The following is a 57671-nucleotide window of genomic DNA, read 5'->3' as shown; positions in this document are numbered from 1 at the left end:
TGGCGTCTTGCTTTTTCAAACATGTAGTAGCTTGAAGCTATGATAATGACATAACCCAAGATTGCATAGAAATCTGGTGATTCTCCGAATAATATAAAACCGAAGAATGCAGTAAATATAATCGATGCATAAGTGAATATCGAAATGTCTTTAGCTGGAGCGTAACTATAGGCTAGTGTAATACCAATTTGACCAGCAGCTGCTGCGAGCCCAGCTCCAATTAAATAAATGACCTGCATCATACTCATTGGTTCGAATGTGAAAATCGTAAATGGAATCAATACTACAATAGAAAAGAATGAAAAATAAAATACAATTGTATAGGGTGCTTCGCGAGTGCTCAATGCACGTACACACGTATATGCACTTGCAGCAAAAATACCAGAGAATAAACCGCCAATAGCAGGAATCATAGAGGATGAGAATTCTGGTTTAACCACGAATAACATACCGAATATTGCAATGACCATCGCTATAATTTGATAGTTACGAACTTTTTCATTTAGAAATATCAAACTCAGCAAAATAGTCCAAAAAGGATTGAGTTTCATTAGCGTATCAGCGTCACTTAATATCATATGGTCTATGGCATAGATATTTAATAAAACACCGATTAGACCTAAAGTCGAACGTGAAATTAAAAGTGGCTGACTGCTAAGTTTACCAAACAGGGGTTGCTTATATTTATAAATGAAATATAAAGGGATAAACATAGCTACTAAATTTCGAGCGAGTGACTTTTGAAACACCGGCAAATCACCAGCTAATCTGAAGAAAACAGACATAAAGCTAAAGCCAATTGCTGAAACTAGGATAGCAATGATCCCTTTAACTTTAGGATTCATATGTATCGCCTCGATTATTTTAATTTTTAACGTATTCATATTAGCATAATTATATAGATTATGTATATATGCTTGAAAGTAAAAGGGAAATGAGGTAACATGAAAACACGAACAAACGTTCTGTATTGATTCAATGAAATTCAAGACATATTTCAAAGTATTTTATTGCTTAGATAATTTCAATTGTGAGCAATTTAGTATTAGATGATAAGCTGAGTGACGCTATATCAATAGTTACAAGGTTTTAGAAAAAAGCAACTAAAATAGCTTTAAATTCCGAAAAAAATTTTTTATAAATAGAAAAGTACGAGTTAACGTTGAATTGGTGCCATTTCTGTTTCGAATTCAAACTTTTGTCAAAAACAAAGCCCTTTAAATAACTTTCTGAGTTATGTATAATGAAACACATAATATAGTATTTGTGACCAAGAAAAAACACAATATATTGTGTTTTGGGACGTAGTCAATTTATTTATAATAAATCAAATTTTAAGTAAAATCACACTATTTTGGACGTTTAATCATGACAAATCAAGCATTAATGCTTAATTATTGAGTTTTTACATAATCACATATAGTTAAAAGAAATCACTATATATTGTGGTTACCCAATATGTGCGCTACGGTTACTTATAATACATTTAAAATATAAATACGATGAAAGTACTATTTAATAACGTCAAAGTGAACTTAATAACATACTAGTATTAGAAAGAAGGTGATCCAATGAAGGTTGTTTATTTTTCATTCTCTGGTAATGTACGTAGATTTATTAAAAAAGCAGAAATTACTAACACTATGGAAATTACTCAAAATAATTGTACTGAGAAGATTGAAGAACCATTCATCTTGGTCACTGGAACGATAGGTTTTGGAGAAGTACCACAACCAGTTCAGTCATTTTTAGATATAAATCATGATTTACTAAGAGGCGTTGCAGCTAGTGGAAACCGCAATTGGGGACAAAACTTTGCGAAAGCTGGACGATCTATCTCGGAAAAATATCAAGTTCCTTTACTAATGAAATTTGAAGTTCAAGGTACACAAAATGATATTAGCGAATTTAAAGATAAGGTGGGACAGTTCAATGAAGATTATGGACGAGAAGAAATACAATCATATTGAGTTAAATAACGAAGTAACAAAACGTAAAGATAATGGCTTTTTTAATTTAGAAAAAGATCAAGAGGCGCTTGAAGTTTATTTAGAAGAAATTCAGGATAAAACAATTTATTTCGACACTGAAATTGAGCGTTTGCGCTATCTCGTTGATAATGACTTTTATTTTGATTTGTTTGCAAAATATTCAGAAGCTGATCTACAAGAAATTACAGATTATGCTAAAAGTATTCCGTTTGAATTTGCAAGTTACATGTCAGCAAGTAAATTCTTTAAAGATTACGCACTTAAAACAAACGATAAAAGTCAATATCTAGAAGATTATAAGCAACACGTAGCGATTGTTGCACTTTATTTAGCTAATGGCCATAAAGCGACTGCCAAACAATTTATTTCAGCAATGGTGGAACAACGATATCAACCAGCGACACCAACATTCTTAAATGCTGGCCGTGCACGTCGTGGAGAATTAGTATCTTGTTTCTTGCTAGAAGCGGATGATAGTTTAAACTCTATTAATTTTATTGATTCGACTGCAAAGCAATTAAGTAAAATTGGCGGCGGTGTAGCCATTAATCTTTCTAAACTACGTGCGCGTGGAGAAGCAATCAAAGGAATTAAAGGTGTAGCGAAAGGCGTGCTACCTGTTGCAAAATCTCTTGAAGGTGGCTTTAGTTATGCAGATCAATTAGGTCAAAGACCTGGTGCAGGTGCTGTTTATTTAAATATTTTCCATTATGATGTAGAAGAGTTTTTAGATACGAAAAAAGTGAACGCCGATGAAGATTTACGTTTATCAACGATTTCAACTGGTTTAATTGTGCCATCTAAATTCTTTGATTTAGCAAAAGAAGGAAAAGATTTCCATATGTTTGCACCGCATACCATTTATAAAGAATACGGTTTAACGTTAGATGACATTAATTTAGATGAATACTATGATGAACTTGTTGCAAATCCTAATATTGATAAAAAGAAAAAAGATGCACGTGAAATGTTAAATACGATTGCACAAACACAATTGCAATCTGGTTATCCTTATTTAATGTTCAAAGATAATGCAAATAAGGTACATGCTAACTCAGACATTGGCCAAATTAAAATGAGTAATTTATGTACTGAAATTTTCCAATTACAAGAAACGTCTATCATTAACGATTACGGTACAGAAGATGAAATTAAACGTGACATTTCATGTAATCTAGGTTCTTTAAACATCGTTAATGTTATGGAATCAGGTAAGTTTAAAGATTCAGTTCATACAGGTATGGATGCATTGACAGTAGTGAGTGATGAAGCAGATATTCAAAATGCGCCAGGCGTTAGGAAAGCCAATAGAGAGTTACATTCTGTAGGTTTAGGTGTAATGAATTTACACGGTTATCTAGCTAAAAATAAAATTGGTTATGAATCAGAAGAAGCTAAAGACTTTGCCAATATCTTCTTTATGATGTTGAATTATTATTCTATAGAACGTTCTATGGAAATCGCTAAAGAAAGACAAGAAGTATACAAAGATTTTGAACAATCAGACTATGCTAATGGTAAGTATTTTGAATTTTACACTTCACAAACATTTGAACCTAAATATGAAAAAGTACGCAAATTATTTGATGGTTTAGAAATTCCGACACCAGAAGATTGGAAAGTACTGCAAGAGCAAGTGGAAACAAACGGTCTTTTCCATGCATATCGCTTAGCGATTGCACCGACACAAAGTATTTCATATGTCCAAAATGCTACGAGTTCTGTAATGCCAATCGTTGATCAAATCGAACGTCGTACGTATGGTAATGCGGAAACATTCTATCCAATGCCATTCCTATCACCAGAAACAATGTGGTATTACAAGTCAGCATTTAATACGGATCAAATGAAATTAATTGATTTAATCTCAACGATTCAAACACATATTGACCAGGGCATCTCTACAATTCTTTATGTTAATTCTGAAATTTCTACGCGTGAATTATCAAGATTATATGTATATGCGCATCATAAAGGTCTAAAATCTTTATACTATACACGTAATAAATTATTAAGTGTAGAAGAGTGTACAAGTTGTTCAATTTAATAAATGAAATGTAAACGTGCAAAGTGAACAGCGGTGTTATGAGGCAGCCTTAACCAATGGTTAGATTAGGCTGCATATCACTGCTTAATTAAAAATATTTACTGGATAGGGGACAATAACTAAATGAAAGCAGTCAATTGGAATACGCAAGAAGACATGACGAATATGTTTTGGCGACAAAATATTTCACAGATGTGGGTAGAAACTGAATTTAAAGTATCTAAAGATATTGCAAGCTGGAAAACATTAACAGATCCTGAAAAAGAGGCTTTTAAAAAAGCATTAGCTGGTTTAACAGGATTAGATACACATCAAGCTGACGATGGCATGCCATTGATTATGTTACATACTACGGATTTAAGAAAAAAAGCCGTTTATTCATTTATGGCAATGATGGAACAAATCCATGCTAAAAGTTATTCACATATCTTTACAACGTTACTACCTTCCAGTGAAACAAACTATTTATTAGATAAATGGGTTATTGAAGAACCACATTTAAAATACAAATCAGATAAAATTATCAATAATTATCATAAATTATGGGGTAAAGAGGCTTCAATTTATGATCAATATATCGCACGAGTATCAAGTGTGTTCTTAGAAACATTTTTATTCTATTCAGGTTTCTATTATCCGCTTTATCTTGCTGGGCAAGGTAAAATGACGACTTCTGGAGAAATCATTCGTAAAATCTTATTAGATGAATCTATTCATGGTGTATTTACTGGTATGGATGCTCAAAGTTTACGTAATGAACTTTCAGAAAGTGAAAAGCTGCAAGCAGATCAAGAAATGTATAAATTATTAGATGATTTATATAAAAATGAGGTAGCTTATACGCATTCACTTTATGATGATATTGGTTTAGCTGAAGATGTATTAAACTATGTGAGATACAATGGTAACAAAGCATTATCTAATTTAGGATTTGATCCGTACTTTGAAGAACGTGAATTCAATCCAATTATTGAAAATGCTTTAGATACAACGACTAAAAACCATGACTTCTTTTCAGTTAAAGGTGATGGTTATACATTAGCGTTAAATGTAGAAGCATTAAAAGATGAAGACTTCGTTTTTGACGAGTAGAAGCACTATTAATTATAAAAATGTCATGATGAAAGTACAATTTTAAGCAAGTATTAGTCAACCGTATATAATAAGTAAAAAGCCGAGACATTATGTCTCGGCTTTTTTACTTATGGATAAAATAAACAGGCATGATATTTAAATAGAGATATACATTATATAAAGTCCATTAGAATAAAATTACATAAAAATGAACAATTAAAATAAGAAAGTGTGTTTTTCAAGGTGTGATATTAAATATAACGCTATACATATATAGATTGTATTTAAATACTTTTGTTTAAATTGCTCAAGGCTATTGAATTTACCATTAAAAATGGTAAAATTTTATTATAGGTATTGATAATGATTATCATAACCAATGTAGTTTGAGCATCGCATTTTATAGTGGAAGGGTTAGAGGTAGGTCATTTATGAAATTTTTATTAAATGGTATTGTCTTAGCTATTATATTACTGGTACTTACAATCCTTTCTTTATTTATAGGCGTAAGCAAGGTATCAATTACAGACATTTTCCATCTTACAGAATCACAGATGAATATTATTGTTTCAAGTAGAATTCCGAGAACGGTTAGTATCATCATATCGGGTAGTACATTAGCGCTAGCTGGTTTAATTATGCAACAAATGATGCAGAATAAATTTGTCAGTCCTACTACTGCTGGAACGATGGAATGGGCGAAACTAGGTATTTTATTATCAATGATTTTCTTTCCACAGGAGAATATCATTATAAAGTTAATTTTTGCAGTAGTTTTAAGTATTGCAGGTACTTTCCTTTTCGTTAAATTAGTACAATATATTCGTTTTACAGACGTCATTTTCATACCACTATTAGGCATCATGTTAGGTGGTATCGTATCAAGTTTTGCAACATTTATCGCGTTGAGAACCAATACAGTACAAAGTATAGGAAACTGGTTAAATGGTAACTTCGCCATTATTACAAGCGGTAGATATGAGATTTTATACTTAAGCATTCCTTTATTAATACTTACATATATATTCGCCAATCATTTTACTATTGCTGGTATGGGGAAAGATTTTAGTAATAACTTAGGAGTCAATTATGAAAAAATAATTAATATAGGATTGTTTATCACGGCTACGATTACAGCACTGGTTGTTGTAACTGTAGGCACGTTACCATTCTTAGGGCTTATTGTTCCTAATATTGTCTCAATTTTTAGGGGAGACCATCTGAAAAATGCATTGCCGCATACAGCGATGCTAGGTTCTATATTTGTAATGTTTTCTGATATTTTTGGCAGAATCATTGTATATCCATATGAAATTAATATCGGTTTAACGATTGGGGTCTTTGGCACTGTTATTTTCATAATCTTGTTAATGAAAGGACGACATAATTATGCAAATTAGTGCTAAGTCTAAATTATTTACGTTAATAGCAATTACTGTGGTTATCGCGGGATTGTATCTCATTATAGGTATTGATTTCGAAATATTCCAATATCAATTTACAAGTCGTTTGCGTAAATTGATCCTCATGATTTTAGTAGGTGGTGCCATTGCTGCGTCTGTCGTTATTTTCCAAGCGATTACCACGAACAGACTTTTAACACCATCTATTATGGGGTTGGACGCTGTATATATGTTTGTAAAAGTATTGATTGTTTTTGTATTCGGAGTACAATCCGTATTTGTTACAAATCTATACATTAGCTTCCTTATATCACTCATAGTTATGATTGGTTTTTCATTATTATTATTTCAAGGCATTTTTAGAATCGGAAATGTTTCAGTCTATTTAATATTACTTGTTGGTATTATTTTAGGCACATTCTTTAGAAGTATCACAGGCTTTTTAGAATTAATTATCAATCCAGAAGATTTTTTAGCTGTACAAAGTGCAATGTTTGCTAATTTTGATGCGTCAAATACGAAATTGGTCACTTTATGTGGTGTGATACTTATCATTTTAATTATGATTACTGTATACGCAATACCTTATTTAGACGTGTTGCTACTAGGTCGAGATCAAGCTATCAATTTAGGGATTTCTTATCAGACATTAACACGTATTTTATTAATTCTAGTTGCAATTTTGGTGTCTATTTCAACGGCATTAGTTGGACCAATTACATTTTTAGGGTTACTGACAGTAAACTTGGCTCATGAATTAATGAAAACGTATCAACACAAATATATTTTACCGGCAACCATTTGTATAAGTTGGATAAGTTTGTTTTTAGCGCAAGCAATTGTAGAGAATTTCTTTGAAGCAACAACGCAAGTTAGTATCATCATTGATTTAGTAGGTGGCAGTTACTTCATTTATTTATTAATTAAAAGGAGACATGCGAATTGATACGAGTACAAGGGCTTAATAAAACGATACAAGATAAAGTGATTTTGCAAGATATTGATGTAGAGATACGCAAGGGACGACTTACATCGATGATAGGGCCTAACGGTGCAGGTAAAAGTACGCTATTGTCTGCTATTACACGATTAATTGACTTTGAAGAAGGTACCATCGATATAGAAGGCAAAGCGATTACAGATTATAAAAGTAATGACTTGGCTAAAAAACTATCAATTTTAAAACAATCTAATCATACAGAATTGAATATAACGGTTGAAGAATTGGTGAAATTTGGACGTTTTCCTCATTCCAAAGGGCGTTTGAAGCAAGAAGATAGAGATCAAGTTGAGTATGCACTCGAGTTATTACATCTTACTGAAATTAGAGGTCGTTATTTAAAAACACTTTCTGGTGGACAGCGTCAACGTGCTTATGTAGCAATGACTATTGCTCAAGATACGGATTATATTTTACTTGATGAACCGTTAAATAATTTGGACATGAAACATTCAGTTCAAATTATGCAAACTTTGAGAAGATTAGCCAAAGAGTTGGATAAGACGATTGTAGTCGTTATTCATGATATTAATTTTGCCTCTTGCTATTCAGACGATATTATTGCTTTGAAAGATGGTCAACTTGTTAAGGCAAGTACGAAAAATGAAGTCATCCAAACAGATATTTTAAAAGAATTATATGATATGGATGTCAAAATTGAAGAGATTCGTGGACAACGTATTTGTATTTATTACGATGAAGTGACCGAAGTGCCGAAATTATCATTTGCACAGTCGATGTAAGATGATGCGTGGACTTTGAAGGGAGTGATGCAACCGTAACGTTGTTAAACTTTTAGGGACATAGAAGGTAGTACATATTAAAAATTCAGGAGGAGTTAAGCACATGAAAAAGTTAGGGTTATTATTAGTAGTTGGGTTAATGTTTTTATTAGTAGCATGTAGTAATGGCGGATCAGAAGATAAAAAATCTTCAGACACTGATTCGAAGAGTAAAGATTCAAATGAAACTGTAAAAATTGAAAATAATTATAAAGCAAATGGTGAAAAGCGTGATGGTAGTGATGCCAAGACTGTTAAAGAAACAGTTGAAGTTCCTAAAAACCCTGAAAAGGCAGTTGTTTTAGATTATGGTGCATTAGACACAATGAAAGAACTTGGTCTTGAAGATAAAGTTAAAGCGCTTCCTAAAGGTGAAGGTAACAAGTCATTACCTGATTTCTTAAGTGATTTCAAAGATGATAAGTATTTAAATACTGGTAGTCTTAAAGAAGTTAATTTCGATAAAATTGCAGAAGCTAAACCAGACGTAATATACATATCTGGACGTACAGCAAATCAAAAAAATCTAGATGAATTTAAAAAAGCAGCACCTGATGCAAAAGTTGTTTATGTTGGTGCAGACGATAAAGATGAATTGAATTCATTGAAGAAAAATGCAGAAAATCTAGGAAAAATTTATGATAAAGAAGATAAAGCTAAATCATTAAATAAAGAATTAGATGATAAAATTGCTAGTATGAAAGAAAAAACAAAAGATCTAAAAAATGATAAAGCATTATTCTTATTAGTTAATGAAGGTGAATTATCAACATTTGGTTCTGGTGAACGTTTCGGTTCAATGATTTTCGATACAATGGGCTTCACTCCTGCAGATGATAACATTAAAGATAGCCAACATGGTCAAAACGTAACAAATGAATATATTGCTGAGAAAGATCCAAGTATTATTTTCGCAATGGACCGTGGTCAAGCAGTAAGTGATAACGCTACAGCTAAAAAAGCATTAGGTAATGACGTTATTAAAGATGTTAAAGCAATCAAAGACAATAAAGTGTATGAATTAGATCCAAAACTTTGGTATTTTGCTAGTGGATCAACAACAACAGCGATAAAACAAATCGATGAAGTTGAAAAAGCGATGGAAAAATAAAAAAGCATTAAAATGTGGGGATATTGATTGAAAAAAGCGTCTGGAATTTATTCCAGGCGCTTTTTTGTTGAAAAGAAAATAAGTTAAAACGTTAAATTATTCATCACTATCATACTAATGTTATAATATTTTTATCATCATACTTTCGAGTAAATATATAAATGCTAGATAGAGCGTTTTAAAGAAATAGTAGGGGGACAAAGTACATGATATTAGATAATGTAAATCCAAATGATTTATTTCCAACTGAGAAAAAAGGACCAACTGTTCTAGGCACAATAGAGTATTCAGTACAAGGTTCGACTGAATTTGAGGGTGCTTTTATAGCTACAAATGAGAGAATCATTTTAAATGTTGATATGAACGGTGAATTTTATTATAGAAGTATTGCATATAATGAAGTTGAAAAAATTGAATATGATGGAGAAAAAATTAATTTCACTTTTAACATTGGGCCTATGCCTATGAAAAATATTCAAAAAGGTGACGTTGCTACATTTGTACAATATGTTAGTGATAAAATTGACCAATAGTTCACTGGGAATATGAGATACAAACAAATAAAGAAATAACAAAAAGCGTAGATGCACACCATGGCATCTACGCTTTTTAATATGACAAAATTAAGTTTTATATCGTTTCTTTATTAAATTTCAAAGTATAAATGATAATGATACTTACAGCTATTATTAAAATGGGCATCGCATTTTGGACAAGCTTCTATCATCATGTAGTCATTAATTGTCATTTCATGATTACAGACACCACATAAAATAGCTTTTTCGTGAAATTCATTTGCTTGCCATCGCTGAATCTTATGTGATTCATGTTCATTGTGGCATTTATAACAAGGATAGTATTTATTACAACATTTAAACTTAATGGCAATAATATCTAAAGGTGTTTGATAATGTGTACAGCGTGACTCATTATCTACAGTGGATCCATATACTTTTACCATAGTGATTTCTCCTATTGTTCATTGAGTGGGTGTTCTCCGATAATTCTAACTTCAGGGTGCAGCTCAACATCAAATTTTTCTTGTACTATTTTTTGAACGTAATGAATTAAATCTTCATAATCTGTTGCCGTTCCTTTATCTACGTTAACCATAAAGCCAGCATGTTTTGTTGAAACTTCAACGCCACCAATGCGATGACCTTGCAAATGAGCATCTTGAATCAACTTACCAGCGAAATGACCAGGCGGACGTTGGAATACACTACCACATGAAGGATACTCTAGTGGTTGTTTTGATTCTCTTCTTTCTGTTAAATCATCCATAGAAGCTTGTATTTCTTGTTGATCGCCAGGTGCTAAGGTAAAGGCAGCTTCTAATACAACGAGATGTTCTTTCTGAACAATACTATTACGATAGTCCAACTCAAGTTCTTTATTGGTTAACGTGATTAATTCACCTTTGTTATTAACGCAAAGTGCATAATCAATACAGTCTTTTACTTCACCGCCATAAGCACCAGCATTCATAAATACAGCGCCACCGATGGAACCGGGTATGCCGCATGCGAATTCAAGACCAGTTAAGCCATGGTCTCTTGCAGCACGTGAAACATCGATGATTGCAGCGCCACTACCTGAAATGATAGCATCGTCGGACACATCAATGTAATCAAGTGAAAGTAAACTAATCACAATACCGCGAATACCACCTTCACGAATAATAATATTAGACCCATTACCTAAATACGTCACAGGTATATCATGTGTGTAAGCATAATGCACAATGGCTTGCACATGTTCGTTGTGGGTTGGGGAAAGATAATAATCGGCTTTACCCCCTGTTTGAGTGTATGTATATTTTTTTAGAGGTTCATCAATTTTAATAATTTCTTCTGGGACAATTGCTTTTAATTCTTTTAAGATGTCATCCTTATGCAACTATAGAACATCCTTTCCTGTTGAATTCATTTATTCATTATACCAATGATTTGGAGTCTTTGCTAAATACTATGGTAATTAATTTTGTTAAATTATTAATACAATGATCATCGTGTGTTTAATATTGATGTGTGGCTATATTTCATAATCCATATTTAAGTTAATTTACTGTGTGAGAGAATGAATCAAATAATTGTTGTTTCTTGTTTTCATATGCACGTATAGATCGAACTTCATTAGCTAACATCAATTTCTTAGAACCAAATCGTGTAGCGGTGTGTTGATCATGAGACAATTGATGATGCGTTTGAATATACGCTTTGTAGAGGTTAGAATCTTTTTGAATAATATGTAAACGTGCTATTTGTTTTAAATCTATTAAATTATTAAATTGTGCCATAATTACTTTTTTCTTATATGAATGGTGTAAACGATAAAAACCTTCATAATTCAAACGTTTTTCATCTAAAGCGGTGATATCATGTAAATTATCTACGCCTACTAATATATCTAAAATGGGTTCAGTAACGTAATTGAAATGTGATGTTCCACCGATATGAAGTGTAGTTTTAACAGGTGTGTCGAGCAGGTTAAAAAGCATTTTTTTCAAATTTTGATATTGGTCTGCAAAATAATTATCTTTGTCCTCAGAAATAAATGCTTGGATGTTTGAATTCATATAGGTTGTTCACTCCTTTCTTTATTGTGATATAACTGTTAAACTGTAAATTCTGAAATAATATATCACATATTATTTTCAAGTTAAATAAGTTTCTGTATAATACTGAATGATAAGGAGTGCAGAAATGAAAAAATTACTTTGCATTGTTTTGTTGTTTGGCTTTGTGATAACCCTTGGTGCATGCGGTAATGAAGGTGCTAACGAATTCAAAGATTTTGATAGCTCACTGAATGATGTGAAAAATAAGGAAAAAGAACTTAATCATGTCATGGATGACATTTCATTGAAGCAATTAGATGATTTAAGTAAAACAGATACGACTGATAAGGATAAAAAAGCATTTAATGACTTGCAAAATAACATTAATCGCAAATTAATCCCTAAGTTAGAGGAATATGAGACAGCAGCTAAAAAATTACCGGCAGAATCTGAAGAAACGAAAAACTTAAAATCTACCTACTTAAAGTCAGTCAAAGATAAGAAAGCAGCTATTAACGATTTGAAAGTATTTGTTGATTTATGCAATCAAGCAATTAAAGCAAATGAAGATATTTTAGAATATACGAAGTTATTTGAGAAAAGTAGATCTCAAGTTGAAGCGCACATGCAAGACGCAAATGATGCAGGCGCACGCACAGATGTTAATAATTTCAAACATAAATTAGAAGAAAACAACAAAGAATTGAGACATACAGCAGAAAAAGAGTTGGATTCAACAGATTCAGCTAAAGTTAAGCAATCGATTGAAAAAGACATCATGCCTTTAATTAATAAACAAATTAAAGATTTAAACAAAGCTGAAATTACGAATAACTATGTAAATAGTGCGCGTAAAAATGCGATTGAAATGTATTACAGCTTGCAAAATTATTATGAAACACGTGTAGAAACAATTGATATTAGTGATGAGTTATCAAAAATAGATCATAAAACTTTACCTAAAGAAAGTGAAGATTTAGAAAAATATGATGCCGTATTTGATAAACAATATAACAATGTAAAAGAAGACTATAATTAACAAAGAAATTTGTATTGTTATAAAAATTTAAATAAACGGTTAACAACAAAAAGAGTATTGTGTATAATTGGAAACAATGATATGAGTATATCCTGGAGATTTCACACTTTTTGAAACAATTTGGGTGTGTTAAATATTTTTAGAGGTGAATAGAATGGCTATAAAGCTGAGTTCGATTGACCAGTTTGAGCAAATTATAAAAGAAAATAATTATGTATTTGTATTGAAGCACAGTGAAACGTGCCCAATTTCAGCAAATGCAATGGATCAATTTAATAAATTCTTATATGAACGTGATATGGATGGTTATTATTTAATTGTGCAACAAGAAAGAGACTTATCGAATTATATAGAAGAAAAAACAAATGTAAAACATGAATCGCCACAAGCATTTTATTTTGTTAAGGGACAGGCGATTTGGAATGCGAGTCACAGTGATATTAACGTTACGACTTTAGCTAACGCTGAAGAGTAAAACATAACAGAATATGCAAAAAAACGCTTGTTAACCGCTTCTCTAAATGAAAGTGATTAGCAAGCGTTTCTTATAATGTGAAAAATGTTCATCTGACATGTATAATAAATAGTTGAATATGAAATATAGACTACTACTTTATTGGGAATGACTATATGTGGCTACTTATAGATACAGGTAGTGAGGTTAGGATAGCTAACACATGCTATAAATAGACTTCGCAGACGATGGCCAACATATTTATCTGTTGCCTACTTCATTAACCAAGACCACAAATTTTTGTGGTTCAATCTGGTTGAAAATGACTTTATAATAGTTTATGTTTCATTATACAAAAATACAAAAATGAATTGATAAAATACTTGAGGTGACAATATGAAAGTTTTAGTGGCGATGGATGAATTTAATGGAATTATTTCGAGTTATCAAGCAAACCGCTATGTGGAAGAAGCGGTAGCAAGCCAAATTGAGAAAGCAGATATCGTTCAAGTGCCATTGTTTAACGGACGCCATGAATTAATGGATTCTGTCTTTTTATGGCAATCAGGAACCAAATATAGAGTGCCTACACATGATGCTGATATGAATGAAGTAGAAGCCATTTACGGTATTACAGATAGTGGTATGACTGTGATTGAAGGTAATTTATTTTTAAGTGGTCAAAAACCGATAAATGAGCGCACGAGTTTTGGTATGGGTGAAATCATTGCTGATGCACTTGAAAATGATGCAGACCATATTGTTATATCATTAGGCGGTATCGCAAGTTTTGATGGTGGTGCAGGCATGTTACAGGCCTTAGGTGCTAAATTTTATGATGATGAAGCTCAAGAAGTTGATATGCGTGAAGGTAGTCGTATGTTGAAGTACATTCGAAAAATAGATACTTCTGCATTAAACTCAAAATTAAAAGATGTTCGTTTTCAAGTAATGTCAGATTTTGATAGTAAATTATATGGTAAACATAGTGAGATTATGCAAACCTATGAAACTTATGGTTTAAGTAGAGAAAATGCAGCAGAAATTGATAATTTAATTTGGTATTTAAGTGAAATATTTAAAAGCGAACTCAAACTCGCGCTTGGACCGATTCAAAGAGGTGGTGCAGGAGGCGGTATTGCTGCAGTGCTAAAAGCGCTTTTTGATGCAGAAATTATGACAAGTCATGCATTAGTTGACCAAATAACACATTTAGATTCATTGATTAAACAGGCGGATTTAATTATTTTTGGAGAAGGTGTCAATGAAGAAGACCAAATATTAGAAACTACAACTGTTCGCCTTGCAGAGTTAGCTACGAAATATGACAAACCATCGATTGCAATTTGTGCAACACCAGATAAATTTGATTTATTTGAATCAATGGGTGTTACATCAATGTTTAATACATTTATTGAAATGCCTGAAAGTTTTACTGATTTTAAAATGGGGATTCAAATTAGACATTATACAGTTCAGGCAATTAAATTACTGAAAACACAATTCAGTACAAATTAAACGTAAAGTGAAACAAGCATATCTTATTTTAAGTCGTATAAACTACCATTTATAGCAATTTAATCAGGAACTAATACTTAGATTAGTTGCATAATGGGGCGTATACTGACAGGATGTATATTTTAGATATGTGGCCATGTTCAAAGTAATAAAAATAGAGCTAATCCATATCGGATTAGCTCTATTTTTTGTATTTGTGTCATAGGCGCTACATGTTTAAAAGTAAAAACAACTACTTTTAGTATTACTTACTTATCGTAAGTATTTACAACTTCTTCAGCTATACCGACTACAACTTGTACTGCTTTTTCCATGACATCAATAGACGCGTATTCGAATGGTCCATGGAAATTGTCACAACCTGTGAAAATGTTTGGTGTAGGTAGTCCCATATATGAAAGTTGAGAACCATCAGTACCACCGCGTATTGGTGCGGTATTTGCTGGAATGCCTAATTTTTCGAAAACACGTTTAGGTATATCAATCACGTGTGGGTTAGGTTCGATTTTTTCACCCATATTGTAATATTGGTCATTAATTTCTACTTCAATAGGTTCATCTTCGAAATGTGAGTTAATATCATTTTTTATTTCGACGAGACGTTTTTTACGTAATTCAAATTCGTTTCTATCATGATCACGAATAATATATTGTAAGGTTGTTTTTTCAACATCGCCATTTATTTTCATTAAATGATAAAATCCTTCATAACCTTCCGTTCTTTCTGGAACTTCATTTTGTGGTAATAAAGCATTAAATTGCTGACCTAATAATACAGCGTTTATCATAGCATCTTTCGCTGATCCAGGATGAACGTTCACGCCATGGCATGTCACGATCGCTTCTGCAGCATTAAAGCTTTCATACTGTAATTCTCCGTACTCACTACCATCCATCGTGTATGCGAAATCAGCATTAAAACGTTCTACATCAAATTCATGTGGACCTCTTCCAATTTCTTCATCGGGCGTAAAGGCTACGCGAATTTTACCGTGTTTAATTTCAGGATGTGAAGTTAAGTATTTTAAAGCTTCCATAATTTCAACTACACCGGCTTTATCGTCAGCACCTAACAAAGAAGTACCATCTGTAATCATTAATGTATGACCTTCAACGTTTTTCATAGCAGGGAATACATCTTGGCTTAATGTACGGTTCGTCTTACCTAATTGAATCGGTGTCCCATCATAGTTGTCAATAATTTGAGGATTTACATGAGACGCGTTGAAGTCAGGTGAAGTATCAATATGTGCCAAAAATCCGACAGTAGGTAAATCGATGTCTACATTACTGTCTAAAGTAGCAAATAAGTAACCTTGTTCGTCAATATCTGTTTCTAATCCCAAATCAGTCAATTCATCGTTTAATAAATTTAATAAATCCCATTGTTTCTCAGTTGAAGGCGTCGTTGTAGATTCTGGATTGGATTGTGTGTCGATTGTTACATATCTTGTAAGTCGATCAATTATGTCTTGTTTCATTTAAAAACACCCCTTAAGCTCTATTATTTATATTATAAGATTTTTTATATGTTTTGCCTTTCATTTTACCATAATGCTGTTTAACACGTGTATAGATATAATAAATGATTTCAGCACATAATATACCGAATGCAATAGCTCCAGAGATTAACGTGACCTCAAGGAAGGTATTCACCGCATGCGTATACTGATTACTTACAAGAAAACGTGTGGCTTCGTAAGCTAAACCACCAGGTACAAGAGGTATAATTCCTGGAACGATAAAGATAATAACAGGACGTTTATAACGTCTACTCATGACATGACTCATAATTGCTAAAATAAAACTACCTAAAAATGACGCTAACACTTTACCTAAATCAGCATCAAAGGATAATTTATAAATAATCCATCCCATGGCACCAACAAAACCACAGGCTAAAAGGAGGCGTCTAGGTGCATTAAAAAGAATAGAAAATAACATTGATGCGAAAAAGCTAATCATAAACTGTAAAAAGTAATAAACAATGAACATTATCAGCACTCCTTTTCTAAAAGATTAATAAGACGATGGCAACACCGGCACCAATTGCAAATGAGGTTAGTGCAGCTTCAACGCCACGTGACATGCCTGCAATTAATTCACCAGCCATTAGATCACGAATTGCATTTGTAATCAATATACCGGGTACTAAGGGCATAACACCGGCAATGGTTATGATATCTTGGTTGTGTGCCCAACCTATTTTAGTGAAGAAAGCAGCGATAGCTATAACAACAGCTGCACTGATAAATTCAGAAAAGAATTTAATTTGAATATAGCGTTGTACATAGCTGAAAGTTAAAAAGGCACCAGCACCAGCGATAATTGCAAATATAAAATCATTAATGACGCCACCAAACATAAATAGGAAAAAGCCACAGGCAATTGCTGCTGCAACAAAATTGGTAATTGATGAATACTGCAAGGAAGCATGGTGTAAATGGATAAGTTCAGATTTTACTTGATCAATATCAAGCTTGTTACTAGATATTTTACGAGACAAACTATTTGTTAATGCAATTTTTTCTAAATCTGTAGTACGTTCACGAATTCTAATGAGTCGTGTATTTGTACGATTATTTAACGAAAAAATGATTGCAGTTGATGTTACAAAGCTATATGTATCATCTAAACCATAACTTGCAGCGATTCTTGTCATTGTATCTTCAACACGATACGTTTCAGCACCGCTTTCTAGTAAAATTCTGCCTGCGATTAATACGACATCAATGACTTTATCTTCATCAATGATGGTAATTGAATCTGACATAGCTTCGCACCTCCTGAATTGTTAATAGAACAATTGAAAGTTTACATTGTCGAATAAAAACTTTCAATAGCGTATCTTACGATAATTAATGTTTTATATAACATTATATATTGTAACAAACTCATTTTCATTACTATACTTATTCAATGCTTTAATTGAAACTTTATTTAGAAAAAGTAAAACATATGGATGAATCGCGCTGTGTGAAGGGCATGGTAGGTGAAAGAAACGTTACATTTATTTTTACGAAAAAAGAGTTTGAGACAAAAATAGATGTCTCAAACTCTTTTTCATTTAGGCGATAGGTGGCTGCATTGAAAATGTAAAGTCCCACTCCCTATAATTTAACAATTGGGTTAAACATGACTTGGTTACGGCCTTCGTTTTTAGCCATATGCAACATATCGTCAGCAATTTTAAACACTTTTCGTTGTGATTTGTAATCATCTGTTGTCAAGTATCCAACGCCAATAGATACGGATAATTTAATGACTTCTTTGTTTGGTAAATGGAATGTAGATTGTTCTACACCGCCACGAATACTCTCACTTAATTTGACACATTGGTCTAAAGTATAATCATACAAAACAATAGAAAATTCTTCACCTCCATTACGATAAATACTAAACTGTTGTGGCACATAGTTTTTAAGTAATTGAGCCACTTGTCTGAGTACAGCGTCGCCCGATTTATGTGAATACATATCGTTCACATCTTTGAAACCGTCGATATCAATCAGTAATAAACCTAAACTTTGGTTATTTTCTTCAGATAAACGAGCTGTTTCATTTAAATGTCTATCGAATTCTTTAACATTACCTAATCCAGTTAAGTAATCTACTTTATCTTCGTTCTCATATCGATTGACTAATGAGAAGAAATGCCAAATATCAACAAAGGTAATAGACGAAGTTATTGTTAAGACAAATGAAATCGGAATTAAAAATAAGACTTCTGTAATCTCGTAATATGGGCTGATTAATGATAAAATTGCAAAAATAACTAATGCAATGACATTTAGTATTTGCAATGAAATGATATCACTTTGTTTTAAGAATGGACCTATCGCACCAATGATGCCTGCTATTACGATAAATATCATAGCAGTAATTATTGTATAATCCCCAATCAGAACATTGACTAAGCCGACAATAAAGGCGGATAGAACAGTGTAAAACATATTCGTATATCTACCTAAAAATAGGATAGGTACAAAGGATAAATAGAGTGTATACTCATTGAATATTGGGACAGGGTACGCAGATAGTAAAAGCGCTACTATCGTCATTAAAACAGTGACATATTCTTTTGAAAATACCATAATTCTATTTTCTGAGTATTGTAGACGATGGAATAAATAAATTCCAGCTACGGTAACAGAAATATTATAGATAATAGCTTCAAACATTTTTACTTTACACTCCTTTAAATAAACACTTAGTTATTGTAAGTGAAAACTTACAATTTGTCATCATGGGGTGAATAGAAAATTCTAACATTCACTTAATATTCATGTTAAAATTATTTTTTAGTGAAAAATTAAAAATTCACTAAAATTGATTTAATAAATAATATCCCTAAATATAACGCATTTATTATCGCACTTCTAGTTGTATAAGTAAAAGCGTATAAGGTATTATAAAGTTATGTAAAAATATCAATTGTGTAATGAGACTATATTTTTATTAGGAAGTATTAAAATAGTCATTTTTGAAGTGAATTCACAATTTAATGAAACAAATATTTTCAACATAGACTTTGAAATTTAAAATAATTAAGAACCATATTAATGAAGGTGAACTGATGTATACATTATTACTAATCATTTTTTCAATGATAGTCAGTTTAATACTTACACCAATAGTCATAAAAGTTTCTCATAAATTAGGGATTGTAGATCAACCGAATTTTAGAAAGGTACATACTAAACCTATTTCAGTACTTGGTGGAACTGTGATACTCTTATCGTTTTTAGTTGGAATTTGGCTTGGACATCCTATAGAAACTGAGGTCAAACCGCTTGTTATTGGATCTGTATTAATCTATTTGGTTGGTTTGATAGATGATATCTATGACTTAAAACCAATTATGAAATTACTCGGCCAAGTAATTGCGGCGTTAGTCGTTGTTTACTATGGTGTTACAATTGACTTTATTTCATTACCTATTGGTCCAACGATACATTTTGGTATATTTGGTATTCCAATAACGGTCATTTGGATTGTTGCCATTACGAATGCGATAAATTTAATCGATGGATTAGATGGTCTAGCGTCAGGCGTTTCAATGATTGCACTGATGACAATTGGCTTTATAGCAATATTACAAGCCAATATATTTATTATAATGATATGTAGTGTATTGATAGGTGCACTTTTAGGATTTTTATTCTTCAATTTCCATCCAGCAAAAATCTTTTTAGGTGACAGTGGCGCACTATTAGTTGGATTTATTGTAGGCTTTCTATCATTACTCGGGTTTAAAAACATTACGTTTGTATCCTTATTCTTCCCAATCGTTATTTTAGCAGTACCATTTATCGATACACTATTCGCTATGATACGTCGAGTGAAGAAAGGTCAACATATTATGCAGGCCGATAAATCTCATTTGCATCATAAATTTTTAGAATTAGGCTATTCGCATCGACAAACCGTGTTATTGATATATTCAATTGCGATACTGTTTAGTCTCTCTAGTATTATATTATACTTATCCCAACCTTGGGGTGTATTCATGATGCTCATACTCATATTCATTACAATTGAATTGATTGTAGAATTTACAGGATTAATTGATGATGATTACAGACCTCTATTGAAATTAATAGAAAATAAAGAGCATAATAAAGATGAACAGTGATAGCAATGAAATTGTGAAACTATAAAACCGACAAGTCAGAGGTTACTGACTTGTCGGTTTTTTTGTACGATTCGGTTTGTTTAAGTACTTGTAAAATAAGACATATATCTATCATTTATATTTAATCTGTTGGTATATCAAACGGTAACCTCATGACTTCGCCTTCTACTAAATCATAATTACCAGACGTTGTTCTATTTAAAAATGCAATAAATTCATCATAGTCAGACGCGACAACATCTATTTGATAACTTACTTTGTCTGTATAACTTTGATCACGTAATAAATAGGACGTGCTTTCAAGTTCATATTCGAATTTCCCTGTTAAATCATAATTAATGGTTACAGTTGTAGGTATAGCGGGTTTAAGTTCTACACGACCAATATCGTAAATAACGTCTCTAACGGCACCACTATAAGCGCGAATAAGGCCGCCGCCACCTAGTTTAATGCCACCAAAATAACGTGTAACAACCACGCAAGCATTATGTATTTCTAATTTTTTTAAAATATCTAACATTGGTACGCCAGCAGTACCGCTTGGTTCACCATTGTCATTGGCTTTTTGTATATTCATTTGATCGCCAATTGTATATGCAGAACAATTATGTGCTGCTTCACGGTGTTTTGTAGACACTTGATTAATAAAGGCTTTCGCATCTTCTTCTGATTCTACTGGTTTAATATGTGCAATAAAACGAGATTTATTGATTACATTTTCAATTATATGTTCTGCTTTTATCGTTATAATTGTGTCTTCCATGTGTAACCCTCCAAATGTCTATAGATTTTATCCATTGTAATAATTTTTATTATCATCGCTACCTTTGTATTATACACTGTATTGAATACAAGCATAAATGTAAAAATAAATTTTCTTTTGGTTGAAAATAAGGTATCATAGTTGTGAGTATAATTGAGGAGGATTAGGATGAAGATTGCTGTCTTGACAGATTCAACGAGTTATCTATCTCAAACATTAATAGACAAATATAATATCAAAGTTGCACCACTTAGTGTCACATTTGATAGTGGTGAGAATTATGTTGAGAATGCATCCATTTCAACAGACGAATTTTATGAACGTATGAAGACCTCAGCTACAATTTCAACAACGAGCCAACCTGCAATTGGAGATTTTCTGGAGAATTTCGAGCAACTTCGCGAAGAAGGCTATACAGATGTCATTTGTGTATTTCTTTCTTCTGGAATCAGTGGGTGCTATCAAACTGCGACACAAGCAGGTGAAATGGTCTCAGACATTAATGTCCATACGTTTGATTCTAAGTTAGCTGCGATGGTTGAAGGTGGATATGTACTTAAAGCGATAGAAATGATTGAACAAGGCTATGAGCCTAAAGCTATCATTGAAGCATTACATGCAATCCGTGAAGTAACAGGTGCAGTACTCATGGTAGATGATTTGAAAAATTTACAAAAAAGTGGTCGAATTACAGGTGCGCAAGCTTGGATTGGAACGATGTTGAAGATGAAGCCAGTGTTAAAGTTCGAAGATGGCAAAATTGTTCCAGATGAAAAAGTAAGAACTAAAAAACGTGCTTTGCGTAAAATGGTTGAAAAAGTGATAAATGAAGTCAAAAATCTAGATGAAGTTACGTTATTTGTAATTGAGGGTGATATTCCTGAAGATTCAGATTGGATTCAACAAGAATTAGAAACTAACTATCCTCAGTACAATATTTATCGTTCTAGCTTTGGACCAGTCATTGCTGCACATTTAGGATCTGGTGGTATTGGTTTAGGGTATATTGGAAGTACCATTCGCACAGATTAAATTAATGAATAAATTAGAGACATGTCACGCCTATTGGGTGTTACATGTCTTTTTTTGGAGGTAAGGCAAATAAAATATTATGGTCGACTTATGTTAGATAAAACGTTACTGACCGATGAAATCATTGATAAGACTTCAACTGGCATTATAAAAAAACATAATCAATGGCAGTGTATGCAATGTCATACGAAAGAACCGCGTCATTTTTATAATTATTATTCAACTATATTAAAAAAAGAAATAGTTTATTGTAGAAATTGTATCAATTTAGGAAGAATGGATAATGTAAAGCCAATATTTATTACAAAATCTAAAAATGTTGCGTCTCAGGGCATATATCAGTTAGATTTCAAACTGTCTGAACAACAAACTTTTGCATCGATAGCAATTCTAAAGGCAATTAAAGATTATGAAACTAAAATTTTATATGCAGTCACTGGTGCTGGAAAAACAGAAATGATATTTGAAGGTATTCATTATGCGCGTAGTAGAGGGGATAATGTCGCGATTGTATCACCAAGGGTAGATGTTGTGATAGAAATTAGTATGAGAATTAAAAAGGCATTTTCTTCAGAACAGATTGATGTACTTTACCAAGGTCAAACACAGCGCTTTGATGGGCACTTTATCATTTCAACCGTACATCAATTATATCGATTCAAGCATCATTTTGATTTAATTATTGTTGACGAAGTAGATGCATTTCCATTAGTAATGGATCATTCATTACAAGAAGCGATTACTCATGCATCAAAAGCGACACACTGTCATATATTTATGACGGCCACACCTCCTAGACATTTATTAAAGAAGATGAATCCGTCTGATGTCATCACACTACCTGCGAGATATCATAGACAGCCATTGCCTGTACCGCGTTTTAAATATTTCAAATTAAAGCAACATAAAATACAATATGCATTGCTGAAGATACTAAAAAAACAAATCTTAACAGAGCGTTATACACTCGTGTTTTTCGATAATATCAATTTAATGAAAACAGCATATCATCGCTATAAAAAGGAAATAACGTCATTAACTTATGTATATAGCGAAGATGCCTTAAGATTTGAAAAAGTTAAAGCTTTAAGAAATGGGGGATACCAAGTCATTTTTACTACAACAATATTAGAAAGAGGATTTACCATGGCCAAATTAGATGTCATCGTCTGTAATAGCCAAATTTTTAATAAGAGTGCGTTAATACAAATTGCTGGTAGAGTTGGAAGAAAGATAGAGGAACCAACAGGGCTCGTATTATTTTTACATGAAGGTATTACTTTACCTATGTTAAAAGCTCGAAAAGCAATTATAGATATGAATCAGTTAGCACTAAAAAAGGAGTGGATTGATGGCTAGGTGTATACAATGTGATGCCAAGTTATCAGAAATGTTCGATGCGCTTAATTTTTATAAAAAACCTGTAAAGATATGTGTAAATTGTATAGAACTATGGGAAGAAAACAAAATCGTATTGGAAGGTCGTTGTTCAAAATGTCTAAAAAAACTTGATCAAGGGGAGCATAAATGTCTAGATTGTGCGTTCTTAGCTGCTAAATTTCCGTTAATGAATCAATTATATTGTAATTATCAATATAAAGGCGTAGTGAAACAACTGATACATCAATACAAATTGTTAAAAGATGTAGCAATTTGTGAAATTTTGGCAGAACAACTCACACTACCGAAACAGTCTTACGATTTAATTATTCCAATTCCATCTCCTGTAGAAAGAGATATCAATCGCACCTTTAATCCAGTTACTTGTGTGTTAGATAAACTGCGAGTACCATATGAATCTATACTTCAAACTAAGGTGAGGCCTAAACAATCATTATTAGGCAAGCTACATAGAGCGCGACTTGATAATCCATTTGAAGTATCAAAAGATATCAATTTAGAAGATAAAAGTATTTTACTTGTGGATGACATTTATACTACTGGCTTAACGGTTCATCATGCGATTGAAAAAGTATATGTTAGAAAAATCAGAAAATTCGATGTGTTTACGTTTGCACGGTAGACTAAACGTGGTATTATATTAGTAAGCAATATTACCAATATAGAGGTTTTAAAGGAGTCGATGATTATGATCAGATTTGAAATTCACGGAGAGAACCTCACTATTACTGATGCGATTCGCAACTATATTGAGGAGAAAATTGGTAAATTAGAGCGTTATTTTAATGATGTGCCAAATGCAACAGCACACGTTAAAGTGAAAACGTATCAAAACTCAGCTACTAAAATCGAAGTAACAATTCCATTGAAAAAGGTTACATTAAGAGCTGAAGAACGTAACGATGATTTGTATGCAGGTATTGATTTAATTAATAACAAACTTGAAAGACAAGTTAGAAAATACAAAACACGTGTAAATCGTAGAAATAGAAATCGTGGTGAGCAAGAAGCATTTGCTTCACTACCAGAAGAAAAAGAAGCAGTTGAAATTCAAAATGATGAAAATGAAGCGGATAATGAAATCGAAATTATTCGTGCAAAAAATTTCAGTTTGAAACCAATGGATTCTGAAGAAGCAGTGCTTCAAATGGATTTATTAGGACATGATTTCTTCATCTTTACGGATCGTGAAACAGACGGTACTAGTATTGTATATAAAAGAAAAGATGGAAAATATGGTTTGATTGAAACAACTGAATAAGACGTTTAATGTAAGGTAAGTAGCATTTATACTATAGCGTTCACGATGATGTTAAATCGTGGACGCTTAATTTTTGCTATGTTACTATGTAATAATTTGAAAGTGATATAGCTATTTGTGTATATTTTTATTGAACAAGATTATAATCAATTATTTTAAAATAAATAGAAATGTAAGTGAACAAGAAATATAATTTCAATGTAAGACACTTTAGACAAGTCAATAAGTGTAAATTTAAGCTTATAGATGATATCATAAATTGTTGTAAGCGAAGAGTTAAAAAGCTAAAGGAGCGAACAGAATGGGTTTTTTATCAAAAATTGCAGATGGCAATAAAAAAGAAATAAAACGCCTTGGTAAATTAGCCGACAAGGTCCTTGCACTTGAAGAGGATATGTCGATATTAACTGATGAAGAAATTAAAGCCAAAACAAGCGCATTCCAAGAAAAATTACAGAGCGAAGAAGATATAAAAAAACAAAACAAAATATTGGATGATATTTTACCAGAAGCATTTGCATTAGTAAGAGAAGGGTCAAAACGTGTGTTTAATATGATTCCTTACAAAGTGCAAGTTATGGGTGGTATCGCGATTCATGGTGGCGATATTTCCGAAATGAGAACAGGTGAAGGTAAAACGTTGACAGCGACAATGCCCGTATATTTAAATGCGTTAACTGGTCGCGGTGTACATGTCATAACAGTCAATGAATATTTATCAAGTGTTCAGAGTCAAGAAATGGCTGAACTGTATGAATTTTTAGGACTTTCTGTAGGTTTAAATTTAAATAGTAAAACAACTACTGAAAAACGTGAAGCATATGCGTGTGATATTACGTATTGTACAAATAATGAATTAGGTTTCGATTACTTGCGTGACAACATGGTAAATTATGCAGAAGAACGTGTAATGAGACCATTAAACTTTGCGATTATCGATGAGGTTGATTCCATCTTAATTGATGAAGCACGTACACCTTTAATTATTTCTGGTGAAGCAGAGAAATCGACATCACTTTATACACAAGCAAATGTGTTTGCAAAAATGCTTAAGAGTGAAGATGATTATAATTATGACGAAAAAACAAAAGCGGTACAATTAACTGAACAAGGTATCGATAAAGCAGAACGCATGTTTAAAATTGATAATTTATATGATGTAAATAATGTAGATGTTATCAGTCATATCAATACGGCACTACGTGCGCACGTGACATTACAAAGAGATGTTGACTACATGGTTAATAACGGTGAAGTTCTTATTGTAGACCAATTTACGGGTCGTACAATGCCTGGACGTCGTTTCTCTGAAGGCTTGCACCAAGCGATTGAAGCTAAAGAGGGCGTGAAAATTCAAAATGAATCTAAAACAATGGCCTCAATCACATTCCAAAACTATTTCAGAATGTATAATAAGTTATCTGGTATGACAGGTACTGCGAAGACCGAAGAAGAAGAGTTTAGAAACATTTATAATATGACGGTTACACAAATTCCTACGAACAAACCAGTGCAACGTGTTGATAAACCAGACTTAATTTATATTAGCCAAAAAGGTAAATTTGATGCAGTTGTTCAAGACGTTATTGAAAAACATAAAGCTGGCCAACCGGTATTACTTGGTACAGTTGCAGTTGAAACCAGTGAATACATTTCAAATTTATTGAAGAAAAATGGTGTGCGTCATGATGTTTTAAATGCTAAAAACCATGAACGTGAAGCCGATATTGTTGCAGGTGCTGGTCAACGAGGCGCAGTAACTATAGCTACCAACATGGCTGGTCGTGGTACGGATATCAAACTAGGTGATGGTGTTCAAGAACTTGGTGGTTTAGCTGTTATCGGCACAGAACGTCATGAATCACGTCGTATTGATGATCAATTACGTGGTCGTTCAGGACGTCAAGGTGATAAAGGGGACAGTCGTTTCTACTTATCACTTCAAGATGAACTGATGGTGCGCTTTGGTTCAGAACGTTTGCAAAACATGATGAACCGTTTAGGTATGGATGATTCTACGCCAATTGAATCTAAAATGGTTTCACGTGCGGTTGAATCTGCGCAAAAACGTGTTGAAGGTAATAACTTCGACGCACGTAAACGTGTACTTGAATACGATGATGTTTTACGTAAACAACGTGAAATTATTTATGGTGAACGTAATAGTATCATCGATAGTGATGAAAGTGGTGGTTTAGTTAATGACATGCTACGCTCAACACTTGAAAGAAGCGTGAACTACTATGTAAATGAAGAAGCGGACGATCCAGATTATGAACCATTCATTAACTATGTAGACGATGTATTCTTAAATGAAGGCGATATAAAAGTTGAAGATATTAAAGGTAAAGACAACGAGGATATCTTCGAATTCGTTTGGAATAAAGTTGAAATTGCATTAAAATACCAAAAAGAAAAAATTGGAACACAATTTGATGAATTTGAACGAATGATTTTACTTCGTTCTATAGATACGCATTGGACAGATCATATTGATACGATGGATCAATTAAGACAAGGTATTCATCTGCGTTCTTATGGTCAACAAAATCCTTTACGCGATTATCAAAATGAAGGTCATCAACTTTTCGATACGATGATGCAAAATATCGAAGAAGATGTTAGTAAGTATATCTTGAAATCGGTTGTTTCAGTAGAAGATGATCTTGAAAGAGATAAAACAACAGACTTTGGTAAAGCAGAGCACGTTTCAGCCGAAGATGGTAAAGAAAAAGCTAAAGCAGAACCTTATGTGAAAGATGAACATATTGGTAGAAATGACCCTTGCCCTTGTGGAAGTGGGAAAAAATATAAAAACTGTCACGGTGCATAGTTCATAGTGACAGGTTATAAAACCGGAAGTTTTGATGAGCAGTCATTAACTTTCGGTTTTATTTTGTAATTAAGTTTGGTTAGGTATTTATTTGAATTAGATAAAGTTGTAATTAAACCACAAACTTCTGTAGAATAGAGTTATTAACTTCAAATAAATGAAATACGTTATAGTTTATTATTTCATTCAAATAATCATAGGAGAGATGCATGATGGAATTGTCAGAGATAAAACGTAATATAGATGCGTATAATGAAAAACTAGAACAACTTAGGGGGTCTCTTTGACTTAGAAGCAAAAGAGACGAACATACAAGAATATGAAGAAATGATGACCGATTCAACATTTTGGGATAACCAAGAAAAGGCTCAGGACGTTATTGATAAGAATAATGCTTTAAAATCAGTAGTGAATGCATATAGAACATTAGAGTCTGAACTTGAAGATATGGATACTACGAGAGCTTTGTTACTCGAAGAAGATGATGAAACGATGAAGCAAGATTTAGAGCAAAGCGTTCAAGATTTTAAAAATGAATTGTATCAGTTCGAGTTACAATTATTACTTGATGGGCCTTATGACGCGAATAATGCCATCATGGAATTACATCCAGGTGCAGGCGGTACAGAGTCACAGGATTGGACGAATATGCTCTTGAGAATGTATCAACGTTATTGTGAGCAGAAAGGATTCAATGTCGAAATTGCGGACTATTTACCTGGTGACGAAGCAGGTGTTAAAAGTGTGACGCTGATCGTTAAGGGACATAACGCATATGGTTATTTAAAAGCTGAAAAAGGCGTGCATCGTCTTGTGCGTATTTCACCTTTCGATTCATCTGGTCGAAGACATACATCATTTGCATCATGTGATGTTATACCTCAATTCAATAATACTGAGATTGAAATTGATATTAATCCAGATGATATCACAGTCGATACGTTTAGAGCTTCTGGTGCTGGTGGGCAACACATTAACAAAACTGAATCAGCGATTAGAATTACACACCATCCAACAGGGATCGTAGTAAATAACCAAAACGAACGTTCACAAATCAAAAACAGAGAAGCAGCAATGAAAACATTGAAATCTAAACTATATCAATTAAAAATTGAAGAGCAAGAACAAGAAATGGCAGAAATTCGTGGTGAGCAAAAAGAAATCGGCTGGGGTAGTCAAATTAGATCTTACGTATTCCATCCTTATGCTATGGTTAAAGATCACCGTACAAACGAAGAAACGGGTAAAGTAGATGCTGTTATGGATGGCGACATTGGTCCATTTATTGAAGCATTCTTACGCAGTCAAATGGATCAACATGAAAATGAAGGTTAAGTAGCCATTAAACAGCTATTTTAATGAAACATAATATAAGAAAGATATATTTAAATATGTAGAGTCAGCGCGCAATCTTATTAAAAGTTCAGATTGTGATCTGGCTCTTTTTGTTTGATAAAGGATAGATAAATATTTAATTAAATATGTAAAATGCAATCTTTAATATTACGAGTAAGTTTTGAAATCTATCATCTCAAACATGTTAAATACTTTAATGGCAAGGTTTGTGGCGTATTTATCGACTTGTAATATAGGTGTTTGAAATATAAAGTTGACTGTTATGTTACAAAACCATAACAATAGAAAATCTTTGTTTTTATTATGCTATAGTATGTTTGATTAAAATTAAGACAGTAAAGGATGAAAACTTAATGAAGAAAGGTTTAACATTTTCTATCACCTCGGCAGCCTTGTTTTTTGGTATGAATCATGTTGCATCAGCAGACCAAATACACACAGTAAAAGAAGATGCTAAATTGACAGATATAGCACAAACATTTGCAACTACTACGACAGAAATACAAAATTTAAATCACTTACAGAATAGAGACTATGTTCAAGTTGGGGAAACCATCGTATTACCGGATTCTGACATTGTAGAAGTTAAGGATGGAGATACGATTAAAGCAATTGCTGAAAGACATCAAATGACAATGAACCAATTGTATCAATTGAATCCAAATTTAGGTGAAGTCATTTATCCAGGTCAATTAGTTGCGGTATCAGAAAAAGGTTCAGCGCATCTTAATAACCAATTACAGCAAATATTTAACAGTCATGAAGCAGTTCAACCAACAGCACAAATAAATGATGACGAACGCAATAAAGCAGAAAACAATACTATACGTAATGTGCGTACGTCAGGGAATATCACGCCAAGTGCAACGCAAACATGGCAGAACAATGATTATTCCGCTTCGGATAGACAGCAAGTTTCGAATACAACTGCAAATGAACAGGTAACTTCAAATGATCAGTATAGCCCAGTGTCACACGCTTCTAACGGTAGTAACTATTATGATTGGGGTCAATGTACATATTATGCTTTTGATCGTCGACAACAATTAGGGAAATCAGTTGGAAACTTATGGGGAAATGCGAATAATTGGGCTTCAGCAGCACAGCAAAGTGGCTATCAAGTGAACAACACGCCTGAAGTAGGTGCTATATTCCAAAGTACTGCAGGCAACTATGGTCATGTAGGTGTTGTTGAAAGTAAAAATGCAGATGGTTCAATTGTTGTATCTGAAATGAATTGGCAAGGTGTAGGTCAAAAATCATATAGAACAATCCATAACACAGGCCAATATAATTATATTCACTAAAAAAAATCTATCCTTCTGTGAAGAAAAATGATTTGATTTGAAGTGACGCTATCGAAATAAGAGTTCGGGATATGAGGAAATATCTCGAACTTTTAATGTATAGATAACAAGCAGAGTAGCTTAAACAAACGATTATAGCAGTATTTCAAGCTGCATCGTTTTTGATGCGTCATCAATCACCAACGCCATAGAAACAAATCCAATATTTTTGTACTACGCCCAGACTATACCTAAATCATTGATAACTATACCGTTGAAATATAACCTATTTTTATTATATGAGTTAAATTAAATGATTATTATTTTTCAATGATATTGATAAGACATTTAACGCGTTGAATGATATTATAAAATCAAGAATAATCATTTTTTAATAAACTAGGAGGCGATGTCATGGGTGTACATCAATATTTTAAACGTTTATCTGATTTGGAAAAATTAATTAGATTGCCGGGTAAATTTAAATATTTTGAGCATAACGTCGCTGCTCATTCATTCAAAGTGACAAAAATCGCTCAATATTTAGGTACTGTAGAGGAATATCATGGTAATGAAGTCGATTGGAAAAGTTTATATGAGAAAGCATTAAATCATGATTTTGCCGAAATATTTACTGGCGATATTAAAACACCGGTGAAATATGCAAGTGGAGAATTGAAAAAATTATTTTCTCAAGTAGAAGAAGAAATGGTAGACCATTTTATAAATGAGGAAATTCCAGAGCCATATCAAGCTATTTATCGTGAGCGATTACAAGAAGGTAAAGATGATTCCTTAGAAGGACAATTGTTGTCGGTTGCTGATAAAATTGACTTATTATATGAAACTTTCGGAGAAATACAAAAACGTAATCCAGAACAGTTATTTTTTGAAATTTATGAAATGTCACTAGAGACAATCATGCAATTTGATCATCTTAGCTCAGTTCAAGATTTTATCGAGAATATCATCCCAGAGATGCTAACAGAGAAATTCATACCAAGATCTGAATTGCGTGAAACAACAATGGCAATTTTAAATAATAGGAATGGGTGAATTCCATGATTTGGTATATATTGGCATCCTTTTTCCCATGTGTTTTTGTTATATTATTCAGTGTGCTAACAAGAAGCAAATGGGTAGGTACAATATTGACTTTAATTTTAATAGGTGTATCAGTTGAAAAGGGGTTCTTTCATAATGAATGGATCATTTTCATAGATGTCGTTTCATTATTAGCGGGGTATCTTATCATCGACCAATTAGAGTTGCATAAAAAAGATGATGATTGAATAATAAGCATTGAGCAACCTAATTGCTATAATTAAATAAGAGATTTATAATAATATAACTTCAAAAAAAAGAAGTTTTTATGATATAAAATCAAATGGATGCAAACATGGTGACATACTATGTTTGTTTTTTCTTTATAAAAAGAAGTATTAAAACTACGAACAAATGTTTGTTTTTGTATTCATAAATCTGTTAATATATATAACGAGTATAGAACCATTCATCTGAATAAATGATATGTAAAGAATCAATATATGAACGTTTTAAGATAAACAAATTGTAATAGGTTCGAAATAAGAGATATAGACTTAATTAGGAGGCATGTGTCGCCATGGAACATTATCCGTTCAAACTGCATTCTGAATTTGAACCTCAAGGGGATCAGCCAGAAGCAATTCAAAAAATTGTAAATGGTGTTAATGAAGGGAAAAGACACCAAACGCTATTAGGCGCAACTGGTACTGGTAAGACATTTACGATGAGTAATGTAATCAAACAGGTTGGTAAACCAACACTGATTATCGCACATAATAAGACCTTAGCAGGCCAATTATATAGTGAGTTCAAAGAATTTTTTCCTGAAAATAGAGTGGAATACTTTGTAAGTTACTATGACTATTATCAACCAGAAGCCTATGTGCCTTCAACTGACACTTTTATAGAAAAAGACGCTTCAATCAATGATGAGATTGACCAGTTACGACATTCAGCTACCAGTGCGTTGTTTGAGAGAGATGACGTGATTGTGATTGCCAGTGTCAGTTGTATCTACGGTTTGGGTAATCCAGAAGAATACCGTGATTTAGTCGTTAGTATACGTGCTGGCATGGAGATGGATAGAAGTGAATTACTTAAAAAATTAGTGGACGTCCAATATACAAGAAATGATATAGATTTTAGACGCGGTACATTTAGAGTTAGAGGGGATGTCGTTGAGATTTTCCCTGCATCTAGAGAAGAAATGTGTATCCGTGTAGAATTCTTTGGTGATGAGATTGATCGTATTCGTGAAGTGAATTACTTAACTGGAGAAGTATTAAGAGAACGCGATCATTTTGCAATCTTCCCAGCATCTCACTTCGTAACACGTGAAGAAAAAATGAAATCAGCAATTCAAAGAATTGAGAACGAATTAGAAGAACGTTTAGCTGAATTAAATGCAGAAAATAAATTGTTAGAAGCGCAACGTTTAGAGCAACGTACCAATTATGATTTAGAAATGATGAGAGAAATGGGATTCTGTTCGGGTATAGAAAATTATTCCGTTCACTTAACATTACGTCCTATGGGGTCAACACCTTATACATTACTTGATTATTTCGGAGATGACTGGTTAGTCATGATTGATGAGTCGCACGTAACTTTGCCGCAGATTAGAGGTATGTATAATGGTGACCGTGCTCGTAAACAAGTATTAGTTGACCACGGATTCCGTTTGCCGAGTGCACTAGATAATAGACCTTTAAAATTCGAGGAATTCGAAGAAAAAACGAAACAGTTGGTTTATGTTTCAGCCACACCAGGACCATTTGAACTTGAGCATACAGATGAGATGGTTCAACAAATCATACGTCCAACCGGTCTGTTAGATCCTAAGATTGAGGTGCGCCCTACAGAAAATCAAATTGATGATTTACTTGGTGAGATACAGGATCGAATCGATCGAAATGAGCGTGTACTTGTTACAACGTTGACTAAGAAAATGAGTGAAGATTTAACGATATATTTAAAAGAAGCAGGCATCAAAGTAAATTATCTGCATTCTGAAATTAAAACACTCGAACGTATAGAAATCATTAGAGATTTAAGAATGGGTACGTATGATGTCATTGTTGGAATTAACTTGTTAAGAGAGGGTATTGATATACCAGAAGTGTCTCTTGTTGTTATTTTAGATGCTGACAAAGAAGGATTTTTACGTTCTCAAAGATCACTTGTTCAGACAATTGGACGTGCCGCACGTAATAGTCGCGGGGAAGTTATCATGTATGGAGATAAAATTACTGACTCCATGCGCTATGCGTTAGATGAGACGGAACGTCGTCGTACGATACAAGAAGCATATAATGAAAAACATAACATTACGCCTACTACAATTAATAAAAAAATACATGACGTGATTAGTGCTACTGTTGAAAACGATGAAACAAATGAGCAACAACAAACAGAAGTACCGAAGAAAATGACGAAGAAAGAACGCGAAAAAACAATTGCAAATATAGAAAAAGAAATGAAGCAAGCCGCAAAAGATTTAGATTTCGAAAAAGCCACAGAGCTTAGAGATATGCTATTTGAATTAAAAGCAGAAGGGTGACACAAATGAAGCAACCATCCATTGTAGTTAAAGGGGCACGTGCCCACAATTTAAAAAATGTAGATATTGAAATACCAAAAGATAAATTAATAGTTATGACAGGGCTTTCCGGTTCAGGAAAGTCATCACTTGCTTTCGATACAATATATGCAGAAGGTCAACGCAGATATGTTGAATCTCTCAGTGCCTATGCACGACAATTTTTAGGTCAAATGGATAAACCGGATGTCGATACGATTGAAGGTTTATCACCAGCGATTTCAATTGATCAAAAAACAACTAGTAAAAACCCAAGATCTACTGTGGCGACAGTCACAGAAATTTATGATTATATTCGTTTACTATATGCGCGTATCGGTAAACCTTTTTGCCCTAACCATGGTATTGAAATAGAATCACAAACAGTTCAACAAATGGTTGACCAAGTGATGAAATTAGAAGCACGTTCTAAAATTCAAATCTTAGCACCTGTGGTTTCTCATAGAAAGGGCGCTCAAGAAAAACTGATAGACGATATAACAAAAAAAGGTTATGTACGTGTACGTGTTGATGGAGAAATATTAGATGTCAATGAAGTACCAGCCTTAGAGAAAAATAAAAATCATACAATTGAGGTAGTAGTTGACCGTCTTGTTGTCAAAGAGGGTATCGAAACGCGTTTAGCTGACTCCATTGAGACGGCGTTACAATTGTCAGAAGGAACGCTCATTGTCGATATCATTGACGGTGAAGAATTGAAGTTCTCAGAAAATCATGCTTGTCCGATTTGTGGTTTTTCAATTGGTGAGTTAGAGCCACGTATGTTTAGTTTTAATAGTCCGTTTGGTGCTTGCCCTACATGTGATGGATTAGGTCAGAAATTAACGGTTGATTTAGAGTTAGTCGTACCAGATACGAGTAAAACCTTAAATGAAGGTACAATCGTTGCTTGGGAATCATCGAGTTCGGATTTTTATCCTACGATATTAAAACGCGTGTGCGAAGTGTTTAAAATTAACATGGACAAACCATTTAAAAAATTAACTGACAGACAAAAAGATATTATTTTATACGGATCTAAAGGTAAAGAAATAGACTTCACATTTACGCAACGTAACGGCCAATCTCGTAAACGTACGATGGCGTTTGAAGGTGTTATAAATAATATCAGTAGGCGATACCATGATTCTCCTTCTGAATTAGTAAGAGAAATGATGAGTAAGTACATGACTGAGTTACCTTGTGAAACGTGTCATGGTAAACGTTTAAGTCGCGAAGCTTTATCAGTTTATGTAGATGGGAAAAATATTGGTGACGTCGTTGAGCGTTCAATTAAAGACGCATTAGATGCCTATAATCATATTGCGCTTTCAGAACAAGACCAAAAAATTGCCAATCAAATATTGAAAGAAATTAATTCTAGATTAGAATTTTTATATAATGTAGGACTAGAATACTTAACTTTAAATCGTGCATCTGGCTCTTTATCTGGTGGCGAAGCGCAACGTATCCGTCTAGCAACTCAAATTGGTTCTAGACTTTCTGGCGTCTTATATGTATTAGATGAACCATCCATAGGTTTACATCAAAGAGATAACGATAGATTAATTAGCACTTTAAAAGAAATGCGTGATTTAGGTAATACGTTAATCGTTGTTGAACACGATGATGATACCATGCGTGCAGCAGACTATTTAGTGGATGTTGGTCCTGGCGCTGGTGAGCATGGTGGTGAGATTGTTGCAAGTGGTACACCTAAACAAGTTATGAGCAACAAACACTCTTTAACCGGACAATATTTAAGCGGCAAAAAACGCATTGAAGTGCCAGAAGCAAGAAGAGACATTACTGATCGCAAAATTAGTGTTAAAGGTGCGCGTAGTAATAATTTAAAAGGCATTGATGTAGATTTCCCATTATCAACGATGACTGTTGTAACGGGTGTTTCAGGTTCTGGTAAGAGTACTTTAGTTAATGAAGTGCTTTATAAATCTTTAGCGAAACAAATCAATAAATCTAAAGTGAAACCAGGTGAATATGATGAAATTAATGGTATAGATCAATTAGACCGAATTATAGATATTGATCAATCGCCTATTGGACGTACGCCAAGATCAAATCCAGCTACGTATACTGGGGTTTTTGATAATATTAGAGATATATTTGCACAAACAAATGAATCTAAAGTCAGAGGTTATACCAAAGGTCGTTTTAGTTTTAATGTTAAAGGCGGTCGCTGTGAAGCATGTAAAGGCGATGGTATCATTAAAATTGAAATGCACTTTTTACCAGATGTCTACGTACCGTGTGAAGTTTGTGGTGGCACGAGATATAATCGTGAAACGCTTGAAGTAACTTATAAAGGGAAAAATATTGCAGAAATCCTAGCGATGACTGCTGAAGAAGCGACGGCATTTTTCGAAAATGTTCCGAAAATTCATCGTAAGTTAAAAACGTTAGTAGATGTTGGTTTAGGTTATGTTACATTAGGTCAACCTGCGACAACATTATCTGGTGGTGAAGCACAGCGTGTGAAACTTGCATCAGAATTACACAAACGTTCAACAGGACGCTCCATATATATACTAGACGAACCTACAACAGGTTTACATGTGGATGACATCAGTAGATTACTGAAAGTTTTAAACAAGTTAGTTGAGAATGGTGACACCGTGGTTATTATTGAACATAATTTAGATGTCATTAAAATGGCAGACCATATTATTGATTTAGGTCCAGAAGGTGGCGACGGTGGAGGTACTGTTGTTGCAACAGGTACACCTGAACAGATTGCAGAAGTAGAAGCAAGTTATACTGGTAAATATTTAAAACCAGCCTTAGAAAGAGACACGGTAAAACAATAGCAATTGTACCGTATCTATTTTCCAACAGCATAACAAAGCTCTTGCGACACCATGTTACATGCGTGTGAAGCAAGAGCTTTTTTGTGATTGTTAACCTTTGATAACATGTCGCAAACATAAAATGTTAAGTTTATCGTTAATTTTAAAATGAATCAGCTTTTAATAAGAAATATCGTATATAATTTATATAAGGCATATATTAAAATATACTTCGTCTGCACTTTTTAATATAGATTATCAGTTCTTTTTGATATGATATGAACATAGTACAAATGCAGAAGAAAGAATGATAGAGGTGAACGCATGTTAACTACACAGAGTTTAGTAGAACGCTTTAAGCTTGAAGTAATCACAGGTGAAGCGGGTTTAAATAAACAAATTAAAAATACTGATATATCAAGACCGGGTTTAGAAATGGCAGGTTATTTCTCTCATTATGCCTCTGACCGTATTCAATTATTAGGAACTACTGAGTTATCTTTCTATAATTTATTGCCTGATGAAGAACGGAAAGGACGTATGAGAAAATTATGTCGTCCAGAAACACCAGCGATTATAGTGACAAGAGATTTAGAACCTCCGGAAGAACTTATAGAAGCTGCGAAAGAAAACGAAACGCCATTGATCACGTCCACAATTGCCACAACTCAATTGATGAGTCGTTTGACTACCTTTTTAGAGCATGAACTCGCTAGAACGACTTCATTGCATGGTGTGCTTGTTGATGTTTACGGTGTTGGTGTGTTAATCACAGGCGATTCTGGTATAGGTAAAAGTGAAACAGCGCTGGAATTAATCAAACGCGGTCACAGACTTGTAGCTGATGATAATGTTGAAATCAGAGAAATTAGTAAAGATGAATTAACAGGTCGTGCACCTAAATTAATTGAACATTTGTTAGAAATTAGAGGACTAGGCATTATAAATGTTATGACTTTATTTGGTGCCGGTTCAATTCTGACTGAGAAGCGCCTGCGTTTAAATATTCACTTAGAAAATTGGCATAAAGAAAAACTATACGACCGTGTAGGGCTAAACGAAGAAAAATTACGTATTTTAGACACAGAAATAACGAAAAAAACCATTCCAGTAAGACCAGGTCGTAACGTGGCGGTGATTATTGAAGTAGCTGCGATGAACTATAGACTGAATATCATGGGTATCAATACAGCAGAAGAATTTAATGACCGTTTAAATGCGGAAATTTTGCGTAATGGTAATCATAGTGAGGGGAATAATCAATGATGACGTTAAGCTATATCGATCCGATTGCGTTTGAATTAGGACCGATTTCAGTACGTTGGTATGGCATTATTATTGCTATGGGCATACTGCTAGGTTACTTTATTGCACAAGCAAGCGTGAAACGTATTGGATTCCATCAAGACACACTCGTCGATATTATATTTTGGAGTGCCATATTTGGTTTTATTGTTGCTAGAATATATTTCGTTATTTTTCAGTGGCCGTATTATGTACAACATCCAATTGAAATCCCAATGATTTGGCAGGGTGGTATTGCCATACATGGTGGTCTTATTGGTGGATTCGTAACGGGTATTATTATTTGTAAACAAAAAAATATTAATCCATTTCAAATTGGTGATGTGATTGCGCCAAGTATGATTTTAGGACAAGGTATTGGAAGATGGGGAAACTTTATGAACCATGAAGCGCATGGGGGCACAGTTTCTAAATCTTCCCTTGAAAACTTACATATTCCTGACTTTATAATTAATAATATGTATATTGATGGAAAATACTATCAACCAACATTCCTTTATGAGTCTATTTGGGATGTGTTAGGATTTGTTATCTTAATTCTATTAAGAAAACACTTACGTATTGGTGATACCTTCTGTCTCTATTTAATTTGGTATTCCATTGGCAGATTCTTTGTAGAAGGCATGCGTACGGATAGTTTAATGCTTGCAGGTGATATCCGAATTGCCCAATTAATGTCCATTATTTTAATCATAATAGGTGTCGTCATAATGATTGTTAGACGTGTTAAATATGATGCGCCACGTTATAAAGCTGTTGGTCCATTATCATGGCCAAGTAAAGAAGTGAAGTGATAGTCATTTATGCGTAATTTAAAGAAACAACAAGTTCAAGGTAAAAATCCTTTATGGCATATGTATCGTTTTGTCAAAGGAATGAAAATGTTTAAACAAACGTTAATTATTGAAGTTTGCCGTTATTTGCCTAATGTGAAATTAAAACATTGGGCATATCGTAAATTATTGAAAATGGATATCGGGGCTCATACAGCATTCGCTTTCAAAGTAGTTCCTGATTTATTGTATCCTGAATACATCACGATTGGTAAAAATTGTGTGATTGGCTATAATTCAACGATTTTAACACATGAATTTTTAGTAGATGCATTTACTACAGGCCCTGTGAAAATTGGGGATCATACCTTGATTGGTGCAAATGTGACCATCCTACCAGGCGTTACCATTGGTAATCATGTTAAGATTGGTGCGGGTTCTATTGTAGCCAAAGATATTCCAGATCATGCATTAGCGTATGGGAATCCCATACAAATAATAAAATAAAGAAACATTTAGGAGGTGACGATGGATGGCGCATAAAGACAATGTAATACCAATGAAATTAGATAGTCAATTTTATAAAAAATTAGGAGATCAAAAATTTCATCAACAAGAATATAAAAAAGCGGCATCTTACTTCGCTAAAGTGCTTGAAATGTCACCTCAGGATTTTGAAACAAAAGTAAAATATTCGGAGTGCTTAGTTAGTTTAGGTATAGGTAGCAAGGCTGAACATCTTTTTTATGAAAGTATTGCACAAGGTGAAGAAGTTGAAGAAAGTTATTTTCAATTAAGCCAGTTAAATATAACGATGAATGAAGCCAATAAAGCATTTTTATTTGGTATTAACTATGTAACAATATCTGGTGATGAGGATTATAAAGAAGAACTTGAAGAAATGTTTGAAGTCTCATATCATACACCTGAAAAAATAGAGATAGAAAGTAAATTATTTGCGATTCAACTTATTTTCCAATATTTATTTTCACAAGGCCGCTTACCAGAGGCTCGAAATTTTATTTTAAATCAAAGTACTGACATTCAAGAACACCGCGTCGTACGTAATTTATTAGCAATGTGTTATTTATATTTAAACGAATACGAAACTGCTAAAGAAATGTTTGAACGTTTATTAAGCGAGGACAACACAGATGTGCATGCATTATGTCATTATACATTGTTGCTATACAACACGAATGATAGTGAAAAATATCATCGCTACTTAAAAATATTAAACAAAGTAATGCCGATGAATGAAGATGAGTCATTTAAATTAGGTATCGTGCTCTGTTATTTAAAACAATATGAAGCTTCGCAAAAGATTCTACAACCACTCTATAGAAGAGGAAAGTTCCTTTCGATTCAAATGTATAATGCACTCAGCTATAATCATTATCATTTAGGCAATCATGAAGAAAGTAAATTCTTTTGGACAAAATTACAAGAAATTTCTAAAGTTGATGTTGGCCATGCACCTTGGGTTATTGAAGAGAGCAAAGCGTATTTTGACCAACAAGTATTGCCGTTATTGTTGAATGATAATAGCCACCATAGATTATATGGCATCTTTTTATTAAACCAATTAAAGGGCCGTGAAGTACTCTTAACCCAAGAAATTTGGGGTGTACTAGAATCTATGAATGATTATGAGAAGCTCTATTTGACTTATTTAATTCAAGATTTAAAATTAAACAAATTAGATTTTATTCACAAAGGCATGTTAATGCTTTATGATATTGAGGCATTGAAAAATAATGAAGATTTATTTATAGTATGGATTGATCAAGCAGAAGCGATCATTTCGGAAAAAGTTGACCTAGCAAATGTTAGTGATTATGTTGCTGCATTTGTATATATGTATTTTCGTCATTCTGAAATCAAAGTTACAAAGCAACAAGTTTTAGATTGGTTTAAAATTTCATCTTACCGTTTAAATAAGACGATAGATTATTTAGTGAGCATATAAGTTTATAAAATGCAAGAAATCATATATACTTCGCATATTGAATTAGTAAACAGGAGGCAATTAAAATGGCTGAACAAGTGGATTTTGATATTGCAATTATTGGTGCAGGCCCAGCAGGTATGACTGCAGCAGTTTATGCATCTCGCGCAAACTTAAGTACTGTAATGATAGAACGTGGCATGCCTGGTGGACAAATGGCAAATACGGAAGAAGTTGAAAACTTTCCAGGATTTGAAATGGTAACAGGTCCGGACTTATCTACAAAAATGTTTGAACATGCGAAAAAATTTGGTGCACAATATCAATATGGTGACATTAAATCAATCGAAGATAAAGGCGCATATAAAGAAGTGAACCTAGGAAATAAAGTAATCACTGCACATGCAGTTATTATCTCAACAGGTGCAGAATATAAAAAAATTGGTGTGCCAGGTGAACAAGAACTTGGTGGCCGTGGTGTAAGTTATTGTGCAGTTTGTGATGGTGCATTCTTTAAAGGTAAAAAATTATTTGTTATTGGTGGCGGTGATTCAGCCGTTGAGGAAGGCACATTCCTTACAAAATTTGCGGATAGCGTAACCATTGTACACCGTAGAGATGAATTACGTGCGCAAAAAATATTACAAGATCGCGCATTTAAAAATGAAAAAATTGATTTTATCTGGAGCCACACACTAAAAACAATTAACGACAAAGATGGTAAAGTAGGATCAGTCACATTAGAATCAACAAAAGATGGTTCTGAACAAACATTAGATGCGGATGGTGTATTTATTTATATTGGTATGAAACCACTGACAGTACCTTTCCAAGATTTAGGTATTACAAATGAAGTCGGTTATGTCTTAACGAATGAAGATATGAGTACAAGCATTCCTGGTATTTACGCAGCAGGCGATGTACGTGAAAAAGGTTTACGTCAAATCGTTACTGCAACAGGTGATGGTAGTATTGCAGCACAAAGTGCTATCGCATATATTGAACACATCAAAGATACAATAGAAGCATAATCAATCGTGTGATTGTGTTGTATAATAGAATTTAGTTAAAGCTAGAACATGATGCTCAGACATAACTGAAAGCATTGTGCTCTAGCTTTTTACATAAGGATATATATTTATCTATGTTTATAATTGAAGTCTTATGGTTATAGGAGTTAAATTGCAGCCACAGCTAACTTCAATATTAAAGTGATAATGCTACTACCTAAGACCTTTTTCATGTAAAATGAAATATGATAGCATAAGATTGTTAGACTTATTTGAAGTGAAATGAATCACATCACTTTAAAATATGAACTGTTAACAACGAAGTAACATTTTATGATTAAATAAATCAACGAATGGTGTGAAAAGATGCAACCGGATGAAAAAGAAATAGTAAAAAGTGAATTATTAGTCGTTACAGGTTTATCAGGTGCTGGGAAATCTGTAGTCATTCAAAGTCTAGAAGATATCGGTTATTTCTGTGTAGACAACTTACCACCGATACTTTTACCTAAATTTGTAGAATTGATGGGGCAAGGTAATCCATCATTACAAAAAGTTGCAATTGCAATCGATTTAAGAGGGAAAGAATTGTTTAAATCATTAATCCACGAAATGGATTTAATTAAAAGTAACTCTGATGTGATTGTGGATATGATGTTCTTGGAAGCATCTAATGAGCGTTTAATTTCTAGATATAAAGAAACAAGACGTGCGCATCCGTTAAATGGAAATGGACAACGTTCATTGATAGAATCGATAAATGAAGAACGTGAGTTATTAACAGAAATTAAAAGTCTAGCGAACTATACGATTGATACGACGCAAATGAAACCAAAAGAATTGCGTAAACGCATTGGTGACTATTTCAATAAGAGCAATGTACAAACATTTAATATTAATGTAACGAGTTTTGGATTTAAGCATGGTATTCAAATGGATGCAGACTTAGTATTTGATGTGAGATTTTTACCGAATCCACACTATGTTGATGAGTTAAGACCGTTCACAGGAGAAGATGAAGCGGTTTATAAATATGTTATGAAATGGAAAGAAACAAATATATTTTATGAAAAATTAATAGATTTATTGAAATTTATGGTACCAGGATATAAAAAAGAAGGTAAATCACAACTGGTTATCGCAATCGGTTGTACTGGTGGTCAACACCGTTCAGTCGCATTAGCCAAACGTATCGGAGCAGAACTTAACGAAAGTTTTGATTACAATGTGTATGTGCATCACAGGGATGCACATGTGGAAAGTGGCGTGAAACATAAAGATGAGAAGAATTAAACTTGTACTAATAGGTGGCGGTACAGGCTTATCCGTTTTAGCTCGAGGCCTTAAAGATTACCCAATAGATATTACGACAATTGTCACAGTTGCCGATGATGGTGGGAGCACAGGAAAAATAAGAAATGAAATGGATATACCTGCACCGGGAGATATAAGAAATGTAATTTCTGCATTAAGTGAAACTGAGTCAACATTAGAACAACTTTTCCAATATCGTTTTAAAGAAAACCAAGTTGAAGGTCATTCGCTTGGCAATTTACTGATTGCCGCGTTAACGAATATTACGGATGATTTTGGACATGCAGTTAAAGAATTAAGTAAGATTTTAAATATTAGAGGTCGTGTTATTCCGTCCACTAATACAAGTGTGCGTTTAAATGCAGTCATGGAAGACGGAGAAATCGTATATGGCGAGTCTAAGATTCCAAAAAAAAATAAAAAAATCGAACGTGTATTTTTAGAACCTGAAGATGTAAAACCGATGGAAGAAGCAGTTGAAGCGATTGAAGAGGCAGATTTAATTGTTATGGGGCCAGGTTCTTTATATACAAGTGTCATTTCAAATTTATGCGTAAAAGGTATCGCAGATGCATTACTTAAAGTAGATGCCCCTAAATTGTATGTTTCAAATGTAATGACACAGCCAGGTGAAACGAATAATTATTCTGCTGTCGATCATGTCAATGCTATCCATGATCACATGGGTGCGAAATGTATTAACTATGTTATTTGTAGCACGCAAAATTTTCACGGTAATGTATTAGAACGCTATAGAGAAGAAAATGCAGAACCTGTAAAATGCAACACGACAGATATGGAAGCACAGAATATTAAAGTCTTTACACATCCTGATTTAGTAGAAGTGTCTTCAGAAGATTACGTGCGCCATAACACTGAAGTACTTTCAAAAATGATCTATGAAATCGCTATGAGAGAAACGGCGACAATTGAGTTTAATCGAAATAAAGATCATAATAAAGATCATAACGAATAAGCCAGACAATAAACTTATAAGAAGGGACTGATTGAATCATGAGCTTTGCATCAGATATGAAAAATGAACTTACTAGAATTGAAGTAGATGAAGAAAATGCAAAAGCAGAGCTCAGTGCGCTTATTCGAATGAATGGTGCACTCAGTCTATCCAATCAACAGTTTGTTATTAACGTTCAAACCGAAAATGCAACAACAGCAAGACGGATTTATTCGTTAATAAAAAAAGTGTTTAATGTGGAAGTGGAACTACTCGTACGCAAGAAAATGAAATTGAAAAAAAATAATATCTATATTTGTCGTATTAAGGCAAGAGCCAGAGAAATATTAGATGATTTAGGTATTTTAAAAAATGGTGTCTTTACCCATGAAATCGATGAAACTATGATTCATGATGATGAAATGCGTCGCAGTTATTTGAGAGGTGCCTTTCTAGCTGGTGGTTCTGTTAACAATCCAGAAACGTCATCTTATCATTTAGAGGTTTTTTCGTTATATGAAGATCATTCTGAAGGTATCACACAATTAATGAATGCGTATGAATTAAATGCAAAACATCTAGAACGTAAGAAAGGCAGCATTGCTTACTTAAAAGAAGCAGAAAAAATATCCGATTTTTTAAGTTTGATAGGTGGTTATCAAGCACTTTTGAAATTTGAAGACGTTCGTATTGTTCGAGATATGAGAAATTCTGTGAATCGATTGGTTAATTGTGAGACAGCCAATTTAAATAAAACTGTAAGTGCAGCCATGAAACATGTAGAAAGTATACATTTAATTGATAAAGAAATTGGTTTAGACAACCTTCCAGATAGATTGCGTGAGATCGCAAAATTAAGAATTGAGCACCAAGAAGTTTCATTAAAAGAATTAGGTGAAATGATGTCGACGGGAAAAATATCTAAATCTGGTGTGAATCATAGATTAAGAAAGTTAAATGAGATGGCTGATAAATTAAGAGGCGGTGAGCCTATCGAACTATAGCACATAAGATGTATCATCTGTTTTGCATGGTTATCTCTTAATTTGAAAAAGAATTAAGTGTAAATTGAATTTCTTCTAGTCACACATAAAATAAATATGCTAATATAATGAAAAGTATGAATTTCAATTAATGACGCCTCATGGAGGTGTCTTTTTTAATATTTAAGCATTACTTGATGAATATTGAACATTTTATTTATAAACCACAATAATAAAATAGTGAAAAGTGAGGGTATTTATGAAAAATTTAATAAACAAGCATTATAAAAACATTATATTCTGTTTAATTGGTACATTCATAAATGCGATTGGTGTAAACTGTTTTTTACTTGGATCAAATCTAGGTGATGGCGGCACAGTAGGGATATCATTATCTCTTATGTATGCATTCGGTTTATCGCCAGCGTGGACCTCATTTATTATCAATACCGTTGTCGTATTTGTAGGGTGGAAATTTTTAAGTAAAACGGTAGCGGTCTACACCGTTATTTCCAACACTGCGTTGTCTCTATTTTTACATTTAACTGAAAATATTAATCTAGGTGTAGATAATTTTGTTATTAATTCTTTATTTGGGGGCGCTGTGATTGGTATCGGTGCAGGGCTAGTAATTTCTACTGGTAGTACACTGGGTGGTACATCAGTCATTGCGAAAATTGTGAATAAATACTCCGAGATCAAAACGTCACAAGGTATTTTTATACTAGATGCACTTGTTGTTCTTTCATTCTTAATGGTACTACCATTAGAAAATGTGCTGTTTACCATTATTATGTTATTTGTTACGGAACGTGCCACGTCCTTCGTTATCGAAGGTTTCAATCCGAAAAAAGCAGTTACAGTGATTTCAAGCAAAAGTGATTTAATTAGTGATAAAATCAATGCGTTTACTGGTAGAGGGTCAACCATATTAACTGGTAAAGGTGGTTATGGAAAGTCAGAAACACATATGTTGTACGTCGTTGTACCGCAATCACAAGTTACAAGGGTCAAGAAACTGGTAAATGAAGTGGATGAAAATGCATTCCTAGTGATTCACGATGTGCGTGATGTTTTAGGCAGTACCTTTATAAATATGAATTAAGAGGCAAAATAAAAACGATATTTCGGTTTCAATACCGAAATATCGTTTCTTTAATGTTAAGTTTAATTAAGTCCCATCAACAATAATTAAAGTTGAATTAGGGCTTTAGAACTTCACTATTTATCTAATTGATCAATAGTGTATTGCGCTTGTTCTTCCGTGAATCCTTCAATATCTGATGTTAATTGATTGTATATTGCATCGTTTGACATATTCTGTGTATCAGCATAATCTTTAGCTTTTTCGAGAGCATTCTTTTTATAATTCGCTTTTAAATTATCTACTGTATATTGTGCATCTGATTCTTTAAAACCATCAGCTTCAGACATTAATTGATTATAGATGCCATCTTTTGACATGTGCATAACGTTCGAATAGGTTTTCGCTTTGTTTAATGCAGATTTTTCTTCTCTAGAAGCACTACTGTTGTTTGAATTGTTTGATGAATTATCATTAGTGTCTACGTTGCCTAGGTTTGCAGTACATGCTGAGATGCCTATAATGATAATTACTAACAAAATTAAACAACCGCAACCAGATCCACAACCCCAAAACCAACCTTTACTAATTTTTTTCGATTTTTTGTTGATTTTGATGCGCTTGGTATTCTCTCCACTGCGCATCACTAATTTGCTTGTCTACCAATGTCTCATTTCCCCTTTGTAAAATAATCTAATTTTTACAAGTGTATCAAATGATTGTAAATTTAAAATGAATTTTGTATTACTAATTATCTTTATGTTTATATATTACTCAATGTAAAAAGCGTGAATTTTGTGTATATATTAAGAATTGATTTTTAAGTATCTCATTTAGATAAGGATGTATTTTTAATAATTAAGATAATTTGGTACTTAATATCATAATCAGTGTAGAAAATTACATTTCTCAGTGTAATCCATTTTTTATTAATAGAATTTTAAAAAATGAAAAAATCAGATCGAGAATCATTTTTGATGTCTCGGTCTGATTGATTGTACAAGTAGGGGATGACTTAAGTAGGAATATAAAATACATGAGATTGAACTCGTGTGCGCTTTATATTGGTTATCTTCCCTTTTTAATTTGAAAAGTATACTTTTATTACTTATTAGTCCCCTCGAAGGGAATCGAACCCCTATCTTAAGAACCGGAATCTTACGTGTTATCCATTACACTACGAGGGGGTAAAGACGCATTAATATAAGTGTACAAATCTTAACGAAAACGGTCAATAAGAATAATTCAACTTTCATAAAATTTTTGAGCGTTATTTTTTGACCATGTTTGACTTTTAGGTTAAAATAAATTTATCAGTTAGAAATAAGGAGGCAATATTAATGAATTTAATACCTACAGTAATTGAAACAACAAACCGTGGGGAACGTGCATATGACATTTACTCACGTTTATTAAAAGACCGTATTATAATGTTAGGTTCTCAAATCGATGATAATGTAGCAAACTCTATTGTTTCTCAATTATTATTCTTACAAGCACAAGATGCAGAAAAAGATATCTATCTTTATATCAATTCACCAGGTGGTAGTGTAACTGCTGGTTTCGCTATTTACGATACAATCCAACACATCAAACCAGATGTACAAACAATTTGTATCGGTATGGCTGCATCAATGGGGTCATTCCTACTTGCAGCAGGTGCAAAAGGTAAACGTTTTGCATTACCAAACGCTGAAGTAATGATTCACCAACCATTAGGTGGCGCGCAAGGACAAGCGACTGAAATTGAAATTGCTGCTAATCATATTCTTAAAACACGTGCTAAATTAAACCAAATTTTAGCTGAACGTACTGGTCAATCAATTGAAAAAATTGAGCAAGATACAGATCGTGATAATTTCTTATCAGCTGAAGAAGCTAAAGACTATGGTCTTGTTGACCAAGTTATGGTACCAGAATCATAAGATTTAATTTCACTAAAAAAGCCAAGCTACATAATCAGTAGCTTGGCTTTTCTATTTATCTCACATTATGAATTGTTATTAACTTTAAGTCTACGATAGTTGCGCCAAATTAATTTAATGGCTACAAATGTTACACAGATACCACTTATCACCAATATTGATGATATAAATAGCATAGTTAAATTTTGTTCAAAAGCACAGATACCATTAATTAATAATAACAATCCAGCGATAAATAATAAGGCATGTGTTAAACGATCTGTCTTCATGATTCATTTCGCTTCCTATTCACTTAATGTACTAAATCTTCGAGTGCGATTTTTAAATCAGGATATTTAAATTTGAAATGGGTTGCTTGTAATTTATTAGGTATTACTTTTTGTGTATCGAGCACAACAGTCGACATTTGACCTAAAGCTAACCTAATGGCTAACGATGGGACCCATGTATGATGAGGGCGATGAGAAACGCGTGCAAGTGTATACCCAAACATGTTTTGATGTTCTACAATCGGTGCAGTAAAGTTAAATACACCTCGTGCACTTTCCGTATTGATAGTATGGAGCAAGGCTCTCACTAAATCATCTATATGAATCCAAGAATACCATTGTCTTCCTGAACCTAATTTTCCACCAAGATAAAAGTCATAAGGCAATTTCATCATTGGTAGTGCGCCGCCATCATTAGACAAGACCATTCCAAACCGACCAATAACGACACGCGTACCAAGCGTTTCAAATTGGCGAGCCATTCTTTCCCATTGATATACGACTTCCGATAAAAAATCAAAAGGAAGTGTTTTATATAATTCAGTATACGTACGATATAAGTCTGGTTTATAGTAACCAACAGCACTCGCATTGAATAATACTTCTGGTTTATGTTTACGATTTTGAAATAATTCGAATAAAGCTTGTGTAGCTTGTATACGACTTAGCATAATGGTTTGTTTATAGGATTTAGTCCATCGTTTATTTAAACTAGCACCTGCAAGGTTAATGACGATATCGATATCAGGTATTTCATTTTCCCAATTTGATTGAGACCAATTGACGTAGGAAATCTTAGGGTGTGATGAAGTCATATCCTGTCTAGTTAAAATCGTTATATGCGCATCACTTTGTATGATAGCTTTAACTAATTGCGATCCTATCATACCTGTACCACCTGTAATTAAATAATGTTTCATTTTATCACCTCATAATTTAGTAATGCCTAATGTTGGAATGATTAGAGTGAATCAATCGAATCACATTTGAAGGTCATAATTTTTTCATTGTTTGTTCAATAATATGTCATTTACTCGTATTAAGAACTATTTAAAATAAAGAGCATTCATTTTATAATTGAGATACCTTCGATATTAATTAATCATCTCTTAATTATTTCGAGTATACCCCATAATATACTAACGAAGGTAAAATTTTGACTCCCTTTAGTAGTGGCCTGTACGCATTGCGTATAGGCCTATATTTATATGTTAACGCAATTTGCTTTGTTTAACTATCTTTTTACATTTAAGTCAAAACATTTTATAAGGATATGAAGGTCGTTATGCCCTATAAAGTAAGTATAGAAATTATTCCAGTGGCTATGAATAACAAAATAATAATCATCATAAATAAGGGGAATCGCTTTTTATCTCGGTCTTTTGATTCGTAATGATCGTTATCAATCATAATTTGACGTAGACCTCTTTTTTGAGATGATTTTTGCTCCTCTAATTCATCAAATGGATCATGCTTTTTCAATTTTAGAACACATCCTGTTATATTAATGTTATAGCTTATTCATATTAATAATAAAAAATTACAAAAGTATTGAAAACGAAGATTACTATAGATTAATATTAAACTATAGTATTAAATTTTAAGTTATATATGTATTTTACTATACATATGTCGTTAAGATAACATCTAGGTTAAAAAATAGTTAATGAGTTTAATTAATAAATGAAATAGTGTAAAATATACATTTGTTATTGAAAGCATGCGCATAAATGAAAACAAATGTTATGATATAAATTGAAGTGAGGGGAGCATATGCCAAACCATAATCCGAACAACAAGAAAATGAGTGGTTTTGCGAAAATTGTAAGTGGATTAATCGTATTATTATTAGTAGGTGGATTAATTTTTGCTATTTTTGCATTTGTAGATCATTCAAACAAAGCGAATGAACGTTTAGCAGATCAGAAACAAGAAGAAAAAGATAAGAAAGAAAAACAGAAGACAAAAGAAGAAAAAGACAAAAAAGATAAAGAGAAATCTACACAAGAGTCTCAACAAACACAACAAACGCAGCAAACAGTTCAAACGCAACAACAAACACAGCAAACGCAACAGACGCAGCAAACACAACAGCCAGCAACGACTGAGCGTCGTACAACAGAAGAAAAATCACCTGAAAAAACGAAAGAAGCTACCACAGAAGAAAGAACAACTGAAGAACGTTCTACTGAAGAAAAAACACGTGAGCCTTCAACAGAAGAAAAAACAACTGAAGAGAAAACATCTGAACCTTCAACGGAAGAAAAAACATCTGAACCATCGACTGAAGAGAAAAAACCAGAACCATCAACTCAACAAAGAAGTTCTCAAAATAATACACAAGAAAGATCAGCACAAAGCAACAATAATAGTTCAAGTACCAATGAACGCTCAAGCGATTCATCTTCAGAAGATGACTAATATATTTAATAGGACTGCGAAATCGATGTTAATCATATGATTTCAAGGTCCTATTTTTATAGCGTTAAAAACACCTGTTATACGGTTTGTTTTATAGTATTTAAGCACACAGACTAAAATAAGAAATTTAATAAGAAAGTAATGAGTGAGGATAATAGTATGAGTGTGATACAACCGCTAAGACAACCAAAAGGTCCACAGCCACATCCTATGTTTTTAGAATAGTGAAATGTTTGATTTGAATGCGAATAATCTGGTTGTTTAGGATTTTTGAAATAATCTTCATCTTTATAACGTCGATCGTTTGGATCAATGACTTCTGGATGATCGTTCTGTGACATGTATTTTCCTCCCAATTGAATAATCTATACTTTTATTTTATAGATTAAAGATAATGGAAGCAATGATTCTACAAGTGTATTTAAGCCGCTATCATAAGTGGATGCTTACTTATTTTTAAGAATCGGAAAATATAATGATTTATGATTAGTAAATGATTAATCGGGTAATATAACAATGCAAGACATTTTAGAGGAACGATAGAATATATAAAGGTAATAAGTAAAAATTAAGAGAAGTGTATTTCTCTTGCAATTTCAAATCGATAGTAGTATTATTGCAAATATAAGAGGTTATATTTTTTTGTCCTGCTAGGGACGTAAAAAGTCAACCTATGGTTGGAACTTGACCCTTTATAATGAAACGGAGGAGGATAGTAGTGAATGATTTGATAAAAGTTCAACAAAAACTTGTGCCAGAACTTGTTGAAAAAATGTATCGACGTTTTTCAATTCTCACTACTATTGCTAAGCACCAACCCGTAGGTAGACGTAGTTTAAGTGAATATATGGATTTAACTGAACGTGTATTACGTTCCGAAACAGACACATTGAAACAACAAGAACTAATCAAGGTTAAGCCAACAGGCATGGAAATCACTGAAGAAGGTAAAGCAACTGTTCGTCAGCTAAATAGTTATTTTAATGTTTTTTCTGATGACCATCATCTTTCACAGTTGATTAAGGAACAATATGACATTAAAGACGTCTATGTGATACCAGGTGATTCTGAAACTGATAAAGCAGTAAAAATTGAACTTTCACGACAGGCAGGACAGTTGGTTGAAGATGTTCTTTATGATCATGCCATTGTAGCAGTCACTGGTGGGTCTACGATGGCCTACGTGAGTGAGGCAATGCATAAACAGCCACATGATGTTTTCTTTGTTCCGGCAAGAGGCGGACTGGGTGAAAATGTTGTATATCAAGCAAATACCATTGCAGCGAGTATGGCACAACAAACGAATGGTGATTATACGACATTATATGTCCCAGATAATGTGAGTGAAACAACATACAATACACTTATGTTAGAGCCTTCAGTTATTCACACCCTAGAAAAAATTAGAGAATCCAATATTACAATCCACGGCATTGGTGATGCGCTGAAGATGGCGCGAAGACGTCAATCACCAAACGAAGTTATAGAAAAACTTCAACATCACAATGCCTCGGGAGAAGCATTTGGATATTATTTCGATGATCAAGGCGATATCGTCCATAAAGTGAAAACAATTGGACTACAATTAGAAGACCTTGAATCGAAAAAGTTTATATTTGCTGTAGCTGGGGGTAAATCTAAAGGAGAAGCAATTAAAGCTTACCTTTCTATTGCTCCAAAAAACACTGTATTAATTACAGACGAAGGTGCAGCAAGTGCAATCGTAAATAACAGTAATAAAAAGTGATTACACTTTTTAAATATCATTTTTAAAGGAGGCCATTTTAATGGCAGTAAAAGTAGCAATTAATGGTTTTGGTAGAATTGGTCGTTTAGCATTCAGAAGAATTCAAAACGTTGACGGAATCGACGTAGTAGCAGTAAACGATTTAACAGATGACGAAATGTTAGCTCATTTATTAAAATATGATACTATGCAAGGACGCTTCACAGGAGAAGTTGAAGTAGAAAAAGACGGTTTCCGCGTAAACGGACAAGAAGTAAAATCATTCTCTGAGCCTGAACCAAGTAAATTACCTTGGAAAGACTTAGACATCGATGTTGTATTAGAATGTACTGGTTTCTTCGCTGATAAAGAAAAAGCAGAAGCACACATCAATGCAGGTGCTAAAAAAGTATTAATCTCTGCTCCAGCTACAGGCGATTTAAAAACAATCGTTTATAATACAAACCACCAAGAATTAGACGGTTCAGAAACTGTTGTTTCAGGTGCTTCATGTACTACTAACTCATTAGCTCCTGTTGCTAAAGTTTTAAATGATGACTTCGGTTTAGTAGAAGGTTTCATGACTACTATCCACGCATACACTGGTGACCAAAGCACACAAGATGCACCACACAGAAAAGGCGACAAACGTCGTGCGCGTGCAGCTGCTGAAAACATCATCCCTAACTCAACTGGTGCTGCTAAAGCAATTGGCTTAGTAATTCCTGAAATTGATGGTAAATTAGATGGAGGAGCGCAACGTGTTCCTGTTGCAACTGGTTCATTAACTGAATTAACAGTTGTTTTAGAAAAAAATGTAAGCATTGAAGATGTAAATGCTGCAATGAAAAATGCTTCAAACGAATCATTCGGTTACACAGAAGACGAAATCGTATCTTCAGACGTAATCGGTATGACTTATGGTTCATTATTTGATGCAACACAAACTCGTGTAATGACTGTTGGCGACCGTCAATTAGTTAAAGTAGCAGCTTGGTACGATAACGAAATGTCTTACACTTCACAATTAGTACGTACATTAGAACACTTAGCAACTCAAGCTAAATAATTTGATGTAAAAATGAATTTAACAACTTTAATGTGCTGTTAAATTTAAACAATAAGCTTAGGAGTAAGCGGGGAGCACAACGCTTCTCCGCTTATTTTAATTTGTTGTTCCATTTAGAGGAGGAAGCTTACATGGCTAAAAAAATTGTAACTGACTTAGAATTAAAAGGTAAAACTGTACTTGTTCGCGCAGATTTTAACGTGCCGATGAAAGATGGAGAAATCACTGACGACAATCGTATCGTTCAAGCTTTACCAACAATTAAATACATCATTGAACAAGGTGGAAAAGTTGTATTATTTTCACATCTAGGTAAAGTGAAAGAAGAAAGTGATAAAGCAGCATTAACTTTAAAACCTGTTGCTAATGCATTAACAGAAAAATTAGGTGAAGAAGTTACTTTTGTACCTGAAACACGTGGAGAAACACTAGAACAATCTGTCAAAGATCTTAATGAAGGCGATGTTTTACTAGTTGAAAATACACGTTTTGAAGATGTAGACGGCAAAAAAGAATCTAAAAATGATCCTGAATTAGGAAAATACTGGGCTTCACTTGGCGATGTATTTGTAAATGATGCATTTGGTACAGCGCATCGTGAGCACGCTTCAAATGTGGGTATTGCATCTAATTTAGAAACAGTTGCAGGATTCTTAATGGAAAAAGAAATTAAATATATCGGTGGCGTAGTTGAAAACCCTGATAAACCTGTAGTTGCAATTCTAGGTGGTGCCAAAGTTTCTGACAAAATTGGCGTTATCACAAACTTATTGAAGATTGCTGACAAAGTACTGATCGGTGGCGGCATGTCATATACGTTCTTTAAAGCACAAGGTAAAGAAATTGGTTTATCTTTATTAGAAAAAGATAAAGTTGATTTTGCAAAAGAATTATTAGACCGTGCAGGCGATCAAATCGTCTTACCAGTTGATTGTAAAGTTGCAAAAGAATTCTCAAATGACGCTGAAATCACTGAGGTTTCTGTTGATGATATCCCAGCAGACCAAGAAGCTATGGATATTGGACCAAAATCAGTTGAATTATTTAAAGAACAATTACAAGGTGCGCATACGGTAGTATGGAATGGACCAATGGGCGTATTTGAATTAAGTAATTTTGCTAAAGGTACAATCGGCGTTTGTGAAGCAATCGCTGAATTAAAAGACGCTAATACAATTATTGGTGGTGGAGATTCAGCAGCTGCAGCTATTTCATTAGGTTATGGTGATGACTTCAGTCACATTTCTACTGGTGGCGGTGCATCATTAGAATACCTTGAAGGTAAAGAACTACCAGGTGTAGTAGCAATCGCAAACAAATAAGCGCACGACTAAAAACAGCTATCCATGATTATCAGTGGCAACACATTTAATCATAAATTACTAATAGGAGTGTAATATAATGAGAAAACCAATTATCGCAGGTAACTGGAAGATGAATAAAACAGTTAAAGAAGCAAAAGATTTTATCAATGAATTACCAACATTACCTGATACAAAAGAAGTAGAATCAGTAATTTGTGCACCAACAATTCAATTAGATGCATTAGTTACTTTAGTAAATGATGGTAAAGCACAAGGCTTACAAATCGGTGCTCAAAATGCTTACTTTGAAGATAACGGCGCATTCACTGGTGAAACATCTCCAGTTGCATTAGCAGACCTAGGCGTTAAATATGTCGTTATCGGACATTCCGAACGTCGTGAAATCTTCCATGAAACAGATGAAGAAATTAACAAAAAAGCACACGCTATTTTCAATCACGGTATGACACCAATCGTTTGTGTAGGTGAAACAGATGAAGAGCGTGAAAGTGGTAAAGCTAATGAAGTTGTTGGCAACCAAGTTAAAAAAGCTGTAGAGGGTTTATCTGAAGCACAATTACAACAACTTGTGATTGCTTACGAACCAATCTGGGCAATCGGTACTGGTAAATCATCAACTGCTAAAGATGCAAATGAAATGTGTGCATTCGTAAGACAAACAGTTGCAGAATTATCAAGTCAAACTGTAGCTGACGCAACACGTATTCAATATGGTGGTAGTGTGAAACCTAACAACATTAAAGAATACATGGCAGAATCAGACATTGATGGTGCACTTGTAGGTGGCGCATCACTTAAAGTGGATGATTTTGTACAATTGTTAGAAGGTGCAAAATAATATGGCTAAACAACCAACTGCATTAATTATTTTAGATGGTTTTGCAAACAGAGAGAGCGAACACGGTAATGCTGTGAAACTAGCTAATAAACCTAACTTTGATCGTTATTACAGTAAGTATCCAACTACTCAAATCGAAGCTAGTGGTTTAGATGTTGGACTTCCAGAAGGTCAAATGGGTAATTCAGAAGTTGGGCATATGAACATTGGCGCTGGACGTGTCGTTTATCAAAGCTTAACGCGTATCAATAAATCTATTGAAGACGGCGATTTCTTTGAAAATGATGTATTAAACAATGCAATCAATCATGTTAAGAAAAATGATTCAGTGCTACATGTTTTTGGTTTATTATCAGATGGTGGCGTACACAGCCATTACAAACACCTTTTCGCGTTATTAGATTTAGCTAAAAAGCAAGGTTTAGAAAAAGTATATGTTCATGCCTTTTTAGATGGACGTGACGTTGATCAAAAATCAGCATTAAAATATATTGAAGAAACTGAAGCGAAGTTTAAAGAACTAGGTATTGGTCAATTCGCATCTGTATCAGGTCGTTATTACGCAATGGATCGTGACAAACGTTGGGACAGAGAAGAAAAAGCATACAATGCTATCCGCAATTTTGGTGGAACAACATTCGAATCTGCTAAAGCAGGTGTCGAAGCGAATTACGATAAAGATTTAACAGATGAATTTGTTGAACCATTTATCGTCCAAGACCAAAACGAAGGTGTCAATGATGGTGATGCAGTCATCTTTTATAACTTCCGTCCTGACAGAGCTGGACAACTTTCTGAAATATTTACTGATAAAGCATTCGAAGGCTTTAAAGTAGAACAAATCAACGACTTATTTTATGCAACGTTTACTAAATATAATGATAACGTGAATGCAGAGATTGTTTTTGAAAAAGTTGATTTAACGAATACAATCGGTGAAGTTGCACAAGATAACGGACTTAAACAATTACGTATTGCTGAAACAGAAAAATTCCCTCACGTGACTTATTTCATGAGTGGTGGTCGTAATGAAGAATTTGAAGGTGAACGTCGCCGTTTAATCGATTCACCTAAAGTCGCAACCTATGACCTTAAACCTGAAATGAGCGCATATGAAGTTAAAGATGCTTTAATTGAAGAATTAAATAAAGGTGACTTAGATTTAATTCTTTTAAACTTTGCTAACCCAGACATGGTTGGACACAGTGGTATGTTAGAACCAACAATTAAAGCAATTGAAGCCGTGGACGAATGTCTAGGCGAAGTTGTTGATAAAATTACTGAAATGGGCGGTCATGCAATCATTACTGCCGATCACGGTAATTCAGACATGGTCCTTACAGATGATGATCAACCAATGACTACGCATACGACAAACCCAGTTCCAGTCATTGTGACAAAAGATGGCGTTACTTTACGTGAAACGGGTCGTCTTGGTGATTTAGCACCAACATTATTAGATTTATTAAATGTAGATCAACCAGAAGATATGACTGGTGAATCACTCATTAATCACTAATCAAAGTTTAATCGCTTTGAGCAAGATTGAGAAGCTAACGATTTCGAAAATGAGATATTTTCATTAAAATGGTTAGTTGCTTATAAACAACACAAGAGAATTAAATTACTTTGTATTTATAGTATTTAAAGCTATAATGAAGATGAAATTTAATATTTCTAAACTACTTATTTATAAAGGAGATTATAAACATGCCAATTATTACAGATGTTTACGCTCGCGAAGTCCTTGA

General features: G+C 33.4%; 54 protein-coding genes and 1 tRNA gene (2 of these 55 cut by a window edge). 40 read left to right on the top strand and 15 right to left on the bottom strand.

Annotation, left to right across the window (positions count from 1 at the left end; all coding sequences use genetic code 11):
• On the bottom strand, window positions 1-845 hold the 5' portion of the coding sequence (locus tag ACM6UH_RS11080; RefSeq protein ID WP_011303649.1) for a DMT family transporter. The gene continues 43 nt to the left of window position 1, outside the view; only the first 845 of its 888 coding nucleotides appear in the window; the start codon lies at window positions 843-845; the stop codon falls past the left edge of the window.
• A 726-nt stretch (window positions 846-1571) separates the two neighbouring features.
• On the opposite strand from ACM6UH_RS11080, the gene nrdI reads away from it, so the two are divergent.
• From nrdI to ACM6UH_RS11040, 8 genes are all read left to right on the top strand, one after another.
• Entirely contained in the window at window positions 1572-1970 is a 399-nt protein-coding gene (gene nrdI / locus ACM6UH_RS11075) for a class Ib ribonucleoside-diphosphate reductase assembly flavoprotein NrdI (RefSeq protein ID WP_002483930.1), read from the top strand.
• On the top strand, window positions 1933-4038 hold the full coding sequence (gene nrdE / locus ACM6UH_RS11070) for a class 1b ribonucleoside-diphosphate reductase subunit alpha (protein WP_048787330.1): 2106 nt from the start codon (window positions 1933-1935) through the stop codon (window positions 4036-4038). The genes nrdI and nrdE overlap by 38 nt, the downstream gene beginning before the upstream one ends.
• A 123-nt stretch (window positions 4039-4161) precedes the next feature.
• The gene (gene nrdF, locus ACM6UH_RS11065) at window positions 4162-5130 is read left to right on the top strand and encodes a class 1b ribonucleoside-diphosphate reductase subunit beta (protein WP_002483928.1); all 969 of its coding nucleotides are present in this window, start codon (window positions 4162-4164) and stop codon (window positions 5128-5130) included.
• A 413-nt stretch (window positions 5131-5543) separates the two neighbouring features.
• Window positions 5544-6512, top strand: coding sequence for an ABC transporter permease (locus ACM6UH_RS11060; RefSeq protein ID WP_011303647.1), 969 nt, complete (start codon window positions 5544-5546; stop codon window positions 6510-6512).
• Entirely contained in the window at window positions 6502-7461 is a 960-nt protein-coding gene (locus tag ACM6UH_RS11055) for an iron chelate uptake ABC transporter family permease subunit (RefSeq protein ID WP_011303646.1), read from the top strand. Before ACM6UH_RS11060 ends, ACM6UH_RS11055 begins: the two co-directional genes overlap by 11 nt.
• Window positions 7458-8258 carry an iron ABC transporter ATP-binding protein gene (locus ACM6UH_RS11050; protein ID WP_048787331.1) on the top strand — a complete coding sequence of 267 codons (801 nt, stop codon included), beginning with the start codon at window positions 7458-7460 and terminating at the stop codon, window positions 8256-8258. The genes ACM6UH_RS11055 and ACM6UH_RS11050 overlap by 4 nt, the downstream gene beginning before the upstream one ends.
• Window positions 8259-8361: 103 nt before the next feature.
• Window positions 8362-9408 carry a ferrated catecholamine ABC transporter substrate-binding lipoprotein SstD gene (locus tag ACM6UH_RS11045; RefSeq protein ID WP_011303644.1) on the top strand — a complete coding sequence of 349 codons (1047 nt, stop codon included), beginning with the start codon at window positions 8362-8364 and terminating at the stop codon, window positions 9406-9408.
• A 206-nt stretch (window positions 9409-9614) separates the two neighbouring features.
• Window positions 9615-9941: a PH domain-containing protein gene (locus ACM6UH_RS11040; RefSeq protein WP_002483922.1), complete on the top strand. Its 327-nt coding sequence runs from the start codon at window positions 9615-9617 to the stop codon at window positions 9939-9941.
• A gap of 113 nt (window positions 9942-10054) precedes the next feature.
• Here the strand turns inward: ACM6UH_RS11040 and ACM6UH_RS11035 are convergent, their stop codons facing one another.
• The 3 genes from ACM6UH_RS11035 to ACM6UH_RS11025 all read right to left on the bottom strand — a co-directional run bounded on the left by ACM6UH_RS11035 (window position 10055) and on the right by ACM6UH_RS11025 (window position 11986).
• Window positions 10055-10369 carry a CHY zinc finger protein gene (locus ACM6UH_RS11035; protein WP_047502725.1) on the bottom strand — a complete coding sequence of 105 codons (315 nt, stop codon included), beginning with the start codon at window positions 10367-10369 and terminating at the stop codon, window positions 10055-10057.
• Window positions 10370-10380: 11 nt separating this feature from the next.
• Entirely contained in the window at window positions 10381-11307 is a 927-nt protein-coding gene (gene murB, locus ACM6UH_RS11030) for a UDP-N-acetylmuramate dehydrogenase (RefSeq protein WP_002483921.1), read from the bottom strand.
• A gap of 160 nt (window positions 11308-11467) precedes the next feature.
• Window positions 11468-11986 (bottom strand): GrpB family protein, encoded by a 519-nt coding sequence (locus ACM6UH_RS11025; RefSeq protein WP_011303642.1) that lies wholly within the window; start codon window positions 11984-11986, stop codon window positions 11468-11470.
• A gap of 127 nt (window positions 11987-12113) precedes the next feature.
• Here ACM6UH_RS11025 and ACM6UH_RS11020 point away from each other — a divergent pair, with 127 nt between their 5' ends.
• From ACM6UH_RS11020 to ACM6UH_RS11010, 3 genes are all read left to right on the top strand, one after another.
• On the top strand, window positions 12114-13007 hold the full coding sequence (locus ACM6UH_RS11020) for an EMYY motif lipoprotein (protein ID WP_048787332.1): 894 nt from the start codon (window positions 12114-12116) through the stop codon (window positions 13005-13007).
• A gap of 154 nt (window positions 13008-13161) precedes the next feature.
• Window positions 13162-13482 (top strand): bacillithiol system redox-active protein YtxJ, encoded by a 321-nt coding sequence (gene ytxJ, locus ACM6UH_RS11015; RefSeq protein WP_011303640.1) that lies wholly within the window; start codon window positions 13162-13164, stop codon window positions 13480-13482.
• A gap of 375 nt (window positions 13483-13857) precedes the next feature.
• The gene (locus ACM6UH_RS11010) at window positions 13858-14979 is read left to right on the top strand and encodes a glycerate kinase (protein WP_002483917.1); all 1122 of its coding nucleotides are present in this window, start codon (window positions 13858-13860) and stop codon (window positions 14977-14979) included.
• Between the two features lie 248 nt (window positions 14980-15227).
• Here ACM6UH_RS11010 and pepT read toward each other — a convergent pair whose 3' ends face one another.
• From pepT to gdpS, 4 genes are all read right to left on the bottom strand, one after another.
• The gene (gene pepT / locus ACM6UH_RS11005; protein ID WP_011303639.1) at window positions 15228-16460 is read right to left on the bottom strand and encodes a peptidase T; all 1233 of its coding nucleotides are present in this window, start codon (window positions 16458-16460) and stop codon (window positions 15228-15230) included.
• 13 nt (window positions 16461-16473) lie between these two features.
• Window positions 16474-16974: a threonine/serine exporter family protein gene (locus ACM6UH_RS11000; protein WP_011303638.1), complete on the bottom strand. Its 501-nt coding sequence runs from the start codon at window positions 16972-16974 to the stop codon at window positions 16474-16476.
• Between the two features lie 16 nt (window positions 16975-16990).
• The gene (locus ACM6UH_RS10995; RefSeq protein WP_047502716.1) at window positions 16991-17752 is read right to left on the bottom strand and encodes a threonine/serine exporter family protein; all 762 of its coding nucleotides are present in this window, start codon (window positions 17750-17752) and stop codon (window positions 16991-16993) included.
• 337 nt (window positions 17753-18089) lie between these two features.
• Complete coding sequence (gene gdpS / locus ACM6UH_RS10990) at window positions 18090-19160, bottom strand: GGDEF domain-containing protein GdpS (protein ID WP_011303636.1); 1071 nt, start codon at window positions 19158-19160, stop codon at window positions 18090-18092.
• A 395-nt stretch (window positions 19161-19555) separates the two neighbouring features.
• Here gdpS and ACM6UH_RS10985 point away from each other — a divergent pair, with 395 nt between their 5' ends.
• Window positions 19556-20614 (top strand): glycosyltransferase family 4 protein, encoded by a 1059-nt coding sequence (locus tag ACM6UH_RS10985; protein ID WP_002483912.1) that lies wholly within the window; start codon window positions 19556-19558, stop codon window positions 20612-20614.
• A gap of 121 nt (window positions 20615-20735) precedes the next feature.
• On the opposite strand, the gene ACM6UH_RS10980 is transcribed toward ACM6UH_RS10985, so the two are convergent.
• Window positions 20736-21377 (bottom strand): YigZ family protein, encoded by a 642-nt coding sequence (locus tag ACM6UH_RS10980; RefSeq protein ID WP_011303635.1) that lies wholly within the window; start codon window positions 21375-21377, stop codon window positions 20736-20738.
• A 168-nt stretch (window positions 21378-21545) separates the two neighbouring features.
• Here ACM6UH_RS10980 and fakB1 point away from each other — a divergent pair, with 168 nt between their 5' ends.
• The 20 genes from fakB1 (at window position 21546) to ACM6UH_RS10880 (ending at window position 46368) form a co-directional block, all read left to right on the top strand.
• Window positions 21546-22409, top strand: coding sequence for a fatty acid kinase binding subunit FakB1 (fakB1, locus tag ACM6UH_RS10975; protein ID WP_047502713.1), 864 nt, complete (start codon window positions 21546-21548; stop codon window positions 22407-22409).
• Window positions 22410-22499: 90 nt separating this feature from the next.
• Window positions 22500-23768 (top strand): DNA/RNA helicase, encoded by a 1269-nt coding sequence (locus tag ACM6UH_RS10970; RefSeq protein ID WP_047502711.1) that lies wholly within the window; start codon window positions 22500-22502, stop codon window positions 23766-23768.
• Window positions 23761-24432: a ComF family protein gene (locus ACM6UH_RS10965; protein ID WP_048787434.1), complete on the top strand. Its 672-nt coding sequence runs from the start codon at window positions 23761-23763 to the stop codon at window positions 24430-24432. The genes ACM6UH_RS10970 and ACM6UH_RS10965 overlap by 8 nt, the downstream gene beginning before the upstream one ends.
• 66 nt (window positions 24433-24498) lie before the next feature.
• Window positions 24499-25071 (top strand): ribosome hibernation-promoting factor, HPF/YfiA family, encoded by a 573-nt coding sequence (gene hpf, locus ACM6UH_RS10960; protein WP_011303632.1) that lies wholly within the window; start codon window positions 24499-24501, stop codon window positions 25069-25071.
• Between the two features lie 301 nt (window positions 25072-25372).
• The gene (gene secA / locus ACM6UH_RS10955; protein WP_048787435.1) at window positions 25373-27904 is read left to right on the top strand and encodes a preprotein translocase subunit SecA; all 2532 of its coding nucleotides are present in this window, start codon (window positions 25373-25375) and stop codon (window positions 27902-27904) included.
• A 212-nt stretch (window positions 27905-28116) separates the two neighbouring features.
• Window positions 28117-29239, top strand: a protein-coding gene (gene prfB, locus ACM6UH_RS10950) for a peptide chain release factor 2 (RefSeq protein WP_104010419.1) whose coding sequence is annotated in 2 segments (ribosomal slippage) — window positions 28117-28188 and window positions 28190-29239 — 1122 coding nt in all. Because the reading frame shifts where the segments join, the coding sequence is not laid out codon by codon here.
• A gap of 374 nt (window positions 29240-29613) precedes the next feature.
• Window positions 29614-30567 carry a COG3942 and LysM peptidoglycan-binding domain-containing protein gene (locus ACM6UH_RS10945; RefSeq protein ID WP_048787437.1) on the top strand — a complete coding sequence of 318 codons (954 nt, stop codon included), beginning with the start codon at window positions 29614-29616 and terminating at the stop codon, window positions 30565-30567.
• 393 nt (window positions 30568-30960) lie between these two features.
• A complete protein-coding gene (locus ACM6UH_RS10940; protein WP_002483903.1) occupies window positions 30961-31602 on the top strand; it encodes a YfbR-like 5'-deoxynucleotidase in 642 nt (213 codons plus the stop codon).
• 5 nt (window positions 31603-31607) lie between these two features.
• Complete coding sequence (locus ACM6UH_RS10935; RefSeq protein WP_041784833.1) at window positions 31608-31838, top strand: CsbA family protein; 231 nt, start codon at window positions 31608-31610, stop codon at window positions 31836-31838.
• Between the two features lie 332 nt (window positions 31839-32170).
• The gene (gene uvrB, locus ACM6UH_RS10930; RefSeq protein ID WP_011303628.1) at window positions 32171-34153 is read left to right on the top strand and encodes an excinuclease ABC subunit UvrB; all 1983 of its coding nucleotides are present in this window, start codon (window positions 32171-32173) and stop codon (window positions 34151-34153) included.
• A gap of 5 nt (window positions 34154-34158) precedes the next feature.
• On the top strand, window positions 34159-36996 hold the full coding sequence (gene uvrA, locus ACM6UH_RS10925; protein WP_048787438.1) for an excinuclease ABC subunit UvrA: 2838 nt from the start codon (window positions 34159-34161) through the stop codon (window positions 36994-36996).
• A gap of 303 nt (window positions 36997-37299) precedes the next feature.
• Window positions 37300-38241, top strand: coding sequence for an HPr(Ser) kinase/phosphatase (gene hprK / locus ACM6UH_RS10920; RefSeq protein ID WP_048787439.1), 942 nt, complete (start codon window positions 37300-37302; stop codon window positions 38239-38241).
• Complete coding sequence (gene lgt, locus ACM6UH_RS10915; protein ID WP_048787440.1) at window positions 38238-39074, top strand: prolipoprotein diacylglyceryl transferase; 837 nt, start codon at window positions 38238-38240, stop codon at window positions 39072-39074. Before hprK ends, lgt begins: the two co-directional genes overlap by 4 nt.
• 9 nt (window positions 39075-39083) lie before the next feature.
• Window positions 39084-39560 carry an acyltransferase gene (locus ACM6UH_RS10910; RefSeq protein ID WP_011303624.1) on the top strand — a complete coding sequence of 159 codons (477 nt, stop codon included), beginning with the start codon at window positions 39084-39086 and terminating at the stop codon, window positions 39558-39560.
• Between the two features lie 25 nt (window positions 39561-39585).
• The gene (locus ACM6UH_RS10905) at window positions 39586-41022 is read left to right on the top strand and encodes a tetratricopeptide repeat protein (protein ID WP_048787441.1); all 1437 of its coding nucleotides are present in this window, start codon (window positions 39586-39588) and stop codon (window positions 41020-41022) included.
• Window positions 41023-41087: 65 nt separating this feature from the next.
• Entirely contained in the window at window positions 41088-42032 is a 945-nt protein-coding gene (gene trxB / locus ACM6UH_RS10900) for a thioredoxin-disulfide reductase (protein WP_002483895.1), read from the top strand.
• A gap of 345 nt (window positions 42033-42377) precedes the next feature.
• A complete protein-coding gene (gene rapZ, locus ACM6UH_RS10895; protein WP_069844416.1) occupies window positions 42378-43304 on the top strand; it encodes an RNase adapter RapZ in 927 nt (308 codons plus the stop codon).
• The gene (locus ACM6UH_RS10890) at window positions 43291-44301 is read left to right on the top strand and encodes a gluconeogenesis factor YvcK family protein (protein ID WP_011303621.1); all 1011 of its coding nucleotides are present in this window, start codon (window positions 43291-43293) and stop codon (window positions 44299-44301) included. Before rapZ ends, ACM6UH_RS10890 begins: the two co-directional genes overlap by 14 nt.
• Before the next feature lie 38 nt (window positions 44302-44339).
• Window positions 44340-45284 (top strand): DNA-binding protein WhiA, encoded by a 945-nt coding sequence (gene whiA, locus ACM6UH_RS10885; RefSeq protein WP_047502688.1) that lies wholly within the window; start codon window positions 44340-44342, stop codon window positions 45282-45284.
• A gap of 238 nt (window positions 45285-45522) precedes the next feature.
• Entirely contained in the window at window positions 45523-46368 is an 846-nt protein-coding gene (locus ACM6UH_RS10880) for a YitT family protein (RefSeq protein WP_047502685.1), read from the top strand.
• A 116-nt stretch (window positions 46369-46484) separates the two neighbouring features.
• Here the strand turns inward: ACM6UH_RS10880 and ACM6UH_RS10875 are convergent, their stop codons facing one another.
• Window positions 46485-46886, bottom strand: coding sequence for an Ltp family lipoprotein (locus tag ACM6UH_RS10875; protein ID WP_256121673.1), 402 nt, complete (start codon window positions 46884-46886; stop codon window positions 46485-46487).
• Window positions 46887-47462: 576 nt separating this feature from the next.
• A tRNA-Arg gene (locus tag ACM6UH_RS10870) sits at window positions 47463-47534 on the bottom strand.
• A gap of 153 nt (window positions 47535-47687) precedes the next feature.
• Here ACM6UH_RS10870 and clpP point away from each other — a divergent pair.
• Entirely contained in the window at window positions 47688-48272 is a 585-nt protein-coding gene (gene clpP / locus ACM6UH_RS10865) for an ATP-dependent Clp endopeptidase proteolytic subunit ClpP (protein WP_002483889.1), read from the top strand.
• A gap of 65 nt (window positions 48273-48337) precedes the next feature.
• Here the strand turns inward: clpP and ACM6UH_RS10860 are convergent, their stop codons facing one another.
• The 3 genes from ACM6UH_RS10860 to ACM6UH_RS10850 form a co-directional block, all read right to left on the bottom strand.
• Window positions 48338-48541 carry a hypothetical protein gene (locus tag ACM6UH_RS10860; protein ID WP_002483888.1) on the bottom strand — a complete coding sequence of 68 codons (204 nt, stop codon included), beginning with the start codon at window positions 48539-48541 and terminating at the stop codon, window positions 48338-48340.
• 23 nt (window positions 48542-48564) lie between these two features.
• A complete protein-coding gene (locus ACM6UH_RS10855; RefSeq protein ID WP_041079700.1) occupies window positions 48565-49461 on the bottom strand; it encodes a TIGR01777 family oxidoreductase in 897 nt (298 codons plus the stop codon).
• Between the two features lie 370 nt (window positions 49462-49831).
• The gene (locus ACM6UH_RS10850; protein WP_011303593.1) at window positions 49832-50023 is read right to left on the bottom strand and encodes a hypothetical protein; all 192 of its coding nucleotides are present in this window, start codon (window positions 50021-50023) and stop codon (window positions 49832-49834) included.
• Between the two features lie 291 nt (window positions 50024-50314).
• On the opposite strand from ACM6UH_RS10850, the gene ACM6UH_RS10845 reads away from it, so the two are divergent.
• The gene (locus tag ACM6UH_RS10845) at window positions 50315-50962 is read left to right on the top strand and encodes a DUF4887 domain-containing protein (RefSeq protein ID WP_011303592.1); all 648 of its coding nucleotides are present in this window, start codon (window positions 50315-50317) and stop codon (window positions 50960-50962) included.
• A gap of 113 nt (window positions 50963-51075) precedes the next feature.
• Here ACM6UH_RS10845 and ACM6UH_RS10840 read toward each other — a convergent pair whose 3' ends face one another.
• Window positions 51076-51303, bottom strand: coding sequence for a hypothetical protein (locus ACM6UH_RS10840; protein WP_011303591.1), 228 nt, complete (start codon window positions 51301-51303; stop codon window positions 51076-51078).
• Between the two features lie 377 nt (window positions 51304-51680).
• On the opposite strand from ACM6UH_RS10840, the gene ACM6UH_RS10835 reads away from it, so the two are divergent.
• From ACM6UH_RS10835 to eno, 6 genes are all read left to right on the top strand, one after another.
• Window positions 51681-52709 carry a sugar-binding transcriptional regulator gene (locus ACM6UH_RS10835; RefSeq protein ID WP_011303590.1) on the top strand — a complete coding sequence of 343 codons (1029 nt, stop codon included), beginning with the start codon at window positions 51681-51683 and terminating at the stop codon, window positions 52707-52709.
• Window positions 52710-52749: 40 nt separating this feature from the next.
• Window positions 52750-53757 (top strand): type I glyceraldehyde-3-phosphate dehydrogenase, encoded by a 1008-nt coding sequence (gap, locus tag ACM6UH_RS10830; RefSeq protein ID WP_011303589.1) that lies wholly within the window; start codon window positions 52750-52752, stop codon window positions 53755-53757.
• A 131-nt stretch (window positions 53758-53888) separates the two neighbouring features.
• A complete protein-coding gene (locus ACM6UH_RS10825) occupies window positions 53889-55079 on the top strand; it encodes a phosphoglycerate kinase (protein WP_011303588.1) in 1191 nt (396 codons plus the stop codon).
• A 79-nt stretch (window positions 55080-55158) separates the two neighbouring features.
• Window positions 55159-55920 (top strand): triose-phosphate isomerase, encoded by a 762-nt coding sequence (gene tpiA / locus ACM6UH_RS10820; protein ID WP_041079695.1) that lies wholly within the window; start codon window positions 55159-55161, stop codon window positions 55918-55920.
• A gap of 1 nt (window position 55921) precedes the next feature.
• The gene (gpmI, locus tag ACM6UH_RS10815; protein ID WP_011303586.1) at window positions 55922-57439 is read left to right on the top strand and encodes a 2,3-bisphosphoglycerate-independent phosphoglycerate mutase; all 1518 of its coding nucleotides are present in this window, start codon (window positions 55922-55924) and stop codon (window positions 57437-57439) included.
• Between the two features lie 191 nt (window positions 57440-57630).
• Window positions 57631-57671, top strand: partial view of a surface-displayed alpha-enolase gene (eno, locus tag ACM6UH_RS10810; protein WP_011303585.1) — the 5' end (the start) only. It continues 1264 nt past the right edge of the window; the window shows 41 of its 1305 coding nt (coding positions 1-41); its start codon is at window positions 57631-57633; its stop codon lies off the right edge, out of view.

Origin of the sequence: Staphylococcus sp. LKG4-2 (assembly GCF_050955665.1) — a bacterium.
Classification (GTDB): Bacteria; Bacillota; Bacilli; order Staphylococcales; family Staphylococcaceae; genus Staphylococcus; species Staphylococcus saprophyticus.
Note: the sequence above shows the minus strand (reverse complement) of the source record. Positions and strands in the feature narration are given on the sequence as shown.

Bases quoted from the DNA above. Each gene is read 5' to 3' on its own strand.
- nrdI (WP_002483930.1), top strand. From the start codon at position 1,572: ATGAAGGTTGTTTATTTTTCATTCTCTGGTAATGTACGTAGATTTATT.
- nrdE (WP_048787330.1), top strand. From the start codon at position 1,933: ATGAAGATTATGGACGAGAAGAAATACAATCATATTGAGTTAAATAAC.
- nrdF (WP_002483928.1), top strand. From the start codon at position 4,162: ATGAAAGCAGTCAATTGGAATACGCAAGAAGACATGACGAATATGTTT.
- ACM6UH_RS11060 (WP_011303647.1), top strand. From the start codon at position 5,544: ATGAAATTTTTATTAAATGGTATTGTCTTAGCTATTATATTACTGGTA.
- ACM6UH_RS11055 (WP_011303646.1), top strand. From the start codon at position 6,502: ATGCAAATTAGTGCTAAGTCTAAATTATTTACGTTAATAGCAATTACT.
- ACM6UH_RS11045 (WP_011303644.1), top strand. From the start codon at position 8,362: ATGAAAAAGTTAGGGTTATTATTAGTAGTTGGGTTAATGTTTTTATTA.
- ACM6UH_RS11040 (WP_002483922.1), top strand. From the start codon at position 9,615: ATGATATTAGATAATGTAAATCCAAATGATTTATTTCCAACTGAGAAA.
- ACM6UH_RS11035 (WP_047502725.1), bottom strand. From the start codon at position 10,369: ATGGTAAAAGTATATGGATCCACTGTAGATAATGAGTCACGCTGTACA.
- ACM6UH_RS11025 (WP_011303642.1), bottom strand. From the start codon at position 11,986: ATGAATTCAAACATCCAAGCATTTATTTCTGAGGACAAAGATAATTAT.
- ACM6UH_RS11020 (WP_048787332.1), top strand. From the start codon at position 12,114: ATGAAAAAATTACTTTGCATTGTTTTGTTGTTTGGCTTTGTGATAACC.
- ytxJ (WP_011303640.1), top strand. From the start codon at position 13,162: ATGGCTATAAAGCTGAGTTCGATTGACCAGTTTGAGCAAATTATAAAA.
- ACM6UH_RS11010 (WP_002483917.1), top strand. From the start codon at position 13,858: ATGAAAGTTTTAGTGGCGATGGATGAATTTAATGGAATTATTTCGAGT.
- pepT (WP_011303639.1), bottom strand. From the start codon at position 16,460: ATGAAACAAGACATAATTGATCGACTTACAAGATATGTAACAATCGAC.
- ACM6UH_RS11000 (WP_011303638.1), bottom strand. From the start codon at position 16,974: ATGTTCATTGTTTATTACTTTTTACAGTTTATGATTAGCTTTTTCGCA.
- ACM6UH_RS10995 (WP_047502716.1), bottom strand. From the start codon at position 17,752: ATGTCAGATTCAATTACCATCATTGATGAAGATAAAGTCATTGATGTC.
- gdpS (WP_011303636.1), bottom strand. From the start codon at position 19,160: ATGTTTGAAGCTATTATCTATAATATTTCTGTTACCGTAGCTGGAATT.
- ACM6UH_RS10985 (WP_002483912.1), top strand. From the start codon at position 19,556: ATGTATACATTATTACTAATCATTTTTTCAATGATAGTCAGTTTAATA.
- ACM6UH_RS10980 (WP_011303635.1), bottom strand. From the start codon at position 21,377: ATGGAAGACACAATTATAACGATAAAAGCAGAACATATAATTGAAAAT.
- fakB1 (WP_047502713.1), top strand. From the start codon at position 21,546: ATGAAGATTGCTGTCTTGACAGATTCAACGAGTTATCTATCTCAAACA.
- ACM6UH_RS10970 (WP_047502711.1), top strand. From the start codon at position 22,500: ATGTTAGATAAAACGTTACTGACCGATGAAATCATTGATAAGACTTCA.
- ACM6UH_RS10965 (WP_048787434.1), top strand. From the start codon at position 23,761: ATGGCTAGGTGTATACAATGTGATGCCAAGTTATCAGAAATGTTCGAT.
- hpf (WP_011303632.1), top strand. From the start codon at position 24,499: ATGATCAGATTTGAAATTCACGGAGAGAACCTCACTATTACTGATGCG.
- secA (WP_048787435.1), top strand. From the start codon at position 25,373: ATGGGTTTTTTATCAAAAATTGCAGATGGCAATAAAAAAGAAATAAAA.
- ACM6UH_RS10945 (WP_048787437.1), top strand. From the start codon at position 29,614: ATGAAGAAAGGTTTAACATTTTCTATCACCTCGGCAGCCTTGTTTTTT.
- ACM6UH_RS10940 (WP_002483903.1), top strand. From the start codon at position 30,961: ATGGGTGTACATCAATATTTTAAACGTTTATCTGATTTGGAAAAATTA.
- ACM6UH_RS10935 (WP_041784833.1), top strand. From the start codon at position 31,608: ATGATTTGGTATATATTGGCATCCTTTTTCCCATGTGTTTTTGTTATA.
- uvrB (WP_011303628.1), top strand. From the start codon at position 32,171: ATGGAACATTATCCGTTCAAACTGCATTCTGAATTTGAACCTCAAGGG.
- uvrA (WP_048787438.1), top strand. From the start codon at position 34,159: ATGAAGCAACCATCCATTGTAGTTAAAGGGGCACGTGCCCACAATTTA.
- hprK (WP_048787439.1), top strand. From the start codon at position 37,300: ATGTTAACTACACAGAGTTTAGTAGAACGCTTTAAGCTTGAAGTAATC.
- lgt (WP_048787440.1), top strand. From the start codon at position 38,238: ATGATGACGTTAAGCTATATCGATCCGATTGCGTTTGAATTAGGACCG.
- ACM6UH_RS10910 (WP_011303624.1), top strand. From the start codon at position 39,084: ATGCGTAATTTAAAGAAACAACAAGTTCAAGGTAAAAATCCTTTATGG.
- ACM6UH_RS10905 (WP_048787441.1), top strand. From the start codon at position 39,586: ATGGCGCATAAAGACAATGTAATACCAATGAAATTAGATAGTCAATTT.
- trxB (WP_002483895.1), top strand. From the start codon at position 41,088: ATGGCTGAACAAGTGGATTTTGATATTGCAATTATTGGTGCAGGCCCA.
- rapZ (WP_069844416.1), top strand. From the start codon at position 42,378: ATGCAACCGGATGAAAAAGAAATAGTAAAAAGTGAATTATTAGTCGTT.
- ACM6UH_RS10890 (WP_011303621.1), top strand. From the start codon at position 43,291: ATGAGAAGAATTAAACTTGTACTAATAGGTGGCGGTACAGGCTTATCC.
- whiA (WP_047502688.1), top strand. From the start codon at position 44,340: ATGAGCTTTGCATCAGATATGAAAAATGAACTTACTAGAATTGAAGTA.
- ACM6UH_RS10880 (WP_047502685.1), top strand. From the start codon at position 45,523: ATGAAAAATTTAATAAACAAGCATTATAAAAACATTATATTCTGTTTA.
- clpP (WP_002483889.1), top strand. From the start codon at position 47,688: ATGAATTTAATACCTACAGTAATTGAAACAACAAACCGTGGGGAACGT.
- ACM6UH_RS10860 (WP_002483888.1), bottom strand. From the start codon at position 48,541: ATGAAGACAGATCGTTTAACACATGCCTTATTATTTATCGCTGGATTG.
- ACM6UH_RS10855 (WP_041079700.1), bottom strand. From the start codon at position 49,461: ATGAAACATTATTTAATTACAGGTGGTACAGGTATGATAGGATCGCAA.
- ACM6UH_RS10845 (WP_011303592.1), top strand. From the start codon at position 50,315: ATGCCAAACCATAATCCGAACAACAAGAAAATGAGTGGTTTTGCGAAA.
- ACM6UH_RS10840 (WP_011303591.1), bottom strand. From the start codon at position 51,303: ATGTCACAGAACGATCATCCAGAAGTCATTGATCCAAACGATCGACGT.
- gap (WP_011303589.1), top strand. From the start codon at position 52,750: ATGGCAGTAAAAGTAGCAATTAATGGTTTTGGTAGAATTGGTCGTTTA.
- ACM6UH_RS10825 (WP_011303588.1), top strand. From the start codon at position 53,889: ATGGCTAAAAAAATTGTAACTGACTTAGAATTAAAAGGTAAAACTGTA.
- tpiA (WP_041079695.1), top strand. From the start codon at position 55,159: ATGAGAAAACCAATTATCGCAGGTAACTGGAAGATGAATAAAACAGTT.
- gpmI (WP_011303586.1), top strand. From the start codon at position 55,922: ATGGCTAAACAACCAACTGCATTAATTATTTTAGATGGTTTTGCAAAC.